The sequence below is a fragment of the Kitasatospora kazusensis genome (assembly GCF_039529945.1).
GTDB lineage: Bacteria > Actinomycetota > Actinomycetes > Streptomycetales > Streptomycetaceae > Kitasatospora > Kitasatospora kazusensis.
The window spans coordinates 169768-227438 of record NZ_BAAANT010000002.1 but is presented as its reverse complement, the minus strand read 5'-3'; the positions used below and the strand labels follow the sequence as shown (position 1 = coordinate 227438).

Below are 57671 nucleotides of genomic sequence, written 5' to 3'. Positions count from 1 at the left end.
AACCAGTCCAGGCTGGCGGGGTCGATCCGGGCCACCACGAAGCTGGTGGCGGCGAGGATCAGCAGCCAGACGTACGTACCGGGCGCGGAGCGGACCCAGGCCCGTACGCCCCGGATCGCGTGTACGAGCCCGCCCCCGCCCCCGCGCGCGATCCGGCCGGCGAGCCGGTGAGCGCGCCCGGTGGCCTGCCCGCCCGCCTGTACGCCCGCACGCCCGCTCTCGCGCTCACCCGCGCTCTCGCCCGCCTGCCCGTCCTCGGCCGGTCGCTGCATCCGTCGTTCCTCTCCCGGCGGTGGGCCTGCCGCGCTGTGTGGGTGAGGCTCCGTCAGTCCCGGGGCCTCCTGGCGCTGACCCCATGATGGGGCGGTGTCCGGCGTTCCACCGGGAGGACCCACCGGCCTTCGGCCGTCGGGAACGTCCCGCTGACAGGAGTCGTACGCCCCGACGGCCGTTACGCTGGCCGCCATGGCAGCCAGCTCAGCGCTATCCCCCCACACCCCGGGCTCGTCGGCTCCCGCTCCGGACCCCACCCCGGAGCGGGCCACCACACCGGCCCCGCCCCCGGCCACCGCACCGGCCACCTCCGAGCCCCGCACCCGCAGGTCCGGCTACCGGAGACTGCCGGTGCAGCAGCGACGCGAGCAACTGATCGCTGTCGCACTGGAGTTGTTCAGCTCCCGGCCGCCGGAGGAGGTCAGCCTGGACGACGTCGCCGAGGCGGCCGGCGCCTCCCGCCCGCTGGTCTACCGGTACTTCGCCGGCGGGAAGCAGCAGCTGTACGAGGCCGCCCTGCGCAGCGCGGCGGAGGAGTTGGCGAGCCGGTTCTCCGTACCCGCCGAGGGCACCCCGACGGCGCAGCTGGCCGCCGTGCTGGACCGGTACTTCGCCTTCGTCGCCGAACACGAGACCGGCTACGGCGCGCTGCTGCGCGGGGGTTCGGTGGTCGAGACGGCGCGGACCTCGGCGATCGTGGACGAGGTGCGGCGGGCCGCGCTGCGCCGCACCGTGCGGCACCTGGGGGTGCAGGAGGCCGGGCCCCGGCTGACGCTGCTGGTGCGTTCGTGGATCTCGGTGGTCGAGGCGTCCGCGCTGACCTGGCTGGACGAGGGGCGGCAGATCGAGCCCGACTCGCTCCGGGACTGGCTGGTGGACGAGTTCGTGGCGATGACCGTGGCGACCGCCGGACACGACCCGCAGACCGCCGGGGTGCTGGCCGGCCTGCTCGCGCTGGAGACACCGGACGGGCCGGCGGCGGCGCTGGTCGGGCGGCTCCGGAACCTTCCGCTGCCGGGCCTGCCGCTGCCGGACTGAGGCCGAGCCGGGACCGGCCCCCGTGCCAAGGGCCGGTCCGCAGTACCGGGTCGTGCAGTGCCTGGTCGTGCTGTGCCGGATCGCGCAGTACCGGATCGCGCAGTACGGGCTGGGCGGTAACCGGCCTGGGCAGGGCCGGGGTTACGCCTTGCCGAGCACCACGCGCTGGCGGCCCAGGCCCTCGACCTCGGCCTCGACGACGTCCGCCGGGCGCAGGAAGGAGGCCCCCGGGTGCCCGAGGGTCACCCCGGCCGGCGTGCCGGTGATGACGACGTCCCCGGGCTCCAGCACCATGAACTGGCTGACGTAGCGGATGGTCTCCAGCACCGGGAAGATCATCTGAGCGGTGCTGCCGTTCTGCCGCAGCTCGCCGTTGACCCAGAGCCGCAGCGTGAGCTGCTGCGGGTCGGCGATCTCGTCGGCGGTGACCAGCCACGGGCCGAGCGGGGTGAAGGTCTCCGCCGACTTGCCCTTGTCCCACTGGCCGCCGCGCTCGTTCTGGAAGGCGCGCTCGGTGACGTCGTCGACCGTCGCGTACCCGGCGATGACGGCCGCCGCCTCCTGGTCGCTCTCCAGGTAGCGGGCGGTCCGGCCGATCACCACGGCCAGCTCGACCTCGTAGTCGGTCTTCTCGGAGCCGCGCGGCACCAGCACCTCGTCGTACCCGCCGACCACGGTGTTGCTCGGCTTGAGGAAGATCACCGGCTCGTCGGGGATCTGCGCCCCGGCTTCGGCGGCGTGGTCCCGGTAGTTCAGGCCGATCCCGACCACCTTGCCCGGCCGGGCCACCGGAGCGCCGACCCGCAGGCCCGCGATGTCGGTGGACGGCAGCTCACCGTCGGCCACCGCCCGGGCCAGCTCGGCCGGGTCGAGGGACGACAGGAAGGCCCCGTCGATGTCGGGGGTCCGGCCCGAGAGGTCGTACGCGGCACCGTCCTCGCCCAGTACCACCGGGCGCTCGGCGCCCTGAGGGCCTACACGGAGGAGCTTCACTGCCCATCACCACCTGGTTCGTCGCATGTCGGCGGGGAGGCCGCACACCTCTCCCGTCTTATGCATCCGAGGTATATCAACGACAGCGACCTTGGAACCAGAGGTTGCGGGTCGGCCAGTTCCTATCAATTCATCCAGTGCGCCGGTCCACCGAATCGGGCGCCCGTACTCTTGACAGACTCGCCCGGCTGACCATCCGGGCCCGCCGGGCGCACTACCGGCCGGTAGTCGGGCACTCCGTGCCGGACGGGGCACCAGGTGCCCGCCCGCGCGGCCGTCCGGGCCGTGCTCAGACGTCCGTCTTCGGCAGCCCCGGCGGGTTGATCTCGGAGCTCTGGACGGCCTCGCCGCTCAGACCCCAGCGCCGCAGGACCTGGCCGTAGGTGCCGTTCGTGATCACCGTGTTGAGCGCCTCGTTCAGCGCCTTGACCAGGCCGTTGTCCTTCTTGGTGGTGGCCGCGATCTTGCCGAGCAGCTCCGCGCCCGCGCCCGAGTAGGTGCCGATGATCTCGGTCAGGCCGGTCTGCGCCGCGTGGAAGGCGGCGACCGGGTTCGGGCCGAGGTAGGCGTCGATCCGGCCGGAGGACAGGGCCAGGTAGTAGTCGGAGGAGTTCTGGAAGTACTTGATGTCGACGGGCTTGAGACCCGCCTTCACGTTCTGCTCGTTCCAGGACAGCAGCAGCTTCTCCTGGTTGGTGCCGGAGGCGACCGCGATGGTGTGTCCGGCGACGTCCTTGGGGCCGGTGACCCGCCAGCCGGATCCCTTCCTGGCCTCGAAGCCGAGGATGTCGAGCCGGTAGGTGGCGAAGTCGTACTTCTCCTTGCGGGCCTCGGTCACCGTGATGTTGGTGAAGCCGGCGTCGTACTTGCCACTGTCGAGGCCGACGAAGACGTTCTCCCAGGAGACCGGGTTCAGCTCGACCTTCAGGCCCAGCACGTCGCCGACCAGGTGGGCGATGTCGGGCTCGACCCCGATGACGGTCCTGTCGTCGGTGGCGTGGAAGTCCAGCGGCGGGACGGTGCCGAGCGAGTCGACCACCCGCAGGGTGCCTCTTCGGCGGATCTCCTCCGGGACGAGGGCGGCGATCGCGCTCACCTCGGCCGTGCCGACCCGTCTCTGGTCGGCGGTCAGGTTCACCGTCGTCCCGTCGGGCGCGGCGCTGCCCTTGGCGGCGGCGGTGGACGGGGCGGCGGAGGAGCCGCAGGCGGTCAGGACCAGGGTGGCGGCGAGGCCGGCGGCGGCGAGGAGGGTACGGCGGGGCAGGGACATGGCGGGGCTCCTGGCTGGGGGAGGTCAGAGGACCTTGGAGAGGAAGGCGCGGGTGCGTTCGTGCTGCGGGTGGTCCAGGACGGCGGCGGGCGGGCCCTGTTCGACCACGACACCCCCGTCCATGAAGACCACGGTGTCGGCCACCTCACGGGCGAAGCCGATCTCGTGGGTCACGACGATCATGGTGGTGCCGGTCCTGGCCAGGTCCTTGATGACGTCCAGGACCTCGCCGACCAGCTCCGGGTCGAGTGCCGAGGTGGGCTCGTCGAAGAGCAGCACCTTGGGTTCGAGCGCCAGTGCCCGGGCGATCGCCACCCGCTGCTGCTGGCCGCCGGAGAGCTGGCGCGGGTAGGCGTCCGCCTTGTCCGCGAGGCCGACCCGGTCGAGCAGCTCGCGGGCCTGTGCCCGGGCGGCGGCCTTCGGCCTGCGCAGCGCGCCGACCGGTGCCTCGGTGATGTTCTGGAGCACGGTCAGGTGCGGGAAGAGGTTGAAGTTCTGGAAGACGAAGCCGATGTGGGTGCGCTGCCGGAGCACCTCGCGCGCGGAGCGCTCGTACAACCGGTCCCCCACCCGGCGGTAGCCGATCAGCTCGCCGTCGATCGAGACGTGGCCCCGGTCGAGCTTCTCCAGGTGGTTGACCGCCCGCAGCAGGGTGGACTTGCCGGAGCCCGACGGGCCGAGCACGACCGTCACCGAACCCGCCGGGACCCGGAGGTCGACGCCGCGCAGCACGTCGAGCCGCCCGAAGCTCTTGTGCACGTTCCGGACGTCCACCATGGTCGCGGCCGGTCGGGGCGCCACGGTCCCGGCGGCGGTCGTCTGCGGCTCGGTCGCGGTCACTTGAGGCCTCCTGAGGGGACGAGCCGGGTCGCCCGGATCTGCTGGACGAGGTCGCGCAGCCGCCGTAGCGGGGTCGGCGGCGGCGTGCGCCGGGAGCCCCGGGCGAAGTACCGCTCGACGTAGTACTGGCCGGCCGAGAGCAGGGTGGTGAGCAGGACGTACCAGACCGTCGCCACCATCAGCAGCGGGACGACCCGGCCGGTGCGGCCGTAGATGACCTGCACCTGGTAGAACAGCTCGCCGATCGCCATCACCGAGACGATCGAGGTGCCCTTGAAGAGCGAGATGACCTCGTTGCCGGCGTTCGGCAGGATCGCCCGCATCGCCTGCGGCAGGACGATCCGCCGCAGCTGGCGCCACCGGGGGATGCCGAGCGCGGCGGCGGCCTCCGTCTGGCCGCCGTCCACCGAGACCAGGCCGGAGCGGATGATCTCGGCGGCGTACGCGGCCTGGTGCAGCGCCAGCCCGAGCACGGCCGCGCCCAGCGGGCCGAGCACGTCCATGGTGGCGAAGCTCCAGAACGTCGGGCCGAACGGGACGCCGAGGCCCAGCCGCTGGTAGAGGTACGAGAGGTTGAACCAGAAGATCAGCTGGACGATCAGCGGAATCGACCGGAAGATCCAGATGTACGTCCAGGCGATGGTCTGCAGGACCGGGCTGGGCGAGAGCCGCAGCAGCGCGACCACCGCGCCCAGTGCGAAGCCCAGGACCGTGCCGTAGCAGGTGAGCTGGAGCGTGGTCCCGACGGCGGTCAGCACGGTGCCGGTGGTCAGGAAGGCCCGGAAGGTCGGCCAGTCCCACCCGGGGTTGACCGCCAGGCCGTGCAGGAACTGCGCGGTGAGGACGACGACGGCGGCCCCGGCGGCCCAGCGCCAGGGGTGCCGGGCGGGGACGACCGGCAGGCCGGCGAGGCTGCCCAGGTCGTCCGGGCCGTCCACGTCGTCCGGGCCCTCGGGAGGTCCTGCCTCGGCCGGTCTCCCGGTGCCGACGGGATCGGTGGCAGTGGTGGTAGTGGTCGGGGCGGTGGTCATGGTGGGACTCCTCGTTGGATCCGACACGGGGTCACGGGTGCTCGGGCGGGTTCGTCCTCGACTCGGTGATCGCCGAGTCCTCGGTGCCCCACTTGCGCAGGATCCGGGCGTAGGTGCCGTCCTGGATCAGCCGGTCGACCGCCTGTTGGAAGGCCGGGGTGAGCGGGGAGCCCTTCCGGAAGGCGAACCCGACGTCGAGCCGGTGGAACTCGCCCAGGAACCTGGTCCCGGCCGCCGGCTGCGCGGCCTGGTAGCGCAGGCCGTTGATGGTGGACATCACGGCGTCGACCCGGCCCTGCTGGAGGCTGGTGAGGACGGCGCCGGAGTCGGCGAACGCCTTCACCTGGTAGGGCTTGCGGCCCGCGTCGGCGCAGACGCCCTTCTTCGCGTTCAGCGTGGACTCGAAAGTGGTGCCGACCCCGGTGCCGATGGTCAGTCCGCAGAGCTGGGACAGGTCGGTGACGGCCTTCAGCGAGGTGTTGTCCTTCTTCACCGCGAAACCCTGGCCGTCGTCGATGTAGGTGACGAAGTCGACGGTCTTCAGGCGGGCCGTGGTGACGCCGAAGTTCCCGGTGCCGACGTCGTACTTGCCGCTGCCGAGCGCGGGCAGGATGGTCTCGAAGGACGCGTCCTCGCGCTGGAGGGTCAGGCCGAGCACCCTGCCCACGGCGTCGGCGAAGTCGACGTCGAGCCCTGCCGCCTTCCTGGTCGCCGGGTCCGGGTAGAAGGCGGTGGGCGGGCTGCCGACGGCGGCGCCGAGCCGGAGCGTGCCGGCCCTGCGGACCTCCGGCGGCAGCAGCGCCGCGATCGAGTCGACCTTCGGCTCGGCCGAGACCACGTCCTGGCCCGCCGCGGCCACGACCGAACTCCCCGCGGCGGAGGGCGACCCGGCCGGGCCGGAGCCGCAGGCCGTGAGCGCGGTCGTCGACAGCAGGACGAGGGCGGCGAGCGTTGCGCGTCTCACGGGGTCGGTGCCTTTCGGACGGTCCGGGGGGATCGGACGGCTGGGGCGGAAGGGCTGGAAGGGGCGGACGGGAGGGCGCCGACGGGCAGGTGCTTCTCGAACGGCAGCGGGCGGAACGGGGCCGGCTCCGCCGTGACATCGAAGAGCGGGGTGTACCCGGTCGCCAGGTAGAGGCCCTTCGCCTCGGGCTGGCGCGGGCCGGTGGTGAGGTGGATCCGCCGGTAGCCGGCCTCGGCGGCGGCCAGTTCCAGTTCGGCGAGGACCCGCCGGGCCAGGCCTCGGCGGCGGTGCGCGGAGTGCGTCCACATCCGTTTGAGTTCGGCCGTCCGCTCGTCGTAACGGCGGTAGGCGCCGCCCGCCACGGGCTCGCCGTCCGCGAGCAGCAGGAGCAGCAGCCCGCCCGGCGGCTCGAACTCGGCCGCCGGGAAGCGGCTCATCTCCTGGCGGGCGCCCTCGCCGTAGCGGGCGACGTACTCCTCGGTCAGCTCGCGGACGAGCGGCTCCGTCGCCGGGTCGGCCAGCGTGGTGCGCCGCACCTGGAGGACGGGCGTCACGCCTGCACCAGGGCGGACGGCCGGTCGCGCCCGGCGGCGGCCTCCGCCGCAGCCGTCGCGGCCACCCGCGCGGCGTCCCGCTTGGCGACCTCCTCGCGGACGATCGGGATCACGTAGCGGCCGAAGTCGATCGCGTCGCCCAGCAGGTCGTACCCGCGCGCGGAGAGGATGTCGACGCCCAGGTCGTAGTAGTCCAGCAGGGCCTGGGCGACGGTTTCGGGCGTCCCGACCAGGGCGTTGGAGTTGCCGGCCCCGCCGGTGGCGGCGGCGGTCGGGGTCCAGAGCGCGCGGTCGTAGCGCTCGCCCGCCTCGGCGATCTCGATCAGCCGCTGGGAGCCGGCGTTCTCCGGCCGCCAGGCCGCGTCGGCCGTCTCGCCGGGCCGGGCCGCCGTCCGGCGGACCAGGGCGCCGGACGCCTTGTGCGCCTTGATGGTGTCGACCGTCCGGTAGGCCTTCTCCCAGGCGAGTTCCTCCGTCGGCGCGATGATCGGCCGGAAGGCCACCTGGATGCGCGGGCTGTCCGTCCGCCCCGCCGCCCGCGCCGCCGCCCGGACCCGCTCGATCTGCTCGGCGGTCTGCGCCAGCGGCTCGCCCCAGAGGCAGTAGATGTCCGCCTCGGCCCCGCCCGCCGCGTAGGCCGCCGCCGAGGACCCGCCGAACGAGACGCCGGGGCGCGGCTGTTGGACGGGGAAGACGTCGGAGACGAAGTCGTGGAACCGGTAGTACTCGCCCTCGTGGTCGAAGGGCTCCCTGCTGGTCCAGATCCGCTTGACGATCTCGATGTACTCCCGGGTGCGGGCGTACCGCTGGTCCTTCGTCAGGAAGTCGCCCTCCCGCTGCTGCTCGTGGTCGCTGCCGCCGGTGATGAAGTGCACGGTGAGCCGGCCGTCGCTGATCTGGTCCAGCGTGGCGAAGGTCTTGGCGGCGAACGTCGGGTACGAGACGTTCGGCCGGTGGGCCAGCAGGATCTGGAGCTTGTCCAGCCTGGCCGCGAGGTACGCGGCGCCGGGCGCCGGGTCGGGGGAGCCGGCGCCGTAGGCGAAGAGGACCCGGTCCCAGCCGTGCTCCTCGTGGGCGCGGGCCAGTCGCAGGGTGTAGTCGCGGTCGAAGGCGGCGGTGGTGCGGGCGGCGGTCTCCGAACCGTCGCCGGTGGCGGCGATACCGAGGAACTCGACGGGCATGGGGTGACCCTTTCGGCGATACGGGGTGTGCACGGGCAGGCCGGGGCGAACTCCGTTGCACGGCAACGGAATCGGGTAGGCAGAAGCGGCAACGCGAGCAGGAGTGAATGCGCATGACGAAGCGTCAGCGGGAAGAGCGGAGGAGGCGGCAGCGTGCGCCTGTGAACCGTCGGTGCGGACGGCGTCCCGGACCCGCGAAGGGGTGGACCGAGGGGGGTCTCCGAGGAGTCTCCGAGAGGAGAGAAGGGCCGGTCAGACGGCCCGCTGCCGGGTCAGCCGCGACACGCCGCGGACCACACCCGACCGAAGTCGATGTGGTCGCGGGTGACCAGGGGCTGACCGGCGTTCATGTCGCAAGTTGAGCAGTGAACCTCTCGGTTCGTCAACCACCGTCCGGTTTCCGCCTGTCCTCGACGGCCTGGCCCCCCGACGGCCCGACTCCTCGACGGCCCGGTCCCCGATGACCCGGGCCCTCGACGGCCCGGACGCTCGGCACCCTGAGCCCTTGACAGCCCGGCCTCGGCCACACGTACGATCACGGACGGAGCGAGTGCCATCCGTGCTGAGGGGCGCGGAGTTGCGTGACGCGGTCAGCAGTCCTGTCGGCCTGCCCCCGCCCTGGAGCCCCTGATGGCCACGACGCACGACGTCCTGCCCGCACTCTCCCCGCCCCGACCACCCCTCCCGGCCGAACCCCGGATCGTGCCGCGCCGCCGCCCGGGCCGGCTGGCCGCCTCGGCGCTCGCGCTGCTGGTGTCCGCCATGGTCCTGAACTCCGTGGTCCGCAACCGCGCGTTCCAGTGGGACGTGGTGGGCCGGTACCTCACCACCGCCTCGATCGCGCACGGCCTGCTGCTCACCCTCTGGCTGACCGCCGCCGTGATGGTGCTCGGCTTCCTGCTCGGCACCCTGTTCGCGGTGATGCGGCTCTCCGGCAACCCCGTGCTGCGGGTGCTGAGCTGGGGCTACGTCTGGATCTTCCGTTCGACCCCGATCCTGGTGCAGCTGCTGTTCTGGTTCAACATCGGCGCGCTCTACCCGACGCTGGGCCTGGGCATCCCGTTCGGGCCCGAGTTCCTCACCGTCCGGACGGTGAACCTGTTCGGCCCGACGCTGACCGCCGTGATCGGGCTGACCCTGCACGAGGCCGCGTACGCCGCCGAGGTGGTGCGCGGCGGCATCCTCTCCGTCGACCAGGGCCAGCTGGAGGCCGCCCAGTCGCTGGGCCTGCGCCGGGCCCGGGTGCTGCGCCGGATCGTCGTCCCGCAGGCGATGCGTTCGATCGTGCCCACCGCCGGGAACATGCTGATCGGCACCCTCAAGGGCACCAGCATCGTCAGCGTGCTGGCCGTGCAGGACCTGCTCTACTCGGCGCAGGTGATCTACAACCAGACCTACCAGGTCGTCCCGCTGCTGCTGGTCGCCACGCTCTGGTACGTCGCCGTGACGAGCGTGCTCTCCGTCGGCCAGTACTACCTGGAGCGCCACTACGCACGCGGCACCACCCGGGGCGGGCTGCCGCCGACACCCTGGCAGCGCCTCCGCGCGGCCCTCGACAGCGCGGCGGGGGAACGGAGTTGAGCACCCTGGTGATCGTCGGCGCGGGCCCCCGGGCCGTCGGACTGCTGGAGCGGCTGGCCGCCAACGCGGCGGAACTGCTGCCCGCCGACCGGCCGTTGCGGATCCACCTGGTCGACCCGTACCCGCCCGGCGGCGGCCGGATCTGGCGCCACGCGCAGTCCCCGCTGCTGCGGATGAACTCGATGGCGGCGGACGTGACGATGTTCACCGACGAGGCCTCGACCGTCGAGGGCCCGATCCGCCCGGGGCCGTCACTGGCCGAATGGGCCCGCCGTCCGGAGGAGTTCGAGCCGTACCGGCCGGTCGCCGACCCGGCGGTACGGGACGAGCTGCGTACCCTCGCGCCCACCGACTTCCCGACCCGGCGGGCCCAGAGCGCCTACCTGGACTGGACGCTGCGCCGCGCGGTGGCCGCCCTGCCCGCCCATGTCACCGTCACCACGCACCGGGACACCGCCCGCTCCGTCACCGGGCCGGCCGACGGACGGCAGCTGGTCCGGCTCACCGACCGGGTACTGGCCGCCGACCAGGTGGTCCTGGCGCTCGGCCACCTCGGATCCGTGCCGAAGAGCGACCCGACGGCCGAATTCGCCTCCCGGCACGGCCTTTTCCACCTGCCGCCGGCCTTCTCCACGGACGCCGACCTCAGCGGGGTGGCGGCCGGGCAGCACCTGATCGTGCGCGGCCTCGGCCTGGCCTTCGTCGACCTGGTCGCACTGCTCACCGAGGGCCGGGGCGGCCGGTTCGAGCAGACACCGGACGGGCTGGTCTACCACCCGTCCGGCCGGGAGCCGGTGATCCACGCGGGCTCGCGGCGCGGTGTGCCGTACCACTCCAAGACCGGCTACCGGCTGCAGGGCCCGCCGCCACCGCTGCCCCGCTACTTCGGCCCGTCGGCGCTGGACGCCCTGCCGGCCGGCCGCGGAGAGCTCGAACTGCGGCGCGACCTCTGGCCGTTGATGGCCAAGGAGACCGGCTTCGGCCACTACCACGAGCTGTTCCACGCCCACCCCGAGCGCACCACGCTGCCCTGGGCCGAGTTCCTCGCCCGGTACGACCGGCTCGACTGGTACTCCCCCGGGCTCACCCGGCTGGTCGCCGAGGCCGTCCCCGACCCGGCGGACCGGCTCGACTTCGAGGCACTGGACCGCCCGCTGGCCGGGCTCCGGCTGGACTCCGCCGAGCAGCTCCAGCACCACCTGCGCGGGTACCTCACCGCCGACGCCGACCGCCGCGCCGACCCCGCGCACAGCGCCGACCTCGGCGCCTTCCTGGCGCTGCTGTCGGTCTACACCCAGCTGCCCGGGGTGGTGGCCGCCGGGCGGCTCACCGTCCGCTCGGTCGCCGAGGAGCTGGACGGCTGGTGGACGGGCTTCTTCTCGTTCCTGGCCTCCGGCCCGCCGGGCTTCCGGCTCCGCCAGCTGCTCGCCCTCGCCGAGGCCGGAGTGCTGCGCTTCCTGGGCGCGGACGTCCGGATCGGCACCGACGAGGCGACCGGCACCTTCACCGCGACCAGCCCGACCGTGCCCGGCCACACCGTGCACGCCACCGCGCTGATCGACGGCTACCTCCCCCGGCCCGCGCTGACCGGCACCGAGGACGGACTGCTGCGCGAGCTGCACTGGGCCGGCGAGGCGGCGGAGGAGGTGCTCCGCGACCCGACCCACACCCACCCCTCCGGCCTGCTCGCCGTCTCCCCCGCCGACGGCCGGATCCTCGACCCCACCCTCGGCGGCACCCCGCACCCCCGCCGGACGGCCCTCGGCCCGCACACCAGCAACCGCTCGTACGCGGCCTTCGCCCGCCCGCGCACCGACGCGCCCGCCTTCCGCCAGAACGACGCCGCCGCGCGCTCCCTCCTGCGGGCACTGGCCGGGCCCGCCCGGGAGCGCGCACAACCGGGCGCGGCCGGGCGGGCCGGCGCCCCGGCCGCCGCCGCGCGCAGTGCCCCACGCCCCTGAAGGGCCGGCCGCCGGTCCCCAGGTGACAGGATTGGGAGTGGGTCGGCAACGGCGCGCGGCCCCCGAAGCAGGAGGTGGGCAGTCATGGCCAAGCAGGCCCCGCAGAGTGACCCGGCGCAGGACGCGCCCCAGGTGGGGGCGCCCCACCACGCCGCGGCCGGGCTGCCCGCCGTCGGACACAGCCTGCGGATGGCCGGGGAGCAGATGGGGGCCCGCCGGGCGCTGTCCACCCTGCTCAAGGTCAACCAGCAGGACGGGTTCGACTGCCCCGGCTGCGCCTGGCCCGAGCCGGACAAGCCGCACCTGGCCGAGTTCTGCGAGAACGGCGCGAAGGCGGTCGCCGAGGAGGCCACCGAGCGGCGGATCAACCGCGAGTTCTTCGCCGCGCACCCGGTCGCCGAGCTGGCCGAGCGCTCCGGCTACTGGCTGGGCCAGCAGGGCCGGCTCACCGAGCCGATGCTGCTGGACGAGGGCGCGACGCACTACGTGCCGGTCTCCTGGGACCGCGCCTTCGCGATCGTCGCGGAGGAGCTCAAGGCGCTGGACACCCCCGACGGCGCCGCCTTCTACACCTCGGGCCGGACCAGCAACGAGGCCGCCTTCGCGTACCAGCTGTTCGCCCGCCAGCTCGGCACCAACAACCTCCCCGACTGCTCGAACATGTGTCACGAGTCGAGCGGTTCGGCGCTCACCGAGACGCTCGGCGTCGGCAAGGGCAGTGTCAGCCTGAAGGACCTCTACCAGGCCGACCTGATCATCGTGGCCGGGCAGAACCCGGGCACCAACCACCCCCGGATGCTCTCCGCGCTGGAGCGCGCCAAGCGGGCCGGCGCGAAGATCGTCAGCGTCAACCCGCTGCCGGAGGCCGGGCTCGAACGCTTCAAGAACCCGCAGAACGCGCGCGGCCTGGTCGGCCACGGCACCAAGCTGACCGACCTCTTCCTGCAGATCCGGCTCGGTGGCGACCTGGCGCTGTTCCGTGCGCTGAACCAGCTGCTACTGAAGGCCGACGGCGCGGTCGACCACGACTTCATAGCCGAGCACTGCCTGGGCTTCGAGGACTTCGCCGCCGAGGCGGCCTCCACCGACACCGCCGAGGTGCTGGCGGCCACCGGCCTGCCGTACGAGCAGATCGAGGAGCTGGCCCGGCTGGTGCTGGCCTCCGACAAGATCATCGTCTGTTGGGCGATGGGCCTCACCCAGCACAAGCACGCCGTGCCGACCATCCGCGAGGTGGTCAACTTCCTGCTGCTGCGCGGCAACGTCGGCCGTCCGGGCGCCGGGGTCTGCCCGGTGCGCGGGCACTCCAACGTGCAGGGCGACCGGACGATGGGCATCTTCGAGCGCCCGAGCCAGGCGTTCCTGGACTCGCTGGGCAAGGAGTTCGCCTTCGAGCCGCCGCGCGAGCACGGCCTCGACGCGGTGGACACCATCCGGGCGATGCGCGACGGCAAGGTCAAGGTCTTCTTCGCGATGGGCGGCAACTTCGTCGCCGCCTCACCCGACACCGAGGTCACCGAGGCGGCGATGCGCCGCTGCCGGCTCACCGTGCACGTCTCCACCAAGCTCAACCGCTCGCACGTGATCACCGGCTCCCGCGCGCTGATCCTGCCGACACTCGGCCGCACCGACAAGGACCGGACCTCCCAGGGCGACCAGTTCGTCACCGTCGAGGACTCGATGGGCCTGGTGCACTCCTCGCGCGGCGGCCTGCGCCCGCCGAGCAGTGAGCTGCTCTCCGAGGTGGCGATCGTCTGCCGGCTCGCCCGCGCCGCCCTCGGCCCGCAGACTCCAGGGAATCCCGGGGGCGTCCCGTGGGAGGACTTCGCCGAGTCGTACGACACCGTCCGGGACCGGATCGCCCGGGTGATCCCCGGCTTCGAGGACTTCAACACCAAGGTCCGCGCCCCCGGCGGCTTCGCCCTCCCGCACGGGCCGCGCGACAGCCGGACCTTCCCGACCCACACCGGCAAGGCCAACTTCACCGTCAACCCGCTGACCGCCCCCGAGGTCCCGGCCGGGCGGCTGCTGCTCCAGACGCTGCGCTCGCACGACCAGTACAACACCACGATCTACGGCCTGGACGACCGCTACCGGGGCATCACCGGCGGCCGCCGGGTGGTGCTGGTGAACCCGGCCGACGCCGCCGAACTCGGGCTCGCCGAGGGCGCGTACGTCGACCTGGTGAGCGAGTGGACGGACGGCGTGGACCGCCGGGCGCCGCACTTCAAGGTGGTGCACTACCCGGTCGCCCGGGGCGGGGCCGCGGCGTACTACCCGGAGACCAACGTGCTGGTGCCGCTGGACTCGACCGCCGACATCAGCAACACCCCGACCTCCAAGGCCGTCGTGATCCGCTTCGAGGCTGCCGCCGGCTGACCCCGGGCACTGGACCGGTCATCGAACAGGGGTGCGAGGAGCTGCGCGAGGCGGGAGGGCACGGGTTGTCGCCTTCCGATCTCGCGCAGTTCCTCGCACCCCTTCAGTAGCTGGTCGAGTGCCCCGGGGTCAGCCCCGGCCGAGGCGGTCGGAGCTCGACGGCGAGGCGAACGCCGAGACCGAGGCCGAGACCGACGTCGAGGCGGAGGTCGAGGCGGACGCCGAGGAGGTCGGGGTCGCCGTGCCGGGGGTGGTGGGCGTGCCCGGGGTGGTCGGCGTACCCGTGGGCGTGCCGGTCGGCGACGGGCTGACCGGCGGCTTGCCGGTGGGCGACGCCGTGGTCGGGGGGTTGGTCGGCGGCTTGGTCGTGGGCGGGTTGGTCGTCGGGGGGTTGGTCGTCGGCGGCGCGGTCACCGGCGGGGTGGTCACCGGGGGCTGCGGCAGGGTGGCCGGGTTGGTGGGCTGGATCGGCGTCACGCCGTCCATGCCCTTCGGGATCGCGGGCACCGTCCACTGACCGCCCTGGTCGTCCGAGGCCGAGTCCGGGTCGGGCCGGACGGCGCCCAGGATCGGGCTCATGCCGATCGGCGAGACCTTGATCTGCGCGCCGGTGTGCGGCGCCTGCACGACCAGCCCGCCGCCGATGTACATCGCGACGTGCGAGGCGTCCTCGTGGTAGACGATCAGGTCGCCGGGGCGCAGCTGGTTCAGCGGGATGTGCGTGAGCTGGGACCACTGGTCCTCGCTGACCCGCGGGATCGGGTGCCCGGCGGCCAGCCAGGCCTGCGAGGTGAGGCCGGAGCAGTCGAAGTTGACCGGCCCGGTGCCGCCCCAGAGGTAGTCGTTGCCGAGCTTGGACATCGCGTACGCGACGGCCTTGCGCCCGGCGGCCGAGGGCGTGCGCTCGCCCTTGCCGAGCGCGCCGGAGGCGAGGAAGGCCAGCTGGGAGGCGTCGGCCTGCTGCTTCTCCAGCTGCTCCAGCTCGCTGCGCTGGGCGCCGGTGAGCGAGCCGACCATCTGCTCGACGGCGGCCAGCTTGGTGGCGACGTCGCCCTTGACCTGCTCCTGCTGGGTGGCCAGCGCCTGGGCCTGGACGAGGGCGGTCCGGGCCTGCTGCTGGAGCGCCGTCAGCGTGGCGCGGTCGCCCTTGAGCCGGTCCAGGAAGGCGGACTGCGAGCGGCCGGCGGCGGCCAGCAGCTCGGCGATGGTGGCGACCTCGTACGGGTCCTTGGCGAGCAGCAGGTCGGCGTACGCGGAGGCGTTGCCGTTGCGGTACTGCGCGCCGGCGAGCTGCGAGGCGAGGTCGGTGCCGTCACCGACGGCGACCTCCTGGCGGGCGACCCGGGCGTCCAGGTCCGCGACCAGTGCCTTCGCCTGGGCGAGCTTGGTGACCGCCGAGTTGTACTGCTCGGTGGCGGACTCGGCGTCCTGGTAGAGCTGGTGGAGGCGGTCCAGCATCGGCCCGAGGGTGGCCTTGGCCGCGGCCAGCGGGTCGGCCCCGGGCGCGACGGTCAGCACGGGCTGCGGCGGCGCGGCCGTGGCGGCGTACGCGGACCCGGCCAGCGGGAACGACAGCGCGGCCACCGCCAGTACGGCTCCACAGCGCAGGGCGGCCCGCACCCACGGACGTACGCCGCTCGCCTCAACGTGCTGTCCAGCCACCATCGACCCGTCCTCCCCCTGGTCCGGCCCCGGCCGGACGCCTGCGTACTTCCTGGCGCTACCGCCCGATCCTGTCATGGGCTGCCGTCATTCAGACAGGGGGTCTGCGGTCGGCCGGGGGAATTCTCACGGGCTTCTGAGACGGGGCCGCCGGGCCGGCTGTGACCGAGATCTCAACATATGGGCACCAAAGCTGACTATCAGCCATAAACACCCGCAGTTTGGGCCAGTCATCCACCTTCCGGTCGTGTCCACGCCACCCTCAGGACACTGTCAGAACCGGGATTCCCGACCGAGTTCACCTTCCGTTCACCAACCATCCCTACCGTCGCCCGTGACACCAGCGTCAGTCCGACAACTACGACGATTGTTTGGGTATGGAACACATCTCGTTCCTGGTGGCCGTTGTGATCATCACGGCCCTCGCCTTCGACTTCACGAACGGCTTCCACGACACCGCCAACGCGATGGCCACCTCCATCGCCACGGGGGCCCTCAAGCCCAAGGTCGCAGTCACCATCTCGGCAGTCCTGAACTTCGCAGGGGCGTTCCTCTCGGTGAAGGTCGCCACCACCATCTCCGGTGGCATCGTCAGCGAGAAGGCCGGGATCCAGCCCTCGATCATCTTCGCGGCCCTGGCCGGAGCCATCCTCTGGAACCTGGTCACCTGGCTCCGCGGCCTGCCCTCCAGCTCCTCGCACGCCCTGTACGGCGGCCTGATCGGCGCGACCGTCGTCGGCGTCGGACTGCACGGCGTGAACTTCGGCGTCGTGGTCTCCAAGATCCTGATCCCGGCCGTCGCCTCGCCGATCGTCGCCGGGCTGGCCTCCTGGGGCGCCACCAAGCTGGCGTACCGGATCACCCGCAAGAACAGCACGGAGGCCACCAACAAGGGCTTCCGCAAGGGCCAGATCTTCTCCGCCTCGCTGATCTCGCTCGCCCACGGCACCAACGACGCCCAGAAGACCATGGGTATCATCACCCTGACCCTGGTCTCGGTCGGCGCACTGCCCAAGCACGCGCTGCCGCCCACCTGGGTCATCGTCGCGGCCGGCGGCGCCATCGCGGCCGGCACCTACATGGGCGGCTGGCGCATCATCCGCTCGATGGGCAAGGGCCTCACCGACATCCAGGCCCCGCAGGGCTTCGCCTCCGAGTCGGCGGCCGCCACCGTCATCCTCACCTCCTCGCACATGGGCTACGGCCTCTCGACCACCCAGGTGGTCTCGGGCGGCATCATGGGCGCCGGTCTCGGCGGTCCCAAGGCCGAGGTGCACTGGAGCATGGCCCGCCGCATGGTCTACACCTGGGGCCTGACCCTGCCCGCCGCCGCGCTGGTGGCCGGCGCCGCCGCCTTCGTCGCGGACAAGGGCACCTGGGGCGTCCTGGTGGTCGGCGCGGTCCTGGTGGCCGGTTCGGCCGGCATGTGGGTGCTCTCCCGCCGCCAGCCGGTCAACGCCGGCAACGTCAACGAGGTCACCCCGGTCGAGGTCCCCACCCCGGCCGCCCCGACCCCGACCCCCGCCTCGACCACCGTCGCGGCCTGAGCCCGGAGGGTTTAGATCATGAGCATGAGCATCAAGTGGAACGCCCTGGCCCAGACCGCCGGGATCAGCTTCGTCGTCACCGTCGCGGTCGTCACGGTCTTCGCCGTCGGCATCATGGCCCTCTCCCACCGCGAGGCGGCCGTGGCGGCCGGCTCCCCCGGGAAGGGCACGGCCGCCCTCGCGGGCGCCTCGGTCTGCTTCGCCGCCTGCGCGGCGGTGGTCCTCTACGGCCTCAGCCTCATCGCGGCCTGACGGGCTACGGGCGAGCTTTCCAGGGGCGCGTGGGGGCACCTCCCGGCCGAAGGCTGGGGGAGAACTGCGCGAAACCGGAAGGCCCCGGACCTGAACTGAACGCCGTACGACCAAGTGGCACCCCGCAATCTGTGCGCTGCGGGGTGCCACTTGCTCTATGCGTATGCAGTTACGGCGGGAGGCTTCCGGCTTCGCGCAGTTCCCCGCGCCCCTGAAGGGTCAACCCTCCTTGACGAGCTCCAGCGTGGGGCTGGCTGCGGCTTCCTCGTGGGCCGTCCGGAGCGGCACCTCACGGATGAGAAGCACCACCAGGAAGGCCAGCAGCGCGAACGGCGCGGAGACCAGGAAGACCATCCCGACCCCGTGCCCGAAGGCGTCGGTGACCAGCGGGACGAACGGCGCGGGCAGCTTGTGCAGGTCCGGGATCTCGCCGCCGCCGAGCGCGGCCCCGGCGCCCGGCGGGACATGGGCGGCCGCCATGTTCTGGGTCAGGTAGTGGGTGACCCGGTTGGCCAGCAGGGCGCCGAGCGCCGAGACGCCCATCGCACCGCCCATCGTGCGGAAGAACGTCACCACCGAGCTGGCGGTGCCGAGCTCGTGCCGCGGGACGGTGTTCTGCACCGCGAGGACGAGGTTCTGCATGGTCAGGCCGAGGCCGATGCCGGCCGCCGCCATGTAGAGCGAGAGCAGCCCGTACGAAGTGTCGGACCGGACGGTGCCCAGCAGGCCGAAGCCGACGGCGAGCAGGAAGGTCCCGGCGACCAGGTACGCCTTCCACCGGCCGTACTTGGTGATCAGCCGCCCGGCCACCATCGAGGAGACGGCCAGCCCGAGGATCATCGGCAGGGTCAGGATGCCCGCCATGGTCGGCGACTTCTCCTTGGCGAGCTGGAAGTACTGGCTGAGGAAGGTCGTCGCGCCGTACATCCCGACGCCGACCAGGATGCTCGCGAGGGCCGCCAGCGTCACCGTCCGGTGCCGGAAGAGCGCCAGCGGGATGATCGGCTCGGCGGCCCGGCTCTCGTTGAATACGAAGAGCACCGCCAGCACCAGCCCGCCGCCGACCATCGCGGCGGTCTGCCAGGAGAGCCAGGCGTAGTTCTTGCCGGCCAGGCTGATCCAGATCATCAGCAGGCTGACGGCGGCGGTGACCAGCAGCGCACCGAGGTAGTCGATCTTCGCCCGGCGCTTCACGACCGGCAGGTGCAGGGTGCGCTGGAGCACCGCGATGGCGATCAGCGAGAACGGGATGCCGACGTAGAAGCACCAGCGCCAGCCGAGCCAGCTGGTGTCCACGATGACACCGCCGATCAGCGGGCCGCCGATGGTGGCGAGCGCGAAGACCGCGCCGAAGTAGCCGCTGTAGCGTCCGCGCTCACGCGGCGGGACCATCGCCGCCAGGCAGATCTGGGCCAGTGCGGTCACGCCGCCGGCGCCGATGCCCTGCAGGATCCGGCAGGCGATCAGCTCGCCGGTGTTCTGCGAGAGGCCGGCCAGCGCGGACGAGACGATGTAGATCACCAGGGCGATCTGGACCAGCAGCTTCTTGCTGACCAGGTCGGAGAGCTTGCCCCAGATCGGGGTGGACGCGGTGAGCGAGAGCAGCGCGGCGGTGATCACCCAGGTGTAGGCCGACTCGCCGCCGTGCAGGTCGTTGAGGATCCGCGGCAGGGCGTTGGAGACGACGGTCGAGGAGAGCACCGCCACGAAGAGGCCGAGCAGCAGACCGGACATGGCTTCGAGCACTTGGCGATGGGACATGGGGGCGGTCGACGGGTCGGTCATCTCGGTCCTTCGGCTGGATTTCGTTGCCTAAGGCAACTATAAACAGAGATGGTTGACATAGGCAACCTTCTCCCGACCAAACGAAGTCGCCCTTCAGTGGGCCCCCGCACCCTCGCGGGCACCTCGCGCAGCCCTCGCGCGCGCCTCGCGCAGCCCTCGCGGGCGCGGCAGGCCCGGCAGGCCCCGGCAGGCCTAGCGGATGCCGCCGACCTCGCGGGTCCCGTCGGCCTCGCCGCCGACGTCCTCGGTCAGCTCGTTGAAGCGCTCCAGCAGCTGCGCGAACTGGGACACGTCCGCCGTCTCCCAGGTCGCCATCAATCCGCGGAACCTGGCCATCCGGCCGTCCCGGGCCCGCAGGTAGCGCGCCGCGCCGTCGGCGGTGAGCGAGACCAGCGAGGAGCGCCGGTCCAGCGGGTCGACCTCCCGGGCCACCAGCCCGAGCCCCTCCAACACCTTGATCTGCCGGCTGATGGTCGCCTTGCCGACCCCGAAGTACAGGCCGATGTCCGTCAGCCGCACCGGGGCCGACTCCTCGACGAACCCGAGCAGGCTGTACGCGACCCCCTCCAGCTGCGGATGAACCCGCCGGGACATGTCGGCGGCTCGCGCCCGCCCCCGCCTGAACAGCAGCGCGACCTCGCGCTCCACCGCCAGGAAGGCCTCCTCGGCTGCCGCCTCGTCACTCATGGCGCCAGTATCCCGCAGGCCACGCCTCCCCCGGCCGCCAACTGTTTCATGATATGAAGTATCCGATTTGACAGCTTTTTGGATCATCTAAGGAGAGTGTCGATGGCCGAGCCGCCCCAGGGCTTCCTCGCGGAACTGAAGGACGCCGTCACACCGCGCGCCGCTCTCATGGTGATCGCCGTACTGCTACTGCAACTCGGCTTCATCACCTCGTACGTCGGCGCGCTGCACCACCCCGTCCCGCACGAGCTGTCGATCGCGGTGGTCGCCCCGCCACAGGTGAGTCCGAAGCTGGTGGCCGGCCTGGAGTCGGTACCCGATGACGCCGTGAAGGCCGTCACCGCCACCGACCGGGACGACGCGACCGCGAAGCTCAAGGACCAGAAGATCTACGCCGCGCTGCTCTTCGACGCCGCCGGCACCCAGGACACCCTGCTGGTGGCGGAGGCCCGGGGCGCGGCGGCGGCGACCGCCGCCGAGGCGATCGTCACCGGGCTGGAGAAGTCCCAGGGGCGCAGCGTCGTGGTCGAGGACGTCGTCCCGCTGGCCCCCGGCGACGCCAAGGGGCTCTCCTCCTTCTACCTGGTGGTCGGCTGGTGCGTCGGCGGCTACCTGGTCGCCTCGATCCTCGGCATCAGCGCCGGCTCCCGCCCGGCCAACCGGAGCCGGGCCGTGATCCGGCTCGGCGCGCTGGCGCTGTACTCGGTCGCGGCCGGGATCGGCGGTGCGGTGATCATCGGACCGGTCCTGAACGCCCTGCCGGGCTCCAGCTGGGGCCTGACCGGCATCGGCAGCCTGGTGGTGTTCGCGGTCGGGGCGTTCACGATGGCGATGCAGTGCCTGTTCGACATCATCGGCATCGGGATCGCGGTGCTGCTCTTCGTGGTGCTCGGCAACCCGAGCGCGGGCGGGGTCTTCCCGCCACCGCTGATGCCGCCGTTCTGGCGGGCGATCGGCGCCTGGTTCCCGAACGGCGCGGGCACCGACGTGACCCGCTCGATCGCCTACTTCGGCGGCACCAACATCGGCCTGCCCCTGCTGGTGCTGGCCGCCTGGGCGGTGGCGGGTATCGGCATCACCATGGTGGCGGCCTCCCGCCACAAGCCGGCCCAGTAGTCCGGGCCCTCCAGGGGCGCGGGGACCGCGCGCACAGCCGGTCCCCGAGCCCCTGCGGGCGCTGCCCGTCGAGAGGCACCGCCTGCCGAGCGCGGGCTCACACGCGCTGGTGCTCGGGCTCCTCGGCCTCGACGGGCGTCTCGTGGACGAAGACCCAGCGCTTCATGGCCCAGTACCGGAAGACCATCGCGAGCAGCGTCCCGAGGATCATGCCGCTGAGGAAGTCGGCGACCTCCTGGGTGAAGGAGCTGACGTGCGGCACCTGGAGGTTCAGCAGGTACCGCGAGACGCCCAGCGGCGCGTCGTTCACCAGCACGGCCAGCCCGCTGACCACGAAGAACAGCACCGCCTCGCGCTGCCGGCCGTTGGCCCGGAACGACCACTGCCGGTTCAGCACGTACGAGACCACGGTCGCGATCACGTTCGCGACGGTCAGCGCGACGATGGGCTTGCTCTGCAGCACGGTGAGCTTGAGCCCGAAGTTGATGGCCATGGTCAGCAGGAAGCAGGTGCCGCCCACGAGCAGGAACTTCACCAGTTTGCGGTGCTCTACCAGGAACGGACGCAACCGGTCGGGCACCCGTGCCAGGGCCCTCTGTGTAGGTGACGGCATTTCGGCAGTCTCGCACGCCGAGGTTTCGTCGCGGTACTCGGAGGGCCCTGGCCGGCCGGGCTACCGCGCCGCGGTGATCCGCAGGACTCCGGTGGTCGTCCCCTGGAGCACCACCCCACCAGGCGCGATGGAGCCGACCATCTGCAAGGTGTCGAAGACGAAGCCCGCACCGAGGAACTTCGTCCGGACGACGCCGCCGGTCTCCGGGTCGATCTCCGCGTAGTAATAGGGGTCGAGGATCGAGGTGGTGTCCGTCCCGGGGATCAGCGGCCGGCGGAGCACCGTGTGGATCAGCCCGTCGGCGGTGGAGAACCGGGGCACGGCGGCCGAGCGCACGGTGTTGTCCCACTTCAGGTCGCACCCGGAGCCGTCCGCCCGGACGTCCACCCGGGAGAGCCCGCCGGCGAAGCTGCCGGAGGACGGCACGCTCGGGCCCGCGTCGGCGGGCAGCTTCGGGTACGGGTAGCCGTAGGTGCTCGCGACGAAGACGGAGTTCCCGACGCCGATCGGCGAGTTCTCGCTGCCGCTGCCGCCGGCCCTGAGCACCGGCACCTTGCAGACCTGCTCGCCGGTGGCCGCCCGGTAGACCAGCAGGTTCTCGGTCGGTGCGGCGTTGTCGACGATGGTCAGGTAGTCGGTGCCGGTGGCGGGTCCGAAGAAGGTCGGGGTCGAGCCGGTGCCCCAGCTCAGCTGGCCCGGCTTACGGCCCGGGCCCCGGTCGTACGGCTGCCGCCAGGCGATCCGCGGGGTGCCGTCGGCATCGGCGGTCAGCAGGTACCCGGCGTAGGTGGTGGCGACGGCGGTGCCGGCCGGGGCGGTGGAGATCGAGTTGGCGATCCGCTCGCCGGCGGGCAGCGCCAGCGTGCGGACCGTCCCGGTGCGGTCGTCGGCCGTGCCGACCAGGCCGCCGCCGGTGGCGAACCAGACCCGGCCCTGCCAGTCCGGCGAGACCCCGACCACCGAGTCGCCGTCCGGCACGGCCCCGGCGAGCGACAGCGAGCTGTCGACGTACAGCTCCCAGCCGCCCGAGGCCGTCCGGCGGTGGGCGATCCGGAGCAGGTTGCGGTCGCCGTCCACGGCGACCAGCCGGTCCTGGTTGTCCAGGTAGGCGTACACGCCGCCGAGCAGCGAGCCCTTGGCGATCGGCAGCTCGGCGAGTGGATCGCCGGTGGCCGGGTCGAGCAGGTGGACGGTCGGGGTCAGGCCGAAGATCGCGGTGCAGAGCGCGACGGGGAGGCCGTCGCCGCCGACCAGCACGGTCGGGCAGGCCGAGGCGAGCGCCGTCCGGTGCGAGGTCAGCGCGCCCGCACCCGGGCCGGGCAGCGGGGTGGCGTCGGAGGAGCCGGTGTCGCCGTGCATGGTGGCCGTGCCGTCCGGGCCGGCGTACGGGTTGTGCGGCGGCAGGGGGGCGTACGAGGTGGCTGCTGCCTGCGCGGGTGTGGCGGTGGCGAAGGCGAGCAGGGCGGCGGCGGAGAGCAGCGCGAAGCGCATGGAGGGTCCCGTCCGTGAAGGGTGAGAGGGCACAGCGGTGCACCGCCCGACAGGACGAGAGAAGCCCGACACAGCCGGGCGGGTCACCGCGCTCAGAGAGCGGCGCGGCGACAGATCGCGGAACACGCGTAGGCCAGGTCGACGTCGAGTCGACGGCTCAGATACGCGTGACGGTCCATGAGGCACATCCTGGCGTGCTGACATTGCGTCTCACAAGCCCGTCTCACCCTACGAGAACGGGGTAACTACAAGGGGCGCGGGGAACTGCGCGAAGCGGTAGGTACGGCGCCGTACCTACCGATTTCGCGCAGTTCCCCGCGCCCCTGCCGTGGCTGAGCGCCTGCCTCAGGCTGCCACCAGGACCTCCGCCGGCTCCAGGGCCAGCCGCAGGACCTCGCGGACGTCCGCCACCGGGTGGACGGTGAGCCGCTCCAGCACCTCGGCCGGGACGTCGTCCAGGTCCGGCTCGTTGCGCTTGGGGATGATCACCGTGGTGACGCCCGCGCGGTCGGCGGCGAGCAGCTTCTGCTTCACCCCGCCGATCGGCAGCACCCGGCCGGTCAGCGAGACCTCGCCCGTCATCGCCACGTCCGTGCGGACCTTCCGCCCGGAGAGCAGCGAGGCCAGCGCGGTGGTCATGGTGATTCCGGCGCTCGGCCCGTCCTTGGGGACGGCCCCGGCAGGCACGTGCAGGTGGATGCCCCGCTCGCGCAGGCCGGTGACCGGCAGTTCGAGCTCGGCGCCGCGCGAGCGGAGGTAGGAGAGCGCGATGTGCGCGGACTCCTTCATCACGTCGCCCAGCTGACCGGTCAGGGTCAGCCCGGTGGCGCCGGTCTCGGCGTCGGCGAGGGACGCCTCGATGTAGAGGACGTCGCCGCCCGCGCCCGTCACGGCCAGCCCGGTCGCGACGCCCGGCACGGCCGTCCGCCGCTCGGCCGGCTCCTGGGCCGCCTCGGGGGTGTGGTGCGGCCGGCCGATCAGCGCCCGCAGGTCGTCCGTGCCGATCGCGACGGGCAGCTCGCGCTCGCCCAGCTCGCTCTGCGCGGCGACCTTCCGCAGGATCCGGGCGATTGACCGCTCCAGGTTCCGGACGCCCGCCTCGCGGGTGTACTCGCCCGCCAGCCTGCGCAGCGCTCCCTCGTCCACCGCGACCTCGTCGGTCTTCAGGCCCGCGCGCTCCAGCTGCCGGGGCAGCAGGTGGTCACGGGCGATGACGACCTTCTCGTCCTCGGTGTAGCCGTCGAGACGGACCAGCTCCATCCGGTCGAGCAGCGCCTCGGGGATGGCTTCGAGCACGTTGGCGGTGGCCAGGAAGACCACGTCGGAGAGGTCGAGCTCGACCTCCAGGTAGTGGTCCCGGAAGGTGTGGTTCTGCGCCGGGTCGAGCACTTCGAGCAGGGCCGCCGCCGGGTCGCCCCGGTAGTCGGAGCCGACCTTGTCGATCTCGTCGAGCAGGATCACCGGGTTCATCGAGCCGGCTTCCTTGACGGCGCGGACGAGCCGGCCGGGGAGCGCGCCGACGTACGTGCGCCGGTGGCCGCGGATCTCCGCCTCGTCCCGGACGCCGCCGAGCGCGACCCGGACGAACTTCCGGCCCATCGCGCGCGCCACCGACTCACCGAGCGAGGTCTTGCCGACCCCGGGCGGGCCGACCAGCGCCAGCACCGCTCCCCCGCGACGGCCGCCGACCAGCCCGAGCCCCTGGTCCTCACGCCGCTTGCGGACGGCCAGGTACTCGACGATCCGGTCCTTCACGTCCGACAGGCCCGCGTGGTCGGCGTCCAGCACCGCCCGCGCGCCCGCGATGTCGTACGCGTCCTCGGTGCGCTCGTTCCACGGCAGCTCCAGGACGGTGTCCAGCCAGGTGCGGATCCAGGAGCCCTCCGGCGACTGGTCGGAGGACCGCTCCAGCTTGTCGACCTCCTTGAGCGCGGCCTCCCGGACGCTCGCGGGCAGGTCGGCGGCCTCGACCCGGGCGCGGTAGTCGCCCTCCTCGTCGGCCGGGTCGCCGTTCAGCTCGGCCAGCTCCTTGCGGACGGCCTCCAGCTGCTTGCGCAGCAGGAACTCCTTCTGCTGCTTGGCGACGCCCTCCTCGACGTCCTTGCGGATGGTGTCGTTGACCTCCTCCTCGGCGAGGTGGTCGCGGAGCAGGCCGAGCGCGTACTCCAGGCGGGCCACCTGGTCCGCCTCCAGCAGCACCTTGAGCTTCTGCTCGGCGGTGGCGAACGGCGCGTACCCGATGTTGTCGGCGAGCTCGCCGACGCCCTCGATCTGCGCGACCCGGTCGACGATCTGCCAGGCGCCGCGCTTGCGCAGCCACTGGGTGGAGAGCGCCTTGTACTCCTTGACCAGCTCGACGGCCCGCCCGGCCACCGGCAGACCGGCGTCGGACTCGCGGAAGGCGCTGGTCTCGACCCAGAGCGCGGCGCCCGGGCCGGTGGTGCCGGTGCCGATCCGGACCCGACGGACGGCCCGGACCAGCGCGGCCGGGTCACCGTCGGCGAGCCGGCCGACCTGCTCGACCGTGGCCAGCGTTCCGACGGCGGCGTACGAGCCGTCCAGCCGCGGGACCAGCAGGACCTGCGGCTTGGCCCCCGCCGGGACGGCGGCCCGGGCGGCCTCGACCGCGGCGCGCACCTCGGTGTCGGACAGGTCCAGCGGGACCACCATGCCCGGGAGCACTACCTCGTCGTCGAGCGGCAGTACGGGCAGAGTGAGCGGTGTGGACGTCGATGCCATGATCTCTCCCCAGTCAGCGAAGTTGAGTTGACCTGACTAAGGATTGGCGGGCCCGCATTGTTCCCGGGGTTCTGTTCGCTCTGAGCGATCAGCCCCGACCGACGGCAGGGCACTCCCCCGGGGCGGTGCAGGACGGTGGGCGCACGGAGCGGCGGCCGGGCGCGCCGGGCGGGCGCAGCGGGGATACGAGCGCGGCCGGTTTCGCTTGCGAATTTCGCGCGGTTCTCCGCGCCGTCGGCGCGGTACTCGCCGGGAAATCGAACAGTGCCCCTGTGACCTGGGACTCTCAGGAAAGACTCAGGCCTCGGAGGGGGCCATCCGGCCCGAACGGCGGGGGACCAGCCGGCGCAACCGTGCGCGCAGGGGGGTGCCCGGGCCGCGCCGCAGGCGGCTCCAGAGGGCGATGCCGACCAGCAGGGCCGTCGGGTGGCCGATCCCGGTGACCAGGTCCTGGTCGCTGAGGATCTGGTGGGCGATCAGGGCGACCGCTCCGGTCAGGGCCAGTACCCGGCCGCGCGGGGAGAGCAGCCCGGCGAGCGCGCCGAGGCTGGCCAGGACGCCGTAGCTGACGCCGATGTCCAGGTCGTCGAGGGCGCCGGCGCCGAGGTGTCCGGTCGCCACGGCGACCGCGACCACGCCCTGCGAGAGCAGGGTGGCCAGCACGTGCCCGGCGGCGAACACACCGAACGCCCGCCAGGGCCCGACCCGCCGTTCCAGCGGGGCGACGGTGAGCGCGAAGGCCCACAGGTACGGCATCCAGACCGGTCCGGCCACCCAGAGGCCGCTGAGCAGCAGGGCGAGCAGCGGGCGGTGGATCAGGTTGTGGCCGTCGGTACTGGAGAACGCCTGGAGCTGGTGCACCAGGGCGGGCGAGGCGAAGTGGGAGAACAGCGTCGTACCGAGCAGCACGACGAGGTAGCCGAGCGCGAAGCGGTTGCGCCGCGGAGTCGGGACCATGTCCAGCACCCGGTGCAGGACCCCTGCGCGGAGCCCGTACCGCAGGCCGCCGAAGGGGAGCGGCGGAACGCCGAAGGCCTCGGTCTCGCGAGGCAGGGCACCAACGGGTCGGGTGTCCGACATGTCGCCTCCACTCCCAGCACTACCGCCACCAGCACTGTTGTCGTGACCACGGTACTCAGCGGTTCTGAGAGCAACCTGAGGAAGGGCTGTGAAGATCGGCCCCACGCTCTCACCCCTTGGTCCGGACCAGCCCTTTGTTTACGGACAAGTAGCTTGCCCGTTCAGGAGTCTGTCACCCCCTCGGGTGCATACGCACCGTTACCGGGGAATTTTTTGCCGGGTAAGGTATCGCCCCGTGTCCCGTCCTGACCAGGTTCGGCACCGGCCCACGGGCCGGATATGTCCGGTTCACCTGCCGGGACGCTCGCGGTGTCCGTACGCTGCGAAGAGTGCGGATTCGGTACGCAGACCCACACCTGCGCACCTCCTCTCCGGTGCCGACGGCGGACGGCACAGTCGGAGGCCTCGGGCCGGGCACAAGCCCACGACGGAACTAGACGACTACGAGCGGAGCCCGCTGTCCACAGACAGCCGGCCCGTAGCCCTGGGGGCGGTGGCGTGACCGTGACAGACATTCAGCAGGACAGCTCCGGCAGCAACGGAGTGAGCACCCAACGACGTGTCCTCGTCGTCGAGGACGAGCCGACGATCGCCGAGTCGATCGCGGCCCGCCTCGGCGCCGAGGGCTTCAAGGTCGCCGTGGCGCACGACGGCCCCGGCGCGGTGGACGGCTTCCACACCTGGCAGCCGGACCTCGTGGTGCTCGACGTGATGCTGCCCGGCTTCGACGGCCTGGAGGTGTGCCGGCGGATCCAGGCGCAGCGCCCGGTGCCGGTCCTGATGCTGACCGCCCGCGACGACGAGACGGACCTGCTGGTCGGCCTCGGGGTCGGCGCGGACGACTACATGACCAAGCCGTTCTCGATGCGCGAGCTGGCGGCGCGGGTGAACGTGCTGCTCCGCCGGGTCGAGCGGGCCCAGCAGGCGGCCCGGACACCCGCTCTGGGCAGCCTCCGGTTCGGTGACCTGGAGATCGACCACGTGCAGCGCCGGGTCCGGCTCGGCTCGGGCGACGTCCACCTGACGCCGACCGAATTCGACCTGCTGGCCTGCCTGGCGGCCCAGCCCCGCGCCGTGCTGACCCGCGAGCAGCTGCTCGCCGAGGTCTGGGACTGGACGGACGCCTCGGGCACCCGCACGGTCGACAGCCACGTCAAGGCACTGCGCCGCAAGATCGGCGCGAGCTGGATCCGTACGGTGCACGGCGTCGGGTACGCACTTGAGGCACCCCTGACGCAGTGACGCCGACGGCAAGGGCCTCCGGGGGGCCCAAGTCGTCGCGCAGCACTTCAGAGCATTCGCGGGGGATGACTCAGAGGGCGGCATGACTTTTCCACAGCAACGCAGTTCGGCGCAGCGCGACGCCGGGCGGGAGCACGGGGACGGCGCGGGCGACCGCGCGCACCGCGGGCTGGCCGCACGGGCCGCCAGCCGCGTCTGGGCCGACATCCGGCCCTTCGACCCGGTCCGCTCGATCAAGGGCAAGCTGGCCCTGCTGGTCAGCGTCTCGGTCTTCCTGGCCACCGGGATGGCTCTGATCGCGATGCGCTCGGAGACCCAGCTCCGGATCATCATGGTCTTCTCGATGATCGCCTCACTGCTCTTCATGCAGTTCCTCGCGCACGGGCTCACCGCCCCGCTGCGCGACATGACCGCCGCCGCCAAGGCGATGGCCGGCGGCGACTACAGCCGCCGGGTGGAGGTCTCCTCGCGCGACGAGATAGGCGAGCTGGCCGACACCTTCAACCGGATGGCCGCCGATCTGGAGGCCGCCGACCGGCACCGCCGGGAGCTGGTGGCGAACGTCTCGCACGAGCTGCGCACGCCGATCGCCGCGCTGCACGCCGTGCTGGAGAACGTGGTGGACGGCGTCGTCCAGCCGAACCCGCGCACGCTCGGCGCGGCACTGGAGCAGACCGAACGGCTCGGCCGCCTGGTCAGCCACCTGCTCGACCTCTCCAAGCTGGACGGCGGGGTCGTCCCGCTGGACGCCCGCCCGTTCGAGGTCGGCCAGTTCCTGGCCGGGGTGCTGCGCGGGGTCACCGTGGACGGTGCGACGGCGGGCGGCGCGTACGGGCGGCGCGGCGACGTCCGGCTGCGGCTGGAGGTCGAGCCGCCGGACCTGATGGGCGTGGCGGATCCGGAGCGGCTGCACCAGGTGGTGGCCAACCTGGTCGACAACGCCTGCAAGCACTCCCCCGCCGGGGGCACCGTGACGGTGCGCGCCTGCCCCGGTGAGGAGCCGGGCGCGCTGCTGCTGGAGGTCGCCGACGAGGGCCCCGGCATCCCGGTGCAGGACCGCAGCCGGGTCTTCGAGCGCTTCGGGCGCAGCGGCACGGCGACCGCGCAGGGGTCGGGCAGTGACGGCGGCACCGGGCTCGGGCTGGCCATCGCGCGCTGGGCGGTCGACCTGCACGGCGGCGAGATCCGGGTGGCCGAGGCCGCGCAGGGCTGCCGGATCCAGGTCGCGCTGCCGGGCGGGCCGCCGGGCGTCCCGGCGTGAACCGGCGCCGGACCGCCGCCGGACCGCGCCGATCTGCCGGTTCGGCCGTGCCCGTCCCAGTTGTCACCGAACTGGGACAGAACACTCTTGAATTACCCTGTCAGAAGATCGTCAGGGGCTCGGACCTGCGTTTTTGTCCGATTTTGGATAGGTTCGTCATGGAAGGGGAGGCGCTTGCTTCCCCGCCCGTAGAACTTTCTAACGCGCGTTTTCGGCCAAATTGCAGCTCAACACTGTGATCTGGGCGACGCCTGACCGCTGGGGACTGCGCGATCACTCGCGGGAGGCGTAGCCTTAATCCCCGCTGTCCAACCATCCCAAAAGGAAGCGGAAGAGGGCGGTTGCCGCCGTGTCGCCACACCCTGAAACCCCCGTCAGCTCGGCAAGCTCCACTGGCTTCGGCCCCAACGAGTGGCTCGTCGACGAGATCTACCAGCAGTACCTCCAGGATCCCAACTCGGTCGACCGAGCCTGGTGGGACTTTTTCGCCGACTACAAGCCCGGTACCGAGGTGACTCCAGTGACCCAGGCCGCGACCCAGGTCGGCCCCACGCCGACCGCCGTTGCCGCCCCTGCCCCGACTGCTGCCGTTCAGGCCGCTCCGGTGGCGCCCGCCCCCGCTGTCCCGGCTGCCGCCCCCGCGGCCGCGCCGGTCCAGCCGGCGCCCGCGCCGCTGGCAGCCGCCCCGGCAGCGCCGCCCGCCCCGAAGGCGGCGGCCGCGGCCCCCGCCCCGGAGGCTGCGACGGGCCCCGAGCTGATCCCGTTGCGTGGCCCGGCCAAGGCCGTCGCCACCAACATGGACGCCTCGCTGGAGGTGCCCACCGCGACGTCGGTGCGCGCCGTCCCGGCCAAGTTGCTGATCGACAACCGGATTGTCATCAACAACCACCTGCAGCGCGCCCGCGGCGGCAAGGTCTCCTTCACCCACCTGATCGGCTACGCCCTGGTCCAGGCCATCAAGGCCAGCCCGGGCATGAACTACAGCTACCAGGTCAAGGACGGCAAGCCGTTCCTGGTGAAGCCGGAGCACATCAACCTGGGTCTCGCGATCGACCTGGTGAAGCCGAACGGCGACCGCCAGCTGGTCGTCGCGGCGATCAAGAAGGCCGAGACGCTCGACTTCTACGGCTTCTGGCAGGCCTACGAGGACATCGTCCGCCGGGCCCGCGCCAACAAGCTGACCATGGACGACTTCACCGGCGTCACGGTCTCGCTGACCAACCCCGGCGGCATCGGCACCGTGCACTCCGTGCCGCGCCTGATGCAGAACCAGGGCACCATCGTCGGCGTCGGCGCCATGGAGTACCCGGCCGAGTTCCAGGGCTCGTCCCCGGACACCCTGGCCAAGCTGGGCATCTCCAAGATCATGACGCTCACCTCGACCTACGACCACCGGGTCATCCAGGGTGCGGCGTCGGGCGAGTTCCTGCGCACGATCCACCAGCTGCTGCTCGGCGACCACAAGTTCTACGACGAGGTCTTCGCCTCGCTGCGGATCCCGTACGAGCCGGTCCGCTGGGCCACGGACGTCGCCACCACGCACGAGGACGAGGTCAACAAGACCGCCCGCGTGATGGAGCTGATCCACTCGTACCGCGTGCGCGGCCACCTGATGGCCGACACCGACCCGCTGGAGTACAAGCAGCGGCGGCACCCCGACCTCGACGTCGTCGAGCACGGGCTGACCCTGTGGGACCTGGAGCGCGAGTTCGCCGTCGGCGGCTTCGGCGGCCAGAAGATGATGAAGCTCCGCGACATCCTCGGCCTGCTGCGCAACACGTACTGCCGCACCGTCGGCATCGAGTACATGCACATCCAGGACCCGAAGCAGCGCAAGTGGCTGCAGGAGCGCCTGGAGAAGCCCTACGCGAAGCCCGAGCGCGAGGAGCAGCTGCGCATCCTGCGCCGGCTGAACTCCGCCGAGGCGTTCGAGACCTTCCTGCAGACCAAGTACGTCGGGCAGAAGCGTTTCTCGCTGGAGGGTGGTGAGTCGCTGATCGCGCTGCTGGACGCGACCATCGACTCCGCCGCCGAGCACCGCCTCGACGAGGCCGTCATCGGCATGGCCCACCGCGGCCGCCTGAACGTGCTGGCGAACATCGTCGGCAAGCCGTACGCCCGGATCTTCGGCGAGTTCGAGGGCAACCTCGACCCGAAGTCCATGCACGGCTCCGGCGACGTCAAGTACCACCTGGGCGCCGAGGGCACCTTCACCGGCCTGGACGGCGAGACCATCAAGGTGTCGCTGGCCGCCAACCCGTCCCACCTGGAGACGGTCGACCCGGTCGTCGAGGGCATCGTCCGCGCCAAGCAGGACGTGCTGGACCAGGGCGGCACCACCTTCCCGGTGCTGCCGATCCAGATCCACGGCGACGCGGCCTTCGCGGGCCAGGGCGTCGTCGCCGAGACGCTCAACATGTCGCAGCTGCGCGGCTACCGCACGGGTGGCACCATCCACCTGGTGGTCAACAACCAGGTCGGCTTCACCGCCGCCCCGGCCTCCTCGCGCTCCTCGATGTACTGCACCGACGTGGCCCGGATGATCGAGGCCCCGATCTTCCACGTGAACGGCGACGACCCGGAGGCCGTGGTCCGCGTCGCGCGGCTCGCCTTCGAGTTCCGCCAGGCGTTCCGCAAGGACGTCGTGATCGACCTCATCTGCTACCGCCGCCGCGGTCACAACGAGGCCGACAACCCCTCGTTCACGCAGCCGCTGATGTACGACCTGATCGACAAGAAGCGCTCGGTGCGCAAGCTCTACACCGAGGGCCTGATCGGTCGCGGCGACATCACCATGGAAGAGGCGGAGCAGGCGCTCCAGGACTTCCAGGGCCAGCTGGAGAAGGTCTTCGCCGAGGTCCGGGAGGCCACCCAGGCGCCCGTCCCGGCCGCCAACGGCAAGCCGCAGGCGGACTTCCCGGTCAGCATCCAGACCGGCATCTCGGACGAGATGGTCAAGCGGATCGCCGCCTCGCAGGTCAACCTGCCGGACTGGCTGACCGTCCACCCCCGTCTGCTGCCGCAGATGCAGCGCCGCGCGGCCTCGGTCGAGGACAACACCATCGACTGGGCCATGGGCGAGACCCTCGCCATCGGCTCGCTGCTGATGGAGGGCCACCCCGTCCGCCTCGCCGGCCAGGACAGCCGTCGTGGCACCTTCGGCCAGCGCCACGCGGTGCTGATCGACCGGGTCACCGGCGAGGACTACACCCCGCTGCTCTACCTGACCGAGGACCAGGCCCGCTACACCGTCTACGACAGCCTGCTGTCGGAGTACGCGGCGATGGGCTTCGAGTACGGCTACTCGCTGACCCGCCCGAACGCGCTGGTCATGTGGGAGGCGCAGTTCGGTGACTTCGTCAACGGCGCGCAGACCATCGTGGACGAGTACATCTCGTCCGCCGAGCAGAAGTGGGGCCAGCACTCCGGCGTCACCCTGCTGCTGCCGCACGGCTACGAGGGCCAGGGCCCGGACCACTCGTCCGCCCGCCCGGAGCGCTTCCTCCAGATGTGCGCGCAGGACAACATGACGGTCGCCATGCCGACGCTGCCGTCGAACTACTTCCACCTGCTGCGCTGGCAGGCGCACAACCCGCACCACAAGCCGCTCGTCGTCTTCACCCCGAAGTCGATGCTGCGTCTGAAGGCTGCGGCGTCGGCGGCCTCGGAGTTCACCTCGGGCTCGTTCCGTCCGGTCATCGGTGACACCACCGTCGACCCGGCGAACGTGCGCAAGGTGATCATCACGGCCGGCAAGTTCTACTACGACGTGGCGGCGGCCCGCGCCGAGCGCGGTGTCACCGACACGGCGATCGTCCGGGTCGAGCGGCTCTACCCGCTGCCGGTCGCCGAGCTCCAGGAGGAGCTGGCGAAGTACGGCGAGAACGTCCAGTTCATCTGGGCGCAGGAGGAGCCGGCCAACCAGGGTTCCTGGCCGTTCATCGCGATGAACCTGGTCGACCACCTGGACGTGGTCGTCGGCCGCAAGGCCAACGGCTCCCGGCTGCGCCGCGTCGCCCGCCCGGCCTCGTCGGCCCCGGCGGTCGGTTCGGCCAAGCGGCACGCCGCCGAGCAGGCCGCGCTGCTGGAGGAGATCTTCACCCTCTGACGCGCCGTCGTCCCCCGGAGGCCCGGTTCCCGCACCCGCTGCGGGGACCGGGCCTCCCGGCGTCCGGCCGCCCGATATCCTGGCCCGGTAGACCCCTTCTGACCCCGGAGAGACCCACCGTGTACTTCACCGACCGCGGCATCGAGGAGCTGCAGAGCCGACGCGGCGACGAGGAGGTCACCTTCGAGTGGCTGGCCGAGCGTCTGCGCGAGTTCGTGGACCTCAACCCGGACTTCGAGATCCCGGTCGAGCGGCTGGCCACCTGGCTGGCCCGGCTGGACGACGAGGACGAGGACTGAGCGGCGGCTGCCGCAGCTGTACGAAGGGCCCGGAAGGCGACCGCCTTCCGGGCCCTTCGCGCGTCCGCTGCGGGCCGGCTCCGAGGGGTACTTGACTTCCACAGCACGCGATATATCGTGTTCTTCAGGGAGACGCGATACATCGCGAATCGCAACGGGAGGCGGGAACAGTCATGACCCAGTGGACGGTCAGCGGACCTGAGAAGATCACCATCGAGGAGCCGGTCGGCACGCTGCACGTGCGGATCGTCGGCGGCGAGGTCAACGTCGTCGCCGCCGAGGGCCCGGCCCGGCTGGAGGTGAACGAGCTGGACGGCGAACCCCTGCTCGTCACCCTGGAGAACGGCGTCCTGACCGTCGCCTACAAGGACCTCAACTGGGGCCGGCTCAGCGAGACGGTCAAGTCCGTGCAGTCGGTCAAGTCCTTCTTCGCCTCGCTGCGGCAGAAGCGCCGGGCCGTGGTCTCGCTGGCCGTCCCGGCCGGCTCGGAGGTCATGGTCGGCACGCTCTCCGCCGACGTCACCGTCTCCGGCGTCTCCGGGAAGGTCGGGGTGCACGGCGCCAGCGGCGGCACCACCCTGGTCGGGCTCTCCGGCCGCACCGACGCCAACACCGTCTCGGGGAACGTCGACGCCCAGTCCGTCTCCGGCGAGCTGCGGGTCAACAGCATCTCGGGCCACCTGACGGTCGTCGCGGGCACCGCCGACAAGGTGCAGGCCAAGTCGGTCAGCGGAGCCGTCACCCTCGACCTCGACGTCGAGACCGCCGCCGAGATCAGCGTCAGCACGGTGAGCGGCCCGGTCGGCGTCCGGCTGCCCTCGCTCGCGGACACCAAGGTCGAGGCCGGCACCACCAGCGGCGACATCTCCAGCACCTTCGACGAACTCACCGTCGGCGGCACCTGGGGCGCCAAGAAGCTCTCCGGCCAGCTCGGCTCGGGCTCCGGCCGGCTCCAGGTCACCACCGTCTCCGGCGCGGTGACGGTGCAGCGCCGCCCCGACCCCGAGGACGACCGCCCCAACTTCGTCAAGGAGCTCCCGGCGGCCCCGGCCGACAGCGTCCCGACCGACACCACCAAGGAGGCCTGACATGACCCCCGTCTTCGGCCACGGACGCCTGCGCCTCTACCTGCTGAAGCTGCTCGACGAGGCCCCCCGGCACGGCTACGAGGTGATCCGCCTGCTGGAGGAGCGCTTCGAGGGCCTGTACGCGCCCTCCGCCGGCACCGTCTACCCCCGGCTGGCGAAGCTGGAGCAGGAGGGCCTGGTCGCCCACAGCAGCGAGGGCGGCCGCAAGGTCTACCGGCTCACCGACGCGGGCCGGGCCGAGCTGGCCGACCGCCAGGGCGAGCTCGCCGAGCTGGAGGTCGAGATCCGCGAGTCGGTCGCGCAGCTCGCCGGGACGATCCGCGAGGACGTCCGCGACAGCGCGCAGGACCTGCGCGAGGAGCTCTGGGGCGCGGCGGCGCCGAAGCCCCAGCCCGGGGGCCACGGCGACCCGTGGGCGGGCCCCTGGGGGGACAAGGAGGCCTGGCAGCGCGCCAAGGAGGAGTTCTCCCAGTTCAAGACGCAGGCCAAGGAACAGGCCAAGCGCGCCAAGGAGCAGGAGCGGGCCGCCAAGGCCCAGGCCAAGGCCGCCGAGGAGGAGGCCCGCCGGCTCCGCGAGCAGGCCAAGGCCTCCCGCAGCGCCGCCCAGCAGGAGGCACTGCGGATCAAGCGGCGGGTGGAGCAGCAGGTCCGCGAGCACGCGGCGCGCGGCGACTGGTCCACCGGGCTGGCCGAGGGGCTCTCCGAACTGACCAAGGGCCTGGCCGGCCTGGCGGACGCCGCCAAGTGGGGCCAGCCGACGGCGGCGGAGAAGGACGAGGTCCGGGTGGACCGGATCGACCTGGACAAGGAGAACGGCGGCCGGACCGAGGACGCGCCCCCCGCCGGCCTCCCCGCCTGGACGGTGACCGACCCGGCCGGCGATCCGGCCCGCGAGCTGGAGCGCCTGCTCGACCGCTTCCGCGACCAGGTCCGGGACGCCGCCCGCGACGGCGGGGTGACGGCCGGCCAGCTCGCCGAGTCCCGGGGCGCGATGGCCGCCGCGGCGGAACACCTGCGCGGCATCCTGAGCTGACGGCCTTACACGGCGGGCCGATGGGCGCCCGGGGAACGTGCCCGGGGGCCAGCGGCCCGCCGTCGCGCTGACGAGGGGGATACTCCGTGGTGTGGGTGGAGGGCGTGTGAAATGATCCCCACGTGTCGCGCGGAGCTGCTAGCGAAGCCTCCCCGACGAACCCGATTCCGGGGATCTACTTCTCGCCCTTGGGGGGCATCATCAAGACGCGCACAGGCGCTCTGGCGAGCGCTGTGGTGTTCGGCGCGCTCGCTCTTCCGGCCCTCGGCCCGGTGAGTGCGATCGCCGCACCGACGGATCTCTACGTCGACAACCACCCCGCGGCCAAGTGCGCGGACCACGGCACCGGACTGCAGAGCGCACCGTTCTGCACCATCCAGGAGGCAGCGGACATCGTCCTGCCGGGCCAGACCGTCCACGTCAAGGCCGGGAGCTACAACGAGCAGGTCAAGCTCACTCGTTCCGGTACCGCAGAGGCGCCGATCACCTTCATCGGCGGCGAGGACAAGCTCAGCCCGGACTGGACGTACGCCCAGCTGGTCAACCCCGACTGGCAGCATCCCTACCTGCACACCCTGACCATCACCGGCGCGCAACACCTGGTGATCAGCGGTTTCGACGCCGGGCCCGCGCAGCAGGAGAACGTCCTGGTCGACAACTCCTCGGACATCACGTTGATGCGCGGCGGTGCCCAGGCCTACTCGACCATCGAACCCGACGGCATCCGGGTGACCAACGGTTCCAGCAAGGTGACCGTGGGCCGGTACCGGATGGGCGGCATGCAGATCGACCATGCCTCGGGCACGGTGCTGACCACCAGTGAGGTCGGTTCCGTGATGGCCACGGCCTCGCCCGGAACAGTGCTGGTCAGCAACAACGTCAGGACCGGCTGCCACGACGGCCTGGTCCTCGCGGGGGCATCGACGGGTGCGACGGTCGAGAACAACGTGATCGACACCGACACCATGAGCTACCCGCCCAAGCCCTGCGGTGCCGACACCAACCACACGGGCATCCGGGTGTACACAGACTCGGCCACCGGCACGAAGGCCGACTACAACGTCGTCAGCCCGCTCAGCGGCGGACCCGCCTACGACTGGGCCGACCAGTCCTACGACGCCCAAGCTCCCTTCACCACCGCCACCGGACAGGGCGCCCACGACTTCGTCGCCAACCCCTACCCCACGAGTACTCCCGACAAGCCGTCGATCAGCCCCATCATCGACTCGGCGGACGAGAACGCTCCGGGCATGCTCCCCGTCGACCTCGGCGGCAGGTCCGCCTCGGACGACCCGGTGGCACCCGACAGCGGCACCGGATCAGGCTTCCGGGACCGTGGCGCGTGGGAGTACTACGGCTTCGGCAGCGTCTACACCCCGGCCGGCCCGACCCGTCTGCTGGACACCCGCGACGGCATCGGTACGGTCAAGTCCGGCCACTCGCTGGACCTCCAGGTGGCCGGCGTCGGCGGAGTACCCGCCACCGGTGTCACAGCCGTGACCCTGAACGTCACCGTGACCGACCCGACCGCGCCCGGGTTCCTGACGGTCTACCCGCACGGCCGCCCGCTCCCCACCGCGTCCAACCTCAACTGGACGGCCGGCACCACCATCGCCAACCTGGTCACGGTGCCGGTGGTCGACGGCAAGGTGTCGTTCTACGCCGGCGGCCCGGCCGGCAGCGTGAACGTGGTCGCCGACCTGGCCGGCTACTACGGCAGCAAGGGCAGCGTCTTCACCTCGGCCGGTCCGACCCGGCTCCTGGACACCCGTGGTGCCACCAAGCTGTCCCAGGGCGGCGACACCGTCGACCTGCAGGTGGCGGGGGTGAAGGGGATCCCGGCACAAGGTGTCACGGCGGTGACGCTGAACGTCACGGCTGTGAAGCCCGACAGCGGCGGCTTCCTCACCGTGTTCCCGCACGGCCAGGCCCGCCCGAAGGCCTCCAACCTCAACTGGAACTCCGGCCAGACCATCGCCAATCTGGTGACCGTCCCGGTGGTCGACGGCAAGGTGTCGTTCTATGCGGGCGGCCCGGCGGGCGCGGTGGACATCCTCGCCGACATCGCCGGCTACTACAGCGCGGACGGCTATGACACCTACCGGGCGGACGGCCCCTGGCGGCTGATGGACACCCGGATCGACATGGAGTACCGGGCCAGCGGAGCCCCGACGCGCAAGGCCGCGCCGGTACCGGCCGGGGGCACCCTGGTGGTCGATCTCGGTGAGATGCCCGAGCCCTACGCGGTCACGCTGAACGTGACGGTCACCCGGCCGACCGCTCCGGGCTTCCTGACCGTGTACCCGCACGGGACGGACCGCCCGCTCGCCTCGAACCTGAACTGGGTAGCCGGTCAGACCATCCCGAACCAGGTCGTGGTGCCGGTCAAGGACCACAAGATCTCGCTGTACAACGGCAGCACCGGCCCGGTGGACATGGTCGTCGACCTCTTCGGCTTCCAGCAGTAGTCCCCGCGTACCACTGCGCCCTGTCCGGTCCTCCGGGCAGGGCGCAGTGCTGTCGGCGAAGGCCCGACGTCAGCCGGGTCAGGGCGTCAGGGCGTCAGGGCGTCAGGGCGTCAGCACGATCTTGCCGAAGACGTCGCCCTTGGCGAGCCGGGCGAAGCCGTCCCGGGCCTCGGCCAGCGGGAGGACGGAGTCGATCACCGGGCGGACGCCGGTGTTGGCGCAGAGGGCGAGCAGGCCGGCCAGCTCCTCCTTGGTGCCCATGGTCGAGCCGATCACCCTGAGCTCCAGGAAGAAGATCCGGTTGAGCTCGGTCGCCGTCGGGTTGGCTCCCGAGGTGGCACCGGAGATCACGATGGCGCCGCCCGGCTTGAGCGACTTGACGGAGTGCGACCAGGTCGCGGCGCCGACGGTCTCCATCACCGCGTCCACCCGCTCCGGCAGCCGGGCGCCACTGGCGAAGGCCGCGTCGGCACCGAGTCCGACGGCCCTGGCCAGCTTGGCCTCGTCCCGGCCGGTGACCCAGACCCGCAGACCGGCCGCCTTGGCCAGCACCACCAGCGCGGTCGAGACGCCGCCGCCGGCGCCCTGGACCAGGACGGTGTCGCCGGGCTTCACGCCCGCCTTGGTGAAGAGCATCCGGTAGGCCGTCAGCCAGGCGGTGGGGAGGCAGGCGGCCTCGGCGAAGGAGAGTCCGGCGGGCTTGGGCAGCAGGTTCCAGGTCGGCACCGCGACCCGCTGCGCGAAGGTGCCCTGGTAGCGCTCGGTCAGGATCGAGCGCGGCTCGTCCGGGCCGACGCCGTGCCCGCTCTGTCCGATCACCGAGTGGATGACCACCTCGTTGCCGTCCTCGTCGACCCCGGCGGCGTCGCACCCGAGGATCATCGGCAGTCGCTCGGCGGGCAACCCGACCCCGCGCAGCGACCAGAGGTCGTGGTGATTGAGGGTGGCGGCCTTCACCGTCACCACGCTCCAGCCCGGACGGACCTCGGGCTCGGGGAGTTCCCCCAGTTCCAGGGCGCTCAGCGGGTCGTCGGCATCGATGCGTGCGGCGTAGGCGGCGAACATGCCAGGACCCTAGCGCCGGGACGGTCGCCCGGGGAACCACGCCACGATGTGACCTGGAACGCGTCGGGCTCCGCCGGCCAGGGGACACAGGGCTCACGTACGCAACCGGGTAACCACAGCAGGGGCGCGGGGAACTGCGCGCGCAACCGTGCACGGACGTCGTGCCCTGGTCGCGCAGTTCCCCGCGCCCCTGGAGGCTTCCGGTTGCGTACGCGAACCTGAGCCCCTGCGGTGGTTGCCGTCAGCTGCGGGCAACGCCTTCCCGGCGGGCCGCCTCGGCGACGGCCTTGGTGACGGCCGGCGCGACGCGCTCGTCGAACGGCGAGGGGATGACCTTCTGGGCCGTCAGCTCGTCGGCGACCACCGCGGCCAGCGCCTGGGCGGCGGCCAGCTTCATGCCCTCGGTGATCCGGGTGGCCCGGACCTGGAGGGCGCCGGCGAAGATGCCGGGGAAGGCCAGCACGTTGTTGATCTGGTTCGGGAAGTCCGAGCGGCCGGTGGCCACCACGGCGGCGTACTTGTGCGCCACCTCGGGGTGGATCTCCGGGTTGGGGTTGGCCATCGCGAAGATGAAGCAGTCCTTCGCCATGGTGGCCACCGCCTCCTCCGGCACGGTGCCGCCGGAGACGCCGATGAAGACGTCCGCGCCGGCCAGCGCGTCGGCCAGCGAGCCCTTCAGCCCGGCCTTGTTGGTGATCGCGGCGATCTCGGCCTTGACGTCCGTCAGGTCACCCCGGCCCTCGTACACGACGCCCTTGCGGTCGCAGACCGAGACGTCGCCGATGCCGGCCGCGACCAGCATCTTGGCGATCGCGATACCGGCCGCGCCCGCGCCGGAGATGACGGCCCGCAGGTCGCCGATCTCCCGGCCCGTCACCTTGGCGGCGTTCCACAGCGCCGCGGTGGAGACGATCGCGGTGCCGTGCTGGTCGTCGTGGAAGATCGGGATGTCCAGGGCCTCCTGGAGCCGGCGCTCGATCTCGAAGCAGCGGGGCGCCGAGATGTCCTCCAGGTTGACCCCGCCGAAGGAGGGTGCCAACCGGACGACCGTCTCGACGATCTCGTCGACGCCGGTGCAGGCCAGCGCGATCGGCACGGCGTCCACGCCGCCGAACTGCTTGAACAGGATCGCCTTGCCCTCCATGACGGGCAGCGAGGCTTCCGGGCCGATGTCGCCGAGGCCCAGCACGGCGGTGCCGTCGGTGACGACGGCGACCACGTTGGACTTCCAGGTGTAGTCGTTGACCAGCTCGGGCTGCTCGGCGATCGCGGTGCAGACCCGCGCGACACCGGGTGTGTAGGCGAGGGACAGGTCGTCCGCGTCCCGCACCGGCACCGTCGCGCGGATCTCCATCTTGCCGCCGCGGTGCAGCGCGAAGACGGCGTCGACCGGGTCGTCGGTGTCCTGGGTGTTCGGGTGGATGATCTCCGCTGCCACGATGATGACCTCTTCGTCATGATCAGTGAGAGCGCACGGCCCGACGGCGGGACGACCCGGGCCCGCCGGAGCGGGAGGCGGGTCCGCCGAGGAGGCGTACCCGGAGCCGGGTCGGGGCACTGCCGTCGGGCGGCGCCCTCGAAGTGAGGGTTTGGGTGTTCTGCGCTGTGCTTCCGGTCTGCCAGGTTCTCATCCGGCCGATTCCCGTCGAATCGGTGGCCGGAATGCATGAGCCTAGATCGGACAAAGGCATCGCACCTGTGCCTTTTTGTCCTCTTAACGTGCACTTCATCCCTAGAACACCACTTGACTGCCGCTGAGTCGGACCTACCGGACAGACACGGGTGGCAACAGGGGACGGGCGCACGCACTCGCAGGAGTGAACACAGACGCGAAGGGGAGTCGGCGGCCCGGATCCAGAGCCGAAGTATCGGCTTCCGGTCCTGCACGCCCCGAGCCCTGTCGGGACTCGGCCGGTCTGGGTTCTGGTTCGGGGGTCACCCGATACCAGATTCTGACACACCCGCCGCCCGGCTCCGGAGGACGGGATGGGAGGATCCCACTTTCGACCTCCGGTGCCTGACAGTCGCGACTCCGGCACCGCGGGTCACCCCGTCCTTTCGTACACCCACCCGTCCGATGGCAGAACGCAACTCTCTTACCGGAGGAGCACCATGCACGGAACCACCCTCCCCACCGGGCGCACCGCCCGCTCCTGTGCCGCCCTGGCCACCGGTTCGCTGCTGCTCACGGCCTGCGCCGGCAGCCCTGCGCCGGCGAACTCCGTGGCCGACCTGCACGGCAGGCTCCCGGGCTCGATCCGGTCCGCCGGAGTCCTCAGGATCGCCTCCGACCCGAGCTACGCGCCGGTGGAGTCCAAGGCGCCGAACGGCGCGATGATCGGCCTCGATCCGGACATCGGGGCCGAACTCGGCAAACGCCTCGGCGTCCGGGTCGAGTTCGTCGACACCCCGTTCGACAAGCTGATCCCCGGGCTCCAGGCGCAGCAGTACGACGCGGTGATGTCCGCGATGACCGACGACGGCCAGCGCCGCGACGGCACCGACGACAGCGGCAGGAAGACCAACCCCGGGGTGGACTTCGTCGACTACTTCATCGCCGGCACCTCGATCCTGGTCGCGAAGGGCAACCCGAACGGGATCAAGTCCCTCGACGACCTCTGCGGCACCACCATCGCCCTGCAGCGCGCCACCACCCAGGCGACCCTGGCCGCCCACCAGTCCGACGCCTGCAACCGGGCCGGAAAGCCACTGACCGTCCAGCAGTTCGACACCGACGACCAGGCGCTGGCCGCCCTCTCCGCCGGGCAGGCCGTGGCCGACCTGAACGACTTCCCGGTGGCCGCGTACGACGCCCAGAACGTCCAGGGCGGCAACGCCTTCCAGGTCGCCACCGCGCAGCTGCAGCCCGGCCCGTACGGGATAGCCGTGGCCAAGGGCGGCGGCGCCCTGGAGGAGGTGCTGGTCAAGGCGCTGGACCAGGTGATCCGGAGCGGTGACTACGAGAAGATCCTCGCCAAGTGGAACCTCTCGGCGGGGGCGGCGGAGAACGCGGTGATCAACGGCGGCTTCTGACCCGGAGACCCGCCCGCCCGTTCACCCGCCTGTCGCAGTCCGCTGCTCCCGACGGGCGGGCCTCCCGTCCGGATGCCCGGTGATCTGCATACTTATACGCAGGGTGACAGGGGCGCGGAATTCGTCCGGATATCGGACGCTCTGAGCCCCCGTTATCCGATTTTGATCTGAATATGGGTCCGTTCACCGGCACCGGATGGCAGGATTCCCCCATCTCCGATCACAACAGACCAGTGGTCGAGGCAGTTCGACCGCTCGTCCACCTCGGCGGAGGGTGGCGAGGGCACCAACCGGCACGGCCAACACCACCCGAACGACCGGCTCGGCCCCGTACGAAGAAGTGCGGGCCGTTGGACCCGGTGTGCCGCCTCCCGCGGCGCGCTCCGCCCGACCTCTCCCAGGAGGAGATCCCCCCAATGACCGCCCGTACCTCGCGCTCCCGCCTCACTGCCGCCGCCGTCGTACTCGCGACCGCTTCGCTGGCCCTCACCGCGTGCAGCAGTTCGAGCAGCTCCAGCTCCGGCTCGCCGAGCGCCGGCTCCTCGGTCAAGGCCGTCACCGCCGACCCCTCGCTGGCCGCCCTGGTCCCCGCCGACGTGAAGTCCAGCGGCAAGCTGATCGTCGCCGCCGACGCGTCGTACGCGCCGAACGAGTTCAAGGACGCCAGCGGCAACATCGTCGGCATGGACGTGGACCTGGCGAAGGCGATCGCGCAGAAGCTCGGCCTGACCGCCGACGTGCAGGACGCCAAGTTCGACTCGATCATCCCGGGCATCACGGCGAAGAAGTACAACATGAGCATGAGCTCCTTCACGGACACGAAGGAGCGCGAGGCCACCGTCGACATGGTGACCTACTTCTCGGCGGGCACCAGCACGGCGGTCAAGGCGGGCAACCCCGACAAGATCGACGCCACCGACCTGTGCGGCAAGAAGGTCGCGGTCCAGACCGGCACCACCCAGGCCGACGCGATCAAGGACACCATCAACCCGGCGTGCGTCAAGGCCGGCAAGCCGACCGTCCCGAACGACGGCGACAAGTTCGACCTGCAGACGGACGTCACCACCGCCCTGATCTCCGGCCGCGACCAGGTGATGCTGGCCGACTCGCCGGTCATCGACTACGCGGTCAAGCAGACCAACGGCCAGCTGCAGAAGATCGGCTCGACCACGGACACCGCCCCCTACGGCGTCGTCCTCCCCAAGGGCACGGACCTCACCAAGGCCGTCCAGGGAGCCGTCACGGCGCTGATGGCCGACGGTACCTACAAGGCCATCCTGGAGCAGTGGGGCGTGCAGGCCGGAGCGATCGACAAGTCCGTTGTCGACGGCGCCACCAGCTGACCTGTTCTCCTCCTAACCGACCCCTGAGGCCACACAGTGAACTCTCTCGATCAGGGCGCGGTGAACCCGGGACGGCCTGAGGCCATCAAGGCCGTCCCGGTCCGCCACCCCGGACGCTGGGCCGGAGCCGTCGTCGTCGCGGTCCTCGCGGCGATGCTGCTCCACGCGCTCATCACCAACGCGCAATTCCACTGGGACGTCGTCGGCAAGTACCTCTTCGACTCCTCGATCCTGCACGGCCTCGGCGTCACCCTTGAGCTGACCGCGCTCTCCATGCTGATCGGCGTGGCGGGCGGCACCCTGCTGGCGATCATGCGGCTCTCCACCAACCCGGTGCTGTCCGGCACCGCCTGGTTCTACATCTGGGTGTTCCGCGGCACCCCGATCCTGGTCCAGCTGCTCTTCTGGAACTTCCTGGGGGCCCTCTGGACGAAGCTCTCGATCGGCATCCCGTTCGGCCCGTCCTTCTGGTCCGAGCCGACCAACCAGGTGATCCCGCTCTTCATGGCGGCCCTGCTCGGCCTCGGTCTCAACGAGGCCGCCTACATGGCCGAGATCGTCCGAGGCGGCATCCAGTCCGTCTCGCCGGGGCAGACCGAGGCCGCCCACGCGCTGGGGATGAGCCAGTCCAGCACCATGCGGCGGATCGTCCTGCCGCAGGCGATGCGAGTGATCATCCCGCCGACCGGCAACGAGACCATCTCGATGCTGAAGACCACCTCGCTGGTCTCGGCGATCTCGCTGGAAGAACTGCTCCGGGCCGGGCAGAACATCTACTCCCGCACGTTCGAGACCATCCCGCTGCTCGTCACCGTGAGCATCTGGTACCTGCTGCTGACCTCGATCCTGACGGTCGTCCAGTACTACATCGAGCGGCACTACGCGCGCGGCGCCAACCGGATCCTGCCCCCGACCCCGCTCCAGCGGCTGGCCGGCCTCTTCCGCGGGCGCCCCAAGCCCGCCGCCGGGCCCGACGTCGTCCCCGGCCTTGAGGGAGGCGGACACCAGTGAGTGATCTGACGAAGACGCCGGCCGGCCGGACCACGCCGATGGTCAAGGCCGAGGCCGTCCACAAGTCGTTCGGCGCGGTCGAGGTGCTCAAGGGCATCACCCTGGAGGTCAACCAGGGCGAGGTGTTCGTCCTGGTCGGGCCCTCGGGCTCCGGCAAGTCCACCTTCCTGCGGTGCATCAACCACCTGGAGAAGATCAACGCCGGCCGGCTCTCGGTCGACGGCGACCTGGTCGGCTACCGGCAGAAGGGCGACCGGCTGTACGAGCTGAAGGACCGCGAGGTGGCGCTCAAGCGGCGCGACATCGGCATGGTCTTCCAGCACTTCAACCTCTTCCCACACATGACCGCCCTTGAGAACATCATCGAGGCACCGGTGCAGGTGAAGGGCGAGAGCAGGTCCGCCGCGAAGGAGCGGGGCATGGCCCTGCTGGAGCGCGTCGGGCTGGCCGAGAAGGCCGGCAACTACCCCTCGCAGCTCTCCGGCGGCCAGCAGCAGCGGGTGGCGATCGCCCGCGCCCTGGCCATGCAGCCCAAGCTGATGCTCTTCGACGAGCCCACCTCCGCGCTCGACCCCGAGCTGGTCGGCGAGGTCCTGGACGTCATGCGCGGCCTGGCAGAGGAGGGCATGACAATGATCGTGGTCACCCACGAGATGGGCTTCGCCCGCGAGGTCGGCGACGCCCTGGTCTTCATGGACGGCGGCGTGGTGGTCGAGTCCGGCAGCCCGCGCGAGGTCCTCGGCAACCCGCAGCACGAGCGGACCAGGGCCTTCCTCTCCAAGGTGCTGTAAGTCTAATCCGATCAGTCAATTCACTGTCGAATCGACAGTGAGCAGCACCCATCCAGGCGAATACAAGCGTTGATGCCGCTGACCCCACCGAAGTGGGGTCAGCGGCATCAATATCTCAGTCGGCAGCTGCGCCGTCAGAACTCCAGGCTTCACCTCGAACCCATCAATGATCCGGAGGGCTCGTCGGGAATTCCGGCATCAATCCCAGTATGCCAACCAGGAGCCGTTCACAAACCTGTCATAACCTTCATCCGTCATGACCGAGCTGCCGCAGCCATCGGCTTGAGACGTACCCACAGTGACGCTCACCCCACGATTGATCCACCCACCCCACCAGTCATGACACTGCACAATTGCCCTGATGGGCTGACTGCAGGGATTGCTGGTGACAGTGATGAAAAAGTATCCACTGCTCATCGACTCCGAGTGCTGAACGACGCATGACGGATCGGCTGAAGCAACTCCCGCCGACGCTGGAACAGTGATAGCCGCACCAACAGCCACCAGCCCAGCAGTTACAGCTGACCTGAACTTCACGAGCCGTCCTCCAAATAAAGAGAAATGTATCGGCATTGCACAGCGATGGCTCGATCAATTCCAGAATCACGAGCTTCCGCATACTAATTATTTACAGATCGGCAGCGCCGGTCAACTCTTTGGCGATGGAATATTAGGACAATTCAGAACCAGGGCAATCCGGGCGAGAGTGGACTTTTAGAGTCAACCCAAACTGGAATAATTGGCGAAGAAATAGTCAAATCACTGCCGCGAGCGCGGCTGAAAACGTCAAAGCTCTGCGGCGGAGGGAGCTGCAAGCAACCCAGCGCCGCCAATGCCACTCGTGTAATACCCTAGGAGCTACTCACCCGTTACAGCGCTCGGAAGGACCACCGTGGAGCTCGCCTCGTACGCCGACTTCGCCGTCCGGCTGGTGAACAGCGAGGAGCCGGAGCGCGGCACCGACTCGCTGGTCTCGGTGGATGCCGTCCGGGCCCTGTTCGGTGTGCCGTCGCGGGCTGCCGCGATGGCCGACGAGTCGGACCTGCCCCGGCTGCGGGCGGTCCGGGTGCGGCTGCGCGGGGTGTTCGAGGCCGCCGCGGAGGGGGACGAGGTGCGCGGGGTGGACCTGCTGAACAGCCTGATGGTGGAGTACCCCGTCAGTCCGCTGGTCTCGGGGCACGACTACCTGGACGAGGCGGGGCGCCCGCGCTGGCACCTGCACCTGGCCGACAACGCGCACACCGCGGCCGCCAACTTCACCGCCGTGGCCTGCATGGGCCTGGCGATACACCTCACCTCGATGGGGGCCGACCGGCTCGGCATCTGCCAGGCCGCGCCGTGCCGCAACGCCTACCTGGACACCTCCACCAACCGCTCGCGCCGCTACTGCTCCGACCGCTGCGCGACCCGGGCGAACGTCGCCGCGTACCGCGCCCGCAAGCGGCTGGAGGCGAACGAGCGGACGGAGCAGCAGGCCGCCGCCCTCACCGTCCGGGGCTGAGCGGCCCGCCGGGGCGGTCGGCCGGGCCGTCAGCGCACGGTCCGGGCCGGGTGGCGGCCCAGCCAGGCCGGGCGGGGGCGCAGCCGCAGCAGCACCCGGCCGAGCACGAGATCGTCGGGCACCGCGCCGTACTCCCGGCTGTCGCTGTCGACGAACTGATTGTCCGACAACATCCACCAGCCGCGCGGCCGGCGCCCCACGGCCCGCTTGACCACCAGCAGGTCCTGCCGCAGCGGGTGCCGGAACAGCACCACCGCCCCGGGCGTGATCCGGCCGCCGTAGCGGACCAGCACCAGGTCCCCCTCGTACAGCGTCGGGACCATCGACGGCCCCGCCACGTCGACCACCCCGAGCGGCAGCAGCCCGCCTCGCCCGCGCTCCGCACTCATCCGTGCCGGCCCTTCTCCCAAGTCCGGTGCCCGGCTTGCCCCGGAACCGGCGTGACCCGAACGGGCGACCCCGTCCGTTATGAGCCGGTTCGGGGTCCGCCTTTTGCCCTAGGCCCCCTGCCCCGCAGCGAAACCCGGCGGACGTAAGGGTAATCTCAGGCGCGGGAAGACGATCTAAGGAAGGACTCCCATGTTCTCTCGTCTGTTTGCACCGCGAGCCACCGCGCACGCCCACTGTGACCTGCCCTGCGGCGTCTACGACCCGGCGCAGGCGCGGATCGAGGCCGAGTCGGTGAAGGCCACTCAGGAGAAGTACCAGGCCAACGAGGACGCGGCGTTCCGTACCCGCGCCATCGTCATCAAGGAGGAGCGCGCCGAGCTGGTCAAGCACCACCTCTCGGTGCTGCACACCGACTACTTCAAGGCCCCGCACTTCGAGAAGTACCCGCAGCTGCACGAGCTGTTCAACAACGCGGGCAAGGCGGCCTCGGCCGCCAAGGGCTCGAACGACCCGGCCACCGGCCAGGCGCTGCTCGACCTGATCGCCGAGATCGACTCGATCTTCTGGGAGACCAAGAAGGCCTGAGTCCGTCTCAGTCCCGAACCGACCGCCCCCGGCCCGCAAGGCCGGGGGCGGTCGTGTTTCCGCCGCGCAGTCGGACGTGCACGGACAGTTCGCCGGGAGATCCCGGGAATTGCCGGAATATATTTCCCCCGCCATGCGGCGTACGCTCGACTTGCGGGTCGAACCGCTACCGGTCCGGCTCGTCGGCGCGAGGACGCGAGCGAGCGAAGGAGACCATCATGAGCACCATGGCGGCACCCACCGCCTTCGACACCGAGGCCCTGCGTGAAGGCATCGAGGCGAGCAAGGCGAGCATGCTGCTCGCCCTCTACGCGGACGACGCCGAGATGCGGATGATCGACCACCGGAGCCAGCCGAGCCACCCGATGGTGGCGCACGGCCGCACCGAGATCACGGCGGTCCTGTCGGACGTCTACAGCCGGGACATGACCCACAAGCTGGAGCAGGTCGTGGTGGACGGCGACCACGTCGCGTGGATGGAGTCCTGCGAATACCCGGACGGGACGAAAGTCCTCTGCACCGCGATGGCCGACCTGCGGGACGGGAAAATCATCGACCAGACCGCCGTCCAGGCCTGGGACGAATAGCCCCCGGACCGCCCGCACATCCGACGGCCCGCACCCGACGGCCTCCTGCCGGATAACCGGTGCACCCGAAGGCCGGTGCACCGGAAGGCAGGTCCACCGGAGGGCCGCTGTCCGCGGAATCCCGCACGAATCCCGCACGTGATTTCCTTCCCGGCCGCTCGGGGTCCCCGAGTAGGCTCACCTTATGATCCGCACAGCCGAAATCTCCGACATCCCCGTCATCCACTCGATGATCCGCGAACTCGCGGAGTACGAGAAGGCTCTGCACGAGGCCGAGGCCACCGAGGAGCAGCTCCGGGACGCGCTGTTCGGCGAGAACCCCGCCGTCTTCGGTCTCGTCGCCGAGGACGACGCCACCGGCGAGGCGGTGGGTTTCGCGCTCTGGTTCCGGAACTTCTCGACCTGGCGCGGCACCCACGGCATCTACCTGGAGGACCTGTACGTCCGCCCGGGCGAGCGCGGTGGCGGGCACGGCAAGGCGCTGCTGACCGAGCTGGCCCGGATCTGCGTCGAGCGCGGGTACTCGCGGCTCGAATGGTCCGTGCTGGACTGGAACACACCGTCGATCGGCTTCTACAAGTCGCTGGGCGCCACGCCCATGGACGGCTGGACGGTCTTCCGGCTCACCGACGGCGCGCTGGCCTCGCTGGGCTCCTGAGGACGGCGGTGTGAACGGGTCGGCGGGCGGGCGGGTTTCGCCCGTTCACGTGAGGACGGTCCGAGATCGCGACATCAGGCCGGTTGTCGCGGTAACGTCTCGGGCGGATGCGCGGCGTTCCGGCCCTCCCGGGTGGGTATGACCGGTACGTACCGCACCACCCCTCTGGACAGTTGGGGCGAAGCAGTTGAGTCAAGCAACAGGAAGTGCCGCAGCAGCGTCGCATCAGGCGCTGCCGCCGCAAGCACCGCGCGTCACCCAGGAGGTGAGGGTGTCCCAGATCGACGGCGAGCCCGGAGTGAAGGACTTCGTGGAGGTCCGACTGCCAGCGGCCGGGGCCTACCTCTCGGTGCTGCGAACGGCGACGGCCGGTCTCGCGGCCCGGTTGGACTTCACGCTGGACGAGATCGAGGATCTCCGGATCGCGGTGGACGAGGCCTGCGCCATCCTGCTCCAGCAGGCCGTGCCGGGTTCCGTCCTGACCTGCGTGTTCCGATTGGTCGGCGACTCGCTCAGAGTGACGGTCTCCGCGCCGACCACGGACGGCCGGGCACCGGAGCGGGACACCTTCGCCTGGACGGTGCTCTCCGCACTGGCCGGTGAGGTGGAGTCCTCGGTCGGCGAGGACAGAACGGTGAGCATCAGTCTGCACAAGAAGCGCGGCGGAACACCCGCCCAGTTCTGAGGACCGACCGCGAAGCCGTACGCCCGGCGCCGAGCGCGCCGAGCGTACGGCTCCCCCGTACCGCCCCGCGGTACACCCCATGTGAAGTGCTCCCGGAACGGAACGGGTGATCGCCGTGAGTGATCTGGACCGCACAGGTGTTGCCGGGAGGCCGGCCGCCACCGCCGACCTGGCCGTACCTCCCCAGGCGCGCGCCGCCACCCCGCAGGACGCCCGAACCGCCGCAGACGACGTGCACCCGAAGGACGCCCATCGGATGACCCAGCCGACCGATCCGACGCCGGAGCAGCAGCCCTCCGACGTCCCGCCCGTCGAGGCGGTGATCTCGGACGTCGAGTCCGAGGAGCTGCAGGCCGCCGCCACGGCGGTACGCGGCGCGGTGCCCGCCCAGGCGCACCGGTCCGGTGCACCGGACCGGGAGGCGGCCCGGGCGCTGTTCGTACGGCTGTCGGGGCTGCCCGAGGGGTCGGCCGAGCGGGTGGAGCTGCGCAACCAGCTGGTCCGGATGCACATCCCGCTGGTCGAGCACCTGGCCCGGCGGTTCCGCAACCGGGGCGAGCCGCTGGACGACCTGACCCAGGTCGCCACCATCGGCCTGATCAAGTCGGTGGACCGCTTCGACCACGAGCGCGGGGTGGAGTTCTCGACCTACGCCACGCCGACCATCGTGGGCGAGATCAAGCGGCACTTCCGGGACAAGGGCTGGGCCGTCCGGGTGCCGCGCCGGCTCCAGGAACTGCGGCTGTCGCTCACCACGGCGACCAGCGAGCTCTCCCAGCGGCACGGGCGCTCCCCCACCGTGCACGAGCTGGCGGAGCACCTCGGGATCTCCGAGGAGGACGTGCTGGAGGGCCTGGAGTCCGCCAACGCGTACTCCACGCTGTCGCTGGACGTCCCGGACAGCGACGACGAGTCGCCGGCCGTGGCGGACACCCTGGGGACGACGGACGAGGCGCTGGAGGGCGTCGAGTACCGCGAGTCGCTCAAGCCGCTGCTGGCCCAACTCCCGCCACGCGAGCAGAAGATCCTGGTGCTGCGGTTCTTCCGGAACATGACGCAGTCTCAGATCGCCACCGAGGTGGGCATCTCGCAGATGCACGTGTCCCGCCTGCTGGCCCGCACCCTCGCCCAGCTCCGCGAGAAGCTCCTCGTCGAGGAGTAGCCCGGACGGCTGGGGGCGTGAAGACGTGAAGAGGGGCGCGGAGTTCTCCGCGCCCCTCTTCACGCCCCTGTGGGACCGCCTACGGCCGGTACAGCACGGCGGTGACGCCCGGCGTCAGCAGGCTGACGACACCGACCAGCCCGACCACCGCGGCGACCGGCGCCAGCGCGGGCATCGGACCGCTGCCGCCCCACATGAAGTACGCGACGGCCAGGAAGAGCGAGTTGGTCAGCACCGCCGGGGTGCGGCCCCAGCGGCGCAGCCGCAGCAGGGCGCGGCCGGCCAGCAGCGGCAGCAGGCCCATCAGCAGCAGGACGGCCCCGCCGTACTCGCTGCGGCCGAGCGCCGCCGAGTCCCCGGTCAGGCCGGTGATCATGTCGTAGATCCCCCAGCCGGTCATCGCGGCACCCGCGAGGACGGTGATCGTCACGCCGACGAGCAGAGCGGCGGGCTTGGCGGGGGCGGGGGCGGAGGTCTCAGCGGTCACCTCAGCAGGGTAACCGGCACCTTCGGCGCGGTGGCGCGGGGCAGGGCCCCGTAGGCTGATCGCCATGCGCGCTCTCCTGGTCGTGAACCCGAAAGCGACCACCACCAGTGGCCGCACCCGTGACGTACTCACGCACGCCCTGCGCAGCGATCTGAAGCTGGAGGTCGCCCACACCGAGTACCGCGGCCATGCGGGCGACCTGGCCCGGCAGGCGGCCGTCGACGGCACGGTGGACCTGGTGGTGGCCCTGGGGGGCGACGGCACCGTCAACGAGGTCGTCAACGGGCTGCTCGCGCACGGCCCCTCCGAACGGGTGCCCCGGCTGGCAGTCGTCCCGGGCGGGAGCACGAACGTCTTCGCGCGCGCCCTCGGTCTGCCGAACGATCCGGTGGAGGCGACCGGCGCACTCCTGTACGCCCTGGAGCACGGGCAGGAGCGGGCGATCAGCCTGGGCAAGGCGATGAGCGAGGGGATGCCGGACCGCTGGTTCACCTTCACCGCGGGGCTGGGTTTCGACGCCGGCGTGGTGGGGCGGGTGGAGGAGCAGCGCAAGGCGGGGCGGAAGTCAACTCACGCGCTCTACATCAATCAGGCTCTCCGGCACTACATCACTGAGCGTGAACACCGAAAGTCCGGGCCGATCTCCCTGGAAATGAACGGCCGGGAGCCGGTGCCGGGGCTGGTGATGACCATAGTCTCCAACACTTCTCCGTGGACGTTCCTTGGCAACCGCCCGGTCGTCCCTTCGCCTGCCGCCTCCTTCGACGCGGACCTCGACGTCTTCGGCATCACTCGAATGACCGCGTTCGGCACGGCTCGAACGGTCCGTCAGATTCTGCGCTCGCACACTCCTGCGAATGGCTCCACGGAGACACCCGGCCCTAGCGGCAAACACGTTGTCTCCTATCACGACGTCCGCCACTTCACCTTGGTTTCACAGGAACCGGCCCCGTTTCAGGTCGATGGGGACCACCTTGGAGACAGGAGTCGCGTCAGTTTCACAGGCGTTCGGCGGGCACTGCGTGTGATTGTGTGACCAGAAGAGGGTCTTCCCCTTCTTCTCGAACGCACAAGCCCCCTTCACCCCATAGAAGTACGGGCTGTGAGCTAGGCGACACCGAAGAATCAAAAATTCCTCACCGAAGGGGGTTGTATCCGAGCCCGAGGTTTGCGAACCTCTACATGGCGATCGGGACACGTCGCAGCGTCGGTGCAGGCTCAAACCTCATGGATGCGGCGCGACACATCCCTTGATCTGCCCGAACCCCACTCCAGCACAGACCACCCAGGCCCGATGGGCCCTTGGTCCCTTTTGCTGTTACGGGATTCGTGAAAGCGTTCACATTCACAAGCCCACCATCGATTGCGTCGGCAGGGACCACACCCCCACCGACCGGAGGAGTTGGACGAACATGGACTGGCGCCACCGCGCTGTCTGCCGCGAAGAGGACCCGGAGCTGTTCTTCCCGATCGGGAACACCGGTCCTGCTCTGCTGCAGATCGAGGAAGCCAAGGCCGTGTGCCGCCGCTGTCCCGTCATGGAGCAGTGCCTGCAGTGGGCGCTCGAGACCGGCCAGGACGCCGGCGTCTGGGGCGGTATGAGCGAGGACGAGCGTCGTGCGATGAAGCGCCGCGCCGCCCGCAACCGCGCCCGCACCGCCTGATTCACCTTTACTGGTACGACCTGATCAACCCATGATCAAGGGCTTTGCCGCAAGTCAGGCGAAGCCTTCCGCAGAGCGGGTCGCGCTTCGGCGAGATTCGGACGACGCCGAGCGGCCCTGGCACTTGATACTGTTCACACAGAGCAATATCGTGGACCTAGGGCGCTCACCGTGTGCAACGCACCGGGCGTCACAGCACCACCAAGAGCCCCCGTTCCGGCCGACTCCCCCCGACGGCCGGAACGGGTTGAGAGGCCCTGCCGACCCACCCCCCCCGGTCGGCAGGGCCTCGTTTCTCTTTCCGGGCCCGCTTCGGGTTCCGAGTCCGGCCCCGCCCGGCATCACGGCCGGGCCGGAGCACGGCTACCGGAGCACGGCTACCGGAGCACGGCTAGCGGACCGGGATCTCCAGGACGACCTTCGTGCCGCCCCCCGGCCCGGCCACCATGTCGAAGGTGCCGCCGAGTTCGTTGGTGGCGAGCGTCCGGACGATCTGCAGGCCGAGATTGCCGGCCTGCTGCGGGTCGAAGCCCTCCGGCATCCCCCGGCCGTCGTCCTGCACGGTGATCAGCAGGTACTCGTCCGGCTTGGCCCCGCCGTTCCAACTGTCCGACCAGCCCATGCCGGTGGCCGGCGCGCGGCCGCGCAACGCGCTGACCTCCAGGCTGCCGGAGGCCTTCGGACCGAAGGCGTGCTCCAGCGCGTTCTGCAGCAGTTCGGTCAGGACCATCGCCAGCGGCGTGGCCACCTCGGCCGCGAGGATGCCGAAGCTGCCGGTGCGCCGGGTGGTGACCTTGCCGTCCTGGGACAGCTCCATCACCATCGCCAGCACCCGGTCGGCGATCTCGTCGAAGGCCACCCGCTCGTCCAGGGTCTGCGAGAGCGTCTCGTGCACGATGGCGATCGAGCCGACCCGGCGGACGGCCTCGTCCAGCGCCGCACGGCCGGTGTCCGAGTCCATCCGGCGGGCCTGCAGCCGCAGCAGCGCGGCCACGGTCTGCAGATTGTTCTTCACCCGGTGGTGGATCTCCCGGATGGTCGCGTCCTTGGTCATCAGCTCCCGGTCCCGGCGGCGCAGCTCGGTGACGTCCCGGGCCAGCACCAGAGAACCGGTGAGGACGCCCTTCGGCTTCAGCGGGATCGCGCGCAGGGTGACCACTCCGCCCTGCGCCTCCACCTCGGTCTGCCGGGGCGCCCAACCGCTGGCCAGCTTCACCAGCGCCTCGTGCACCGCACCGCGCGAGGGCGGGGCCAACTCGGCGGTGGCACGGCCGAGGTGACTGCCCACCAGATCGGTGGTGAGGCCGAGCCGGTGGTAGGCGGAGAGCGCGTTGGGGCTGGCGTAGGTGACGATGCCGTCCGCGTCCAGGCGGATCAGGCCGTCGCCGACCCGGGGCGCCGCGTCCATGTCGGTCTGCTCGACGCCGGGGTAGGGAAACGATCCTGCGGCGATCATCTGGGCCAGGTCGGAAGCGCTCTGCAGGTAGGTGAGCTCCAGCCGGCTCGGAGTGCGCACGGTGAGCAGGTTGGTGTTGCGGGCAATCACGCCCAACACCTTCCCCTCCCGCCGGACGGGGATCGACTCGACCCGCACCGGCACCTCCTCCCGCCACTCCGGATCACCCTCCCGGACGATCCGGCCCTCGTCGAAGGCGGCGTCCAGCAGCGGGCGGCGGCCGCGCGGCACCAGGTGGCCGACCATGTCGTCCTGGTAGGAGGTCGGACCGGTGTTCGGGCGCATCTGGGCGACCGAGACGTACCGGATGCCGTCCCAGGTGGGGATCCAGAGCACCAGGTCGGCGAAGGAGAGGTCGGAGAGCAGCTGCCACTCGGACACCAGATTGTGGAGCCACTCCACATCGGCACCGGTGAGAGTGGTGTGGCGGCGGACGAGTTCGTTCAGCGAGGGCACAGGGCGAGCGTAACCGCAGCCGCCCCCGCCGGGCCTCCCGGCCGCCCTCCGGGCGTCGCCCGGATGCCATCCCGCATTACCCCCATGTTGTCCAGACCAATTTTCGCCGAGCTCTGGACAACCCAGATTGGTCTAGTCCACAATGAACATGCACCAAGGAGCCTGCCCCGCGCTATCTGCCCTGACCGCGCGCGGCGGCTCCTCGGTCGGTCGCCGGACACCGAGGGCCCCGCACAGCTCTCGGCGAACACGGCGCCCGACGACAACTCCGGGCTGCGGTGCCGCATGGGTTGAGGGTCCCGTGTCGGCGCCGTGGCCCGTAGTGCTGTGCGCTCTTGCCGCGCCGGCCCCCTCGACCGCTCAACGCGAAGGGTCCCCCCGTCCTAACCGGACGGGGGGACCCTTCGCGTTTGCGCGGAACAGCTGTGCAGCCCACCCGAAGTCGCACCACCCAGAAGTTGCACTACCCAGGGGCGCGAGGAACTGCGCGAAAGCGGAAGGCACGGCGCGGAACAGCTGTGCAGCTCGCCCGAAGTTGCACTATCCAGGGGCGCGTGGGGGCCCCTCCCGGCCGAAGGCTGGGGGAGAACTGCGCGAGGGCGGAAGGCACCGGACCGTCACTCCCGATTCGCGCAGTTCCCCGCGCCCCCTGGGGTTAGCCGTGAGCATCCGGTAAACCCAGCGGAGCGTCCCACGCCGTACCTGCCGACTCCGCGCAGTTCCCTGCGCCCCCAAGGGGGCCAGCCCCCACTGCCGGGGGAACCCCGGGGAGCGTGCCTCAGTGGGTCTCGGTGACCTTGGCGAGTGCGCGGGGGGCGTCCGGGTCCTGGCCGCGGGCGATGGTGACCTCGTAGGCGAGTTGCTGGAGCGGGAGGATCTCCAGGATCGGCTGGACCTCCTCGGGCACCCCGGCCGGCAGGGCGAAGCCCGCGGACGCGGCGTCCACCTGCTCCTGCTGGCCGATGACGACCAGGTCCGCGCCACGCCCGCGCAGGCGGTCCAGGACGGGCTGCAGGGCCTCGCCGCCCTTGCCGTCCGGGACGATGGCGATGACCGGGGAGACGTTGTCCACCATCGCCAGCGGCCCGTGCAGCAGGTCGGCGCCGGAGAACGGGGAGGCGGGGATGTAGGTGGTCTCCATCAGCTTGAGCGCGGCCTCGCGGGCCGTCGGGTAGCCGTAGCCGCGCGAGGTGAGCACCAGGCGCTGGGCGAAGCGGTAGCGCTCGGCGAGGGCCTTCACCTCGGAGTGCCGGGCCAGGATGCCGGCGGCCAGCTCGGGCAGGGCCTTGGCGGCCGCGCCGTCACCGCCGCGCAGGCCCTCGACCAGCAGGTAGAGCGCGAGCAGCTCGGCCGTGTAGGTCTTGGTGGCCGGCAGGGCCTTCTCCGGGCCCGCCAGCACGTCGATGTGGAACTCGGAGACCTCGGCCAGCGGCGAGCCGGGGTTGTTGGTCACCGCGAGCGTGATCGCGCCGGCTTCGCGGGCGGCCTTGGTGGAGGCCACCAGGTCGGGCGAGCCGCCGGACTGGCTGACGGTGATGACCAGCACGTCGGTGAGGTCCGGCTTGGCGCCGTAGGCCGTGGTGGTGGACATCGAGGTGAGGCCGGCGGGCTTGCCGAGCAGCACCTCGATCAGGTACTTCGCGTAGAGCGCGGCGTTGTCCGAGGTGCCGCGCGCGGTCAGCAGTACGAAGCGCGGGCTGCGGGCGGCGATCTCGGCCGCGATCTCGCGGATCTTCGGGGCGCCCTCGTCGAGGATGCGCTGCAGGACGGCCGGCTGCTCGGCCATCTCCGCCGCCATGATCCGGCCAGGGACGGCGGTGGTGGTGGTCTGCGTGTCGGACATCTGGTGTGCCTCCGATGAGATGGTTCTTCACCCCGCCGCGGGCGGCTGCCCGGTGGGGGACCTCTACGGCGGCGAGTCCGCACACTCGCTCCGGTGTTTCTCCGACGATCCTACGGGGAGCGAGTGGGCGGAGCACATCCGCCGGGGATCAGGACGGGTTGTTGATCAGCTGGTCGATCCGGGCGTCCGCGGCCTTGGTGGCGGCGTCGACGGACTCGCCCTTGAAGATGTCGTTCAACATGGTGACCAGCACGTTCTGCTTCTCGATCGCGTTCCAGCCCGGGGCCAGCGGGGTGAACCAGGCGTCCGGGACGGCGTTCGCGGCGGCGGCGGTGGCGGGCTTGGTCTTCAGCGGGGCCAGCTGGACGAGGTTGTTGGGCAGGGTGTCCTTGTCCGCCAGGACCTGCTCCGACTTGGC

General features: G+C 71.1%; 48 protein-coding genes (2 of these 48 only partly in view). 26 read left to right on the top strand and 22 right to left on the bottom strand.

What is annotated here, in order from left to right:
- A protein-coding gene (locus ABD330_RS03110; RefSeq protein WP_344460344.1) for a rhomboid-like protein crosses the window boundary here: on the bottom strand, window positions 1–272 show its beginning. The gene continues 532 nt to the left of window position 1, outside the view; the window shows 272 of its 804 coding nt (coding positions 1–272); it begins with the start codon at window positions 270–272; its stop codon lies beyond the left edge, outside the window.
- Between the two features lie 193 nt (window positions 273–465).
- On the opposite strand from ABD330_RS03110, the gene ABD330_RS03105 reads away from it, so the two are divergent.
- Window positions 466–1311, top strand: coding sequence for a TetR/AcrR family transcriptional regulator (locus ABD330_RS03105; RefSeq protein WP_344460342.1), 846 nt, complete (start codon window positions 466–468; stop codon window positions 1309–1311).
- Window positions 1312–1452: 141 nt separating this feature from the next.
- Here the strand turns inward: ABD330_RS03105 and ABD330_RS03100 are convergent, their stop codons facing one another.
- The 7 genes from ABD330_RS03100 to ABD330_RS03070 all read right to left on the bottom strand — a co-directional run bounded on the left by ABD330_RS03100 (window position 1453) and on the right by ABD330_RS03070 (window position 8144).
- Window positions 1453–2304: a fumarylacetoacetate hydrolase family protein gene (locus tag ABD330_RS03100; RefSeq protein ID WP_344460340.1), complete on the bottom strand. Its 852-nt coding sequence runs from the start codon at window positions 2302–2304 to the stop codon at window positions 1453–1455.
- A gap of 289 nt (window positions 2305–2593) precedes the next feature.
- On the bottom strand, window positions 2594–3574 hold the full coding sequence (locus ABD330_RS03095; protein ID WP_344460338.1) for an ABC transporter substrate-binding protein: 981 nt from the start codon (window positions 3572–3574) through the stop codon (window positions 2594–2596).
- Window positions 3575–3598: 24 nt separating this feature from the next.
- Window positions 3599–4351 carry an amino acid ABC transporter ATP-binding protein gene (locus ABD330_RS03090; protein WP_344460629.1) on the bottom strand — a complete coding sequence of 251 codons (753 nt, stop codon included), beginning with the start codon at window positions 4349–4351 and terminating at the stop codon, window positions 3599–3601.
- Between the two features lie 59 nt (window positions 4352–4410).
- Complete coding sequence (locus tag ABD330_RS03085) at window positions 4411–5445, bottom strand: amino acid ABC transporter permease (RefSeq protein ID WP_344460336.1); 1035 nt, start codon at window positions 5443–5445, stop codon at window positions 4411–4413.
- 31 nt (window positions 5446–5476) lie between these two features.
- Complete coding sequence (locus ABD330_RS03080) at window positions 5477–6409, bottom strand: ABC transporter substrate-binding protein (protein ID WP_344460334.1); 933 nt, start codon at window positions 6407–6409, stop codon at window positions 5477–5479.
- Window positions 6406–6963, bottom strand: a complete 558-nt coding sequence (locus tag ABD330_RS03075) for a GNAT family N-acetyltransferase (protein ID WP_344460332.1) — start codon at window positions 6961–6963, stop codon at window positions 6406–6408. Before ABD330_RS03075 ends, ABD330_RS03080 begins: the two co-directional genes overlap by 4 nt.
- Complete coding sequence (locus ABD330_RS03070) at window positions 6960–8144, bottom strand: LLM class flavin-dependent oxidoreductase (RefSeq protein ID WP_344460330.1); 1185 nt, start codon at window positions 8142–8144, stop codon at window positions 6960–6962. Before ABD330_RS03070 ends, ABD330_RS03075 begins: the two co-directional genes overlap by 4 nt.
- A 630-nt stretch (window positions 8145–8774) precedes the next feature.
- Here ABD330_RS03070 and ABD330_RS03065 point away from each other — a divergent pair.
- The 3 genes from ABD330_RS03065 to ABD330_RS03055 all read left to right on the top strand — a co-directional run bounded on the left by ABD330_RS03065 (window position 8775) and on the right by ABD330_RS03055 (window position 14065).
- Window positions 8775–9725: an amino acid ABC transporter permease gene (locus ABD330_RS03065; protein ID WP_344460328.1), complete on the top strand. Its 951-nt coding sequence runs from the start codon at window positions 8775–8777 to the stop codon at window positions 9723–9725.
- On the top strand, window positions 9722–11686 hold the full coding sequence (locus tag ABD330_RS03060; RefSeq protein ID WP_344460326.1) for an FAD/NAD(P)-binding protein: 1965 nt from the start codon (window positions 9722–9724) through the stop codon (window positions 11684–11686). The genes ABD330_RS03065 and ABD330_RS03060 overlap by 4 nt, the downstream gene beginning before the upstream one ends.
- A gap of 84 nt (window positions 11687–11770) precedes the next feature.
- The gene (locus tag ABD330_RS03055; protein WP_344460324.1) at window positions 11771–14065 is read left to right on the top strand and encodes an FdhF/YdeP family oxidoreductase; all 2295 of its coding nucleotides are present in this window, start codon (window positions 11771–11773) and stop codon (window positions 14063–14065) included.
- 129 nt (window positions 14066–14194) lie between these two features.
- Here the strand turns inward: ABD330_RS03055 and ABD330_RS03050 are convergent, their stop codons facing one another.
- Window positions 14195–15730 carry a C40 family peptidase gene (locus tag ABD330_RS03050; RefSeq protein ID WP_344460322.1) on the bottom strand — a complete coding sequence of 512 codons (1536 nt, stop codon included), beginning with the start codon at window positions 15728–15730 and terminating at the stop codon, window positions 14195–14197.
- A gap of 374 nt (window positions 15731–16104) precedes the next feature.
- Here ABD330_RS03050 and ABD330_RS03045 point away from each other — a divergent pair, with 374 nt between their 5' ends.
- Together ABD330_RS03045 and ABD330_RS03040 are read left to right on the top strand one after the other, a co-directional pair.
- Window positions 16105–17274 carry an inorganic phosphate transporter gene (locus ABD330_RS03045; RefSeq protein ID WP_344460320.1) on the top strand — a complete coding sequence of 390 codons (1170 nt, stop codon included), beginning with the start codon at window positions 16105–16107 and terminating at the stop codon, window positions 17272–17274.
- 18 nt (window positions 17275–17292) lie between these two features.
- Entirely contained in the window at window positions 17293–17526 is a 234-nt protein-coding gene (locus ABD330_RS03040) for a hypothetical protein (protein ID WP_425555421.1), read from the top strand.
- 219 nt (window positions 17527–17745) lie between these two features.
- Here ABD330_RS03040 and ABD330_RS03035 read toward each other — a convergent pair whose 3' ends face one another.
- Complete coding sequence (locus tag ABD330_RS03035) at window positions 17746–19287, bottom strand: MDR family MFS transporter (RefSeq protein ID WP_344460318.1); 1542 nt, start codon at window positions 19285–19287, stop codon at window positions 17746–17748.
- Window positions 19288–19503: 216 nt separating this feature from the next.
- Entirely contained in the window at window positions 19504–19998 is a 495-nt protein-coding gene (locus ABD330_RS03030) for a MarR family winged helix-turn-helix transcriptional regulator (RefSeq protein WP_344460316.1), read from the bottom strand.
- Window positions 19999–20100: 102 nt separating this feature from the next.
- Here ABD330_RS03030 and ABD330_RS03025 point away from each other — a divergent pair, with 102 nt between their 5' ends.
- Window positions 20101–21114 (top strand): DUF3533 domain-containing protein, encoded by a 1014-nt coding sequence (locus ABD330_RS03025; protein ID WP_344460314.1) that lies wholly within the window; start codon window positions 20101–20103, stop codon window positions 21112–21114.
- Window positions 21115–21211: 97 nt separating this feature from the next.
- Here ABD330_RS03025 and ABD330_RS03020 read toward each other — a convergent pair whose 3' ends face one another.
- From ABD330_RS03020 to ABD330_RS03005, 4 genes are all read right to left on the bottom strand, one after another.
- On the bottom strand, window positions 21212–21649 hold the full coding sequence (locus ABD330_RS03020) for a GtrA family protein (protein ID WP_344460312.1): 438 nt from the start codon (window positions 21647–21649) through the stop codon (window positions 21212–21214).
- Window positions 21650–21787: 138 nt separating this feature from the next.
- Window positions 21788–23218 (bottom strand): NHL repeat-containing protein, encoded by a 1431-nt coding sequence (locus ABD330_RS03015; RefSeq protein WP_344460310.1) that lies wholly within the window; start codon window positions 23216–23218, stop codon window positions 21788–21790.
- Between the two features lie 345 nt (window positions 23219–23563).
- Window positions 23564–25957, bottom strand: coding sequence for an endopeptidase La (gene lon, locus ABD330_RS03010; RefSeq protein ID WP_344460308.1), 2394 nt, complete (start codon window positions 25955–25957; stop codon window positions 23564–23566).
- Window positions 25958–26254: 297 nt separating this feature from the next.
- Window positions 26255–27037 (bottom strand): rhomboid-like protein, encoded by a 783-nt coding sequence (locus ABD330_RS03005; RefSeq protein WP_344460306.1) that lies wholly within the window; start codon window positions 27035–27037, stop codon window positions 26255–26257.
- A gap of 504 nt (window positions 27038–27541) precedes the next feature.
- Here ABD330_RS03005 and ABD330_RS03000 point away from each other — a divergent pair.
- The 7 genes from ABD330_RS03000 (at window position 27542) to ABD330_RS02970 (ending at window position 38536) form a co-directional block, all read left to right on the top strand.
- The gene (locus tag ABD330_RS03000) at window positions 27542–28279 is read left to right on the top strand and encodes a response regulator transcription factor (protein WP_425555420.1); all 738 of its coding nucleotides are present in this window, start codon (window positions 27542–27544) and stop codon (window positions 28277–28279) included.
- A gap of 82 nt (window positions 28280–28361) precedes the next feature.
- Window positions 28362–29540 carry a sensor histidine kinase gene (locus tag ABD330_RS02995; protein WP_344460304.1) on the top strand — a complete coding sequence of 393 codons (1179 nt, stop codon included), beginning with the start codon at window positions 28362–28364 and terminating at the stop codon, window positions 29538–29540.
- Between the two features lie 349 nt (window positions 29541–29889).
- Entirely contained in the window at window positions 29890–33648 is a 3759-nt protein-coding gene (locus tag ABD330_RS02990; protein ID WP_344460302.1) for a multifunctional oxoglutarate decarboxylase/oxoglutarate dehydrogenase thiamine pyrophosphate-binding subunit/dihydrolipoyllysine-residue succinyltransferase subunit, read from the top strand.
- Between the two features lie 119 nt (window positions 33649–33767).
- Window positions 33768–33947, top strand: a complete 180-nt coding sequence (locus ABD330_RS02985) for a DUF6104 family protein (protein ID WP_344460300.1) — start codon at window positions 33768–33770, stop codon at window positions 33945–33947.
- Window positions 33948–34120: 173 nt separating this feature from the next.
- Window positions 34121–35035 (top strand): DUF4097 family beta strand repeat-containing protein, encoded by a 915-nt coding sequence (locus tag ABD330_RS02980; protein WP_344460298.1) that lies wholly within the window; start codon window positions 34121–34123, stop codon window positions 35033–35035.
- 1 nt (window position 35036) lies between these two features.
- Window positions 35037–36068 (top strand): PadR family transcriptional regulator, encoded by a 1032-nt coding sequence (locus tag ABD330_RS02975; protein WP_344460296.1) that lies wholly within the window; start codon window positions 35037–35039, stop codon window positions 36066–36068.
- Between the two features lie 188 nt (window positions 36069–36256).
- The gene (locus ABD330_RS02970; protein WP_344460294.1) at window positions 36257–38536 is read left to right on the top strand and encodes a right-handed parallel beta-helix repeat-containing protein; all 2280 of its coding nucleotides are present in this window, start codon (window positions 36257–36259) and stop codon (window positions 38534–38536) included.
- Window positions 38537–38638: 102 nt separating this feature from the next.
- Here the strand turns inward: ABD330_RS02970 and ABD330_RS02965 are convergent, their stop codons facing one another.
- Both ABD330_RS02965 and ABD330_RS02960 read right to left on the bottom strand, forming a co-directional pair.
- A complete protein-coding gene (locus ABD330_RS02965) occupies window positions 38639–39601 on the bottom strand; it encodes a zinc-binding dehydrogenase (RefSeq protein WP_344460292.1) in 963 nt (320 codons plus the stop codon).
- Between the two features lie 241 nt (window positions 39602–39842).
- A complete protein-coding gene (locus tag ABD330_RS02960; RefSeq protein ID WP_344460290.1) occupies window positions 39843–41039 on the bottom strand; it encodes an NAD(P)-dependent malic enzyme in 1197 nt (398 codons plus the stop codon).
- Window positions 41040–41713: 674 nt separating this feature from the next.
- Between ABD330_RS02960 and ABD330_RS02955 the strand changes: the two genes are divergently transcribed.
- From ABD330_RS02955 to ABD330_RS02935, 5 genes are all read left to right on the top strand, one after another.
- On the top strand, window positions 41714–42634 hold the full coding sequence (locus ABD330_RS02955; protein ID WP_344460288.1) for an ABC transporter substrate-binding protein: 921 nt from the start codon (window positions 41714–41716) through the stop codon (window positions 42632–42634).
- A gap of 416 nt (window positions 42635–43050) precedes the next feature.
- Entirely contained in the window at window positions 43051–43977 is a 927-nt protein-coding gene (locus ABD330_RS02950; protein ID WP_344460286.1) for an ABC transporter substrate-binding protein, read from the top strand.
- Window positions 43978–44013: 36 nt separating this feature from the next.
- Entirely contained in the window at window positions 44014–44988 is a 975-nt protein-coding gene (locus tag ABD330_RS02945; protein ID WP_344460284.1) for an amino acid ABC transporter permease, read from the top strand.
- A gap of 38 nt (window positions 44989–45026) precedes the next feature.
- Window positions 45027–45779 carry an amino acid ABC transporter ATP-binding protein gene (locus ABD330_RS02940; protein ID WP_344460623.1) on the top strand — a complete coding sequence of 251 codons (753 nt, stop codon included), beginning with the start codon at window positions 45027–45029 and terminating at the stop codon, window positions 45777–45779.
- Between the two features lie 892 nt (window positions 45780–46671).
- Window positions 46672–47280, top strand: a complete 609-nt coding sequence (locus ABD330_RS02935; protein WP_344460282.1) for a CGNR zinc finger domain-containing protein — start codon at window positions 46672–46674, stop codon at window positions 47278–47280.
- Window positions 47281–47309: 29 nt separating this feature from the next.
- On the opposite strand, the gene sodX is transcribed toward ABD330_RS02935, so the two are convergent.
- A complete protein-coding gene (sodX, locus tag ABD330_RS02930) occupies window positions 47310–47669 on the bottom strand; it encodes a nickel-type superoxide dismutase maturation protease (protein ID WP_344460280.1) in 360 nt (119 codons plus the stop codon).
- Between the two features lie 190 nt (window positions 47670–47859).
- On the opposite strand from sodX, the gene sodN reads away from it, so the two are divergent.
- From sodN to ABD330_RS02905, 5 genes are all read left to right on the top strand, one after another.
- Window positions 47860–48255 (top strand): superoxide dismutase, Ni, encoded by a 396-nt coding sequence (sodN, locus tag ABD330_RS02925; RefSeq protein ID WP_344460278.1) that lies wholly within the window; start codon window positions 47860–47862, stop codon window positions 48253–48255.
- A 218-nt stretch (window positions 48256–48473) separates the two neighbouring features.
- Window positions 48474–48842: a nuclear transport factor 2 family protein gene (locus ABD330_RS02920; protein ID WP_344460276.1), complete on the top strand. Its 369-nt coding sequence runs from the start codon at window positions 48474–48476 to the stop codon at window positions 48840–48842.
- Between the two features lie 184 nt (window positions 48843–49026).
- Window positions 49027–49500: a GNAT family N-acetyltransferase gene (locus tag ABD330_RS02915; protein WP_344460274.1), complete on the top strand. Its 474-nt coding sequence runs from the start codon at window positions 49027–49029 to the stop codon at window positions 49498–49500.
- Between the two features lie 271 nt (window positions 49501–49771).
- Complete coding sequence (locus ABD330_RS02910) at window positions 49772–50185, top strand: ATP-binding protein (protein WP_344460272.1); 414 nt, start codon at window positions 49772–49774, stop codon at window positions 50183–50185.
- Window positions 50186–50300: 115 nt separating this feature from the next.
- Window positions 50301–51347 carry an RNA polymerase sigma factor SigF gene (locus tag ABD330_RS02905; protein ID WP_344460270.1) on the top strand — a complete coding sequence of 349 codons (1047 nt, stop codon included), beginning with the start codon at window positions 50301–50303 and terminating at the stop codon, window positions 51345–51347.
- A gap of 79 nt (window positions 51348–51426) precedes the next feature.
- Here ABD330_RS02905 and ABD330_RS02900 read toward each other — a convergent pair whose 3' ends face one another.
- Window positions 51427–51834, bottom strand: coding sequence for a hypothetical protein (locus tag ABD330_RS02900; protein WP_344460268.1), 408 nt, complete (start codon window positions 51832–51834; stop codon window positions 51427–51429).
- Window positions 51835–51898: 64 nt separating this feature from the next.
- Here ABD330_RS02900 and ABD330_RS02895 point away from each other — a divergent pair, with 64 nt between their 5' ends.
- Complete coding sequence (locus tag ABD330_RS02895; protein ID WP_344460266.1) at window positions 51899–52870, top strand: diacylglycerol/lipid kinase family protein; 972 nt, start codon at window positions 51899–51901, stop codon at window positions 52868–52870.
- 376 nt (window positions 52871–53246) lie between these two features.
- Window positions 53247–53498, top strand: a complete 252-nt coding sequence (locus ABD330_RS02890) for a WhiB family transcriptional regulator (protein WP_014138019.1) — start codon at window positions 53247–53249, stop codon at window positions 53496–53498.
- A 391-nt stretch (window positions 53499–53889) separates the two neighbouring features.
- Here ABD330_RS02890 and ABD330_RS02885 read toward each other — a convergent pair whose 3' ends face one another.
- From ABD330_RS02885 to ABD330_RS02875, 3 genes are all read right to left on the bottom strand, one after another.
- Window positions 53890–55410 (bottom strand): sensor histidine kinase, encoded by a 1521-nt coding sequence (locus ABD330_RS02885; RefSeq protein ID WP_344460264.1) that lies wholly within the window; start codon window positions 55408–55410, stop codon window positions 53890–53892.
- Between the two features lie 778 nt (window positions 55411–56188).
- A complete protein-coding gene (locus tag ABD330_RS02880) occupies window positions 56189–57253 on the bottom strand; it encodes an SIS domain-containing protein (protein ID WP_344460262.1) in 1065 nt (354 codons plus the stop codon).
- 148 nt (window positions 57254–57401) lie between these two features.
- A protein-coding gene (locus ABD330_RS02875) for an extracellular solute-binding protein (RefSeq protein ID WP_344460621.1) crosses the window boundary here: on the bottom strand, window positions 57402–57671 show its 3' end. Its footprint extends 1023 nt past the window's final position; 270 of the gene's 1293 nt are visible here — the last part of the coding sequence; the start codon falls outside the window, past its right edge — the gene reads right to left on this strand; the stop codon is at window positions 57402–57404.

Bases quoted from the DNA above. Each gene is read 5' to 3' on its own strand.
- ABD330_RS03005 (WP_344460306.1), bottom strand. From the start codon at position 27,037: ATGTCGGACACCCGACCCGTTGGTGCCCTGCCTCGCGAGACCGAGGCC.
- ABD330_RS02980 (WP_344460298.1), top strand. From the start codon at position 34,121: ATGACCCAGTGGACGGTCAGCGGACCTGAGAAGATCACCATCGAGGAG.
- ABD330_RS02965 (WP_344460292.1), bottom strand. From the start codon at position 39,601: ATGTTCGCCGCCTACGCCGCACGCATCGATGCCGACGACCCGCTGAGC.
- ABD330_RS03085 (WP_344460336.1), bottom strand. From the start codon at position 5,445: ATGACCACCGCCCCGACCACTACCACCACTGCCACCGATCCCGTCGGC.
- ABD330_RS02940 (WP_344460623.1), top strand. From the start codon at position 45,027: ATGGTCAAGGCCGAGGCCGTCCACAAGTCGTTCGGCGCGGTCGAGGTG.
- ABD330_RS03050 (WP_344460322.1), bottom strand. From the start codon at position 15,730: ATGGTGGCTGGACAGCACGTTGAGGCGAGCGGCGTACGTCCGTGGGTG.
- ABD330_RS02995 (WP_344460304.1), top strand. From the start codon at position 28,362: ATGACTTTTCCACAGCAACGCAGTTCGGCGCAGCGCGACGCCGGGCGG.
- ABD330_RS03030 (WP_344460316.1), bottom strand. From the start codon at position 19,998: ATGAGTGACGAGGCGGCAGCCGAGGAGGCCTTCCTGGCGGTGGAGCGC.
- ABD330_RS03035 (WP_344460318.1), bottom strand. From the start codon at position 19,287: ATGTCCCATCGCCAAGTGCTCGAAGCCATGTCCGGTCTGCTGCTCGGC.
- ABD330_RS03045 (WP_344460320.1), top strand. From the start codon at position 16,105: ATGGAACACATCTCGTTCCTGGTGGCCGTTGTGATCATCACGGCCCTC.
- ABD330_RS03025 (WP_344460314.1), top strand. From the start codon at position 20,101: ATGGCCGAGCCGCCCCAGGGCTTCCTCGCGGAACTGAAGGACGCCGTC.
- ABD330_RS02915 (WP_344460274.1), top strand. From the start codon at position 49,027: ATGATCCGCACAGCCGAAATCTCCGACATCCCCGTCATCCACTCGATG.
- ABD330_RS02975 (WP_344460296.1), top strand. From the start codon at position 35,037: ATGACCCCCGTCTTCGGCCACGGACGCCTGCGCCTCTACCTGCTGAAG.
- ABD330_RS02955 (WP_344460288.1), top strand. From the start codon at position 41,714: ATGCACGGAACCACCCTCCCCACCGGGCGCACCGCCCGCTCCTGTGCC.
- ABD330_RS02920 (WP_344460276.1), top strand. From the start codon at position 48,474: ATGAGCACCATGGCGGCACCCACCGCCTTCGACACCGAGGCCCTGCGT.
- ABD330_RS02895 (WP_344460266.1), top strand. From the start codon at position 51,899: ATGCGCGCTCTCCTGGTCGTGAACCCGAAAGCGACCACCACCAGTGGC.
- ABD330_RS02880 (WP_344460262.1), bottom strand. From the start codon at position 57,253: ATGTCCGACACGCAGACCACCACCACCGCCGTCCCTGGCCGGATCATG.
- ABD330_RS03105 (WP_344460342.1), top strand. From the start codon at position 466: ATGGCAGCCAGCTCAGCGCTATCCCCCCACACCCCGGGCTCGTCGGCT.
- ABD330_RS03040 (WP_425555421.1), top strand. From the start codon at position 17,293: ATGAGCATGAGCATCAAGTGGAACGCCCTGGCCCAGACCGCCGGGATC.
- sodX (WP_344460280.1), bottom strand. From the start codon at position 47,669: ATGAGTGCGGAGCGCGGGCGAGGCGGGCTGCTGCCGCTCGGGGTGGTC.
- sodN (WP_344460278.1), top strand. From the start codon at position 47,860: ATGTTCTCTCGTCTGTTTGCACCGCGAGCCACCGCGCACGCCCACTGT.
- ABD330_RS03070 (WP_344460330.1), bottom strand. From the start codon at position 8,144: ATGCCCGTCGAGTTCCTCGGTATCGCCGCCACCGGCGACGGTTCGGAG.
- ABD330_RS03095 (WP_344460338.1), bottom strand. From the start codon at position 3,574: ATGTCCCTGCCCCGCCGTACCCTCCTCGCCGCCGCCGGCCTCGCCGCC.
- ABD330_RS03015 (WP_344460310.1), bottom strand. From the start codon at position 23,218: ATGCGCTTCGCGCTGCTCTCCGCCGCCGCCCTGCTCGCCTTCGCCACC.
- ABD330_RS03090 (WP_344460629.1), bottom strand. From the start codon at position 4,351: ATGGTGGACGTCCGGAACGTGCACAAGAGCTTCGGGCGGCTCGACGTG.
- lon (WP_344460308.1), bottom strand. From the start codon at position 25,957: ATGGCATCGACGTCCACACCGCTCACTCTGCCCGTACTGCCGCTCGAC.
- ABD330_RS02890 (WP_014138019.1), top strand. From the start codon at position 53,247: ATGGACTGGCGCCACCGCGCTGTCTGCCGCGAAGAGGACCCGGAGCTG.
- ABD330_RS03065 (WP_344460328.1), top strand. From the start codon at position 8,775: ATGGCCACGACGCACGACGTCCTGCCCGCACTCTCCCCGCCCCGACCA.
- ABD330_RS03055 (WP_344460324.1), top strand. From the start codon at position 11,771: ATGGCCAAGCAGGCCCCGCAGAGTGACCCGGCGCAGGACGCGCCCCAG.
- ABD330_RS02950 (WP_344460286.1), top strand. From the start codon at position 43,051: ATGACCGCCCGTACCTCGCGCTCCCGCCTCACTGCCGCCGCCGTCGTA.